Here is a 55,351-nt window from a genome sequence, read left to right as displayed (position 1 = left end):
CTGGTGTGCCGCCACACCCGGTCACGACGAGGCCGAGCAGAAGCAGGGGAAGCAGTTGGGTCACGGCGAAGTCCTCGCGCAGTCGTTGAGCAGGGTGGTGCGCAGCAGAACCCTGCCGAGGGCGGCCCAGGCCGCCCCGTAGTAGGTGGGGTCGCGTTCGTCGAGGTGCGACGCGGCGTCGAGCAGTTCGTCGGCGCGGTCGCGCTGGCCGGAGGCGTCCGCCGCTGCCGCCGCGGCGGACAGGCCCAGCGGGTGTTGCCAGTCGACCTGCGGGTTGCCCGCGAGGTCGTACACGGCTCTGGTGTCCTGTGGTGGCAGCACGAGCTCGGTCGCGGTGCGGCCGGCGAGTGCCCGGTCGGTGTCCTGGCAGGACTCCTGGAACCGCAGCACCGTTCGCGCGGCGTCGAGCCCGAACCGGGGCGGTGTCCCGACCGGGCCGGCGGCCGCGGTGATGGCGCCGCTGTCGTCGACGCGGGCCCAGTCCGGCGGAAGTGCCTGTGCGTCCATGAGTTCGGCGACCTGGGGCGCTCGCGCTGCGGGAGAGCTGGTCCCAGCGCGGGTCGCCGGTGGCGGCGCGAAGTTGTGCGGTGGCGACGGGACTGAGGTAGCTGGGGTTGACCGGATAGGGCGCGGTGCGGGCCCAGTTGCCGGCGACGAGCACTCGCTCCTGCCCCACCGCGACGGTGGCGTGGTCGAGCACCGCGGTCGCGAGCGTTTTGCCCGCCGAGGTCAGGTCGCCGTCACTGAAGCGGTCGCCCGCGAGCACGAGCGCGCGGGCGGCGTCGAGGTCGGCGTCGGTGGCGGAGTTGGGATCCCGCACACCGTCGTCGGCCCAGCGCCACGACAGCAGGCCGTCCTGGCGCCGCAGGTTGTCCGCGCTCCACTTCCACACCGAGGCGACTCGCGAGTGATCACCCACGGCGGTGGCGAGCAGCAGCGCGTAGGCCTGCCCCTCGCTTACGGTGTCACCTCCCTGGTCGTGGCGCACCACGCGGCCGTCGGGGTTCACGTAGCGATCGAGGAACTTGCGTGCCTGGCCGGTCGCGGTGGCGTCTGCCGTCGGCGCCGGGACGTCGTCGTTGAGGTAGACCACGACCCCGGCCGCCAGCAGCGCACCAATCAGAGCGCCCGCCAGGACGGCACGGTTCACCTCGTGGCCGCCACGACACGACGGCGGCGCAGAAGCGCCGCGCCAGCGACGAGCAGCATGGCGCCGGCGCCAAGCACGGGAACAACGGAGGTCGGCGCGGTCCCGCCTGCTCCGGTCTCCACTCCCCCGAGCGGCATGGCCGCCATGCCGGAGCCGTCGGTGACGGGCTTGACCTCCAGGCCGCCACCCGGCTTGTCGAGCACCAGCAGCGACTGCACTGATCCCGCGCGCACGTCGACCGTCGCTGTGGAGTCACCGCTAGCCTTCACGTCGAGCGTCCACCGGCCCTCGGAGACCTCGGCATAGCCGGTGGCGGTGCCGTAGGCGACGTCGCGCGCCAGGGTAGGTCCGCCCATCGCACTCACCTCGACCTTGGCCTCACTGGGCGCGCCCTGGATGAGCCGCACCTTGGCCTTTCCCGATGCGGGCGGGGAGAGCTCGTCGGTGATCACGCTGCTGCGCAGGTTCTCCCGATCGCCCACGGCCAGGACGGTGGAGGCGGAACCCGCCTTGATCTGCACCGTCCAGTTGAGTATCGCCGGGGAGTCGGCCGACGCACCCGCGGGACGCATGGCGACCGTGTACGGGCCGGGCACGAGGTTGTTGTAGCCGGTGAGGGTGCCGTAGGAGGCCTTGCGGATGACCTCCTGGCTCGGACCGCCCAGCGGAGCGAGGTAGACGTCCACCGCCGGAGTGCTGGGCGAGAGGTGACCGAGGCGCACCCATCCGGTGGGTGGAGCGGCGGGGGCAGCCGAGGCGACGGGCCCGAGGGCGATTGCGGCGACGGCGGTGGTGAGCACGATGGTGCTCAAGCGGCGGGTGGTCATGGTGGTTCCTCCTGGGAAGCGGGTCATCGAAGGCCGCGCAGCACACCGGCGGGGGTCACCGGCGGGTAGGCCACGAGCAGGCCGTCGGAACGGGTCTCGACGCGGGACGGGCGGTACAGCGGGATCTGGCCCTCGTAGAACGGCGCCAGCCCGTCAGCGCCGGCGAGCAGCGCCTGGCGGCGGGGTTGGCCGGTCGCCTCCTCGGCGGCGACGCCGGGGAAGTCCACGACGGTCACCGGACCGGTCGCGGCGGCGGTGGCCAGGGTCCCGAGCAGGCGTCCGTCGACTCGGCCGTCGACCAGCAGTTGTCGGGCCTGGGTGGACAGGCTCAGCCGTGGGTTGCCCGCCAAGGCCTGTCCGGCGACCGTGCGGGCGGCGGTGTCCTCGGCCAGCCGCGCTTTCTGGGCGTCCGCACCGCTCGGATCGACGCGGGCGATGTCGACGCGGTCGGTTCCGGTGCCGAAGGTCGCCACGACGGTGGAGTTCTTCATCGCCTCGTCGACGATCGGGAACCCGTCGGGGAAGGTGCGCAGCGAGTTGGTGGAGACGATCCAGTCGTAGTCGCGCCACCCGCCGGGTGCCTTGGCCGCGACCGCCGGGTCGGTGTCGACCTTGTAGTACCAGACGACGTCATCGCGGTTACGGCCCGCGCGAACGAGGTCGACCCACAACGCGTCGTCCACGACCACACGATCCTCGACCGGCACGTTGTCGATCACCCAGGCCTGGGCCTGGGCCACGGGGGCGTCCAGGTCCGCGACCGTGAGGCCGCGCAACTGCCCACCCCACGCCGGGGTGGCCACGGCCAGCCCCGCGACGGCCGCAAGCACGACCGGCACGGTCACGAAGCGGGAACGTCGTCCACTGCGCACCTTGCGCACCGCCAGGTCGGCCACGCCGCCGATCAGCAGTGCCGCCAACGGGATCAGCGCGATCACGTACGGCACGGGCAGGTAGCCCGGACGCAGCATGAACGCCAGCAGCACCAGGTATCCGACGGCGACGGGCCGCAGCCGCCGCGACCACAGCGCCGCCACCGCGGCGAGGACCGACGCGATCGGCAGGAACACGTCGAGCTGGAACCAGATGCCGAACGTACGCCTGCTCAGGCTCGCGGCGTCGAGCACGCTGCCGCTGGACTCACGGCCGAACAGCTGAAAGTACAGGCCGTCTGCCAGGCTCACCCGGTTCATCCCTGGAACCAGTTCGCCCTTCACCACGGCGAGCAGCACATAGGACAGTCCGATGAGGACGAAGAGCGTCCCGGCCACTGCGAGCGCGTAGCGGCGGGTGCTGCGGTCGGCGTTGCGGATCATCAGCCACAGCAGCAACGGCAGCATGAGCAGGTAGGTCTCCTTGCTCAGCACCGCTACCCCGAAGCACACGGCGGCGCCGGCCGTTGCGGCGAGCCTGCGTTGCGGTGATAGGGCGAGGACGAACGCGCCGAGCATCCACGGGGTGGCGACGTTGTCCAGGTACACCGTGCGCTGGAACTGAACGGCCAGTGGCGACAACGCCATCACCGCGACGGCGATCCCTGCGCCGAGGCGGGATACGCCGAGCCTGCGGGCGAGCAGCCACAGCAGCAGCGCGCTCACCAGCGCCATGATCACCATGAACTCCCTGCCTGCGACGACCGCGTTGGCGGTGCGCTCGAAGGCGTTGGTGAGTGTGGTGTACCCGGCGATCTGCAACCAGCCCAGCGGAGGGTGGTCGTACCAGTAGGTGTAGTGCGAGAGCTCGCCGAACCGCTCGACCGCGAACGCCTGGGCGACGTAGGTGCCTTCGTCGTCGATGCGTTGCGGCGCACGGGACAGGCCGATCCAGCGGACCAGTCCGGTGATCAGCAGCAGCGGCCCCAGGACGAGCAGGGACGTGCGCCGGACCCGAGCCCACCCGGCGAGCCTGTTCTCGCGCGGAGGGGCGGGTTCCTGGTGTGCGACGGTCTTGTCCAGCAGCGCGGTCATCGTGCGGCTCCGGCGGTCACGAGGTCGTCGTCGACCACCGTGATCGTGCGGTGCACGTTGGCGTGCGAGGTCTTCTCCCAGCTGCCGTCACCTCGCGCCTGCCGCCACACCGAACGGACGGCGGCGAAGGCGAGCAGCATCTGGTACGGGAACGTGCCGAGCACCAGCCGCAGGTAGTCCAGCGGCCGGGCGCGCATCCCGAAGGACTTGGCGAACTCCCCCAGTCCGACCATCTCGACGGCGATCGTCACCAGGGTCGGCACCAGCGGCAGGAACGTGAGCAGGGTGATGGCCGTGGGGACCTTCGCGGTGAGCATGACGACGATCGCGATGAGGATCATCACGCCGGTGAAGGCCTGCAGGAACGGCATTGCGAGCGTGTAGCGGGCCAGCATCCGCTGGCGCGGGCCGGGCAGTCTGCGCCACTCCCCCTTGCCCAGCACCTGCAGAAATCCCTGGTCCCAGCGCGTGCGCTGCTTGACCAGCGACGTGATCGTGTCCGGGGTCTCCTCGCGGGTCACGACCTCCGGGTCGTAGGCGACGGCGACCACGGCTCCGGCCGACGACAGCCGCACACCGATCTCGCAGTCCTCCGCGAGGCACTCCGGGTCCCAGCCGCCGTGTTCGCGCAGCAGGTCGGTCCGGGTGAACACGGTGTTGCCGCCCAGCGGGATGAACCGCTGCTCGGCGTGGAAGTGCAGCCTGCTGCGGAACCAGAAGTAGTACTCCAGGCAGTTGCGCAGCGACCACCAGGTCGTGTGTATGTTCATCAGCTGCACGCCCGCCTGCACGACGTCCGCGCCGGTCTCGTCGAAGCGCGCCTCGACCAGCTTCAGCAGGTCGCGGTGGACGTCGTCCTCGGCGTCGAACACGCCGGTGATGTCACCGCGGCAGTCGGCCAGCGCGGTGTTGAGCGCTTTGGGCTTGTTCTTGGGCGTGTTGTGGTCGATGAGCACGCGGATGATCGCCGGATGCCGTTGCGCCGCCGCGCGGGCGACGGCTTCGGTCTCCGGGTCGTCGTGACCGATCACCGCGAGGACCTCGTAGTCCGGGTGGTCGAGCAGCGCGAGGGTGTCCAGGGTGTCGGCCAGCACCTGCTGCTCGTGCCGGGCGGGAACGATCAGCGAGAACGACCGCGGCCAGGTGCTGGAACGCCGGCTGAACCCCGTGGCCAGCAGCGACGCCGGGGTCCGCCAGGCGTGCAGCATCCACCACAGCGTTGTGCCCGCCACCACCGTCAACGCGAGCGACACCAGAACCAGCAACACGGCACCGGCGATCCCCAGCGCGCTGTCGGGCCAGCTCGACGTGGCGTCGGCCTGCCCCGGCACGTTCACGGCCCGTTCGGGTGCGGTGACCCCGAACGGGTCAGCGGGAGCGGGTGGGAACAACTGGTCGGTGGGCGCGGTGTCCGCCTGGACGAGGTGGACCGGCGCGGGCTGGGCGGCGGCGCTCGGGCCGACCGCCATGAAGGACACGAACACGCACCCGAGCACCACAGCCACTGCCCGTGGCCACTTTCGTCGAACTGTGCTTGGTCCGGGGGACATCGCTACCTCCGCTGTTGATCTCCACGCGGAGTGCTGTCACCACGCGGCCGATTCGGGAAACCCCAGACATCGCCGTCTGTGATCACATGTGCTTGCATCACTTGTTCGGGTGACACCTCGGGGCAGATTGCCCGTCGTGGGCCTGCACACATAACGTTTATCCGCGTTCACCTCACCGACATCTCAGCGCGACGTTCCCGATCGCGAGTTCTTGGCTGCATAACCTCAGTGCGTAGTTACATGCCGGGGCAGCGCTCGTCGCTTCCCTCCACACGGGTCCGGCTCTAGGTCGAGCCGTTTGTGTGCTCGGGCGCGTGTTGCTCGGGTTCGCTGCCCACAGCACATGAAGCACCTCAAGCCATGCACGGCGGCATCTCCTCGATGTGGCCTTGCACTGCTCGGCCGTCAACGAATTCGCGTGAGACTGCACGCTCAAATGATCATCGCGGTGCTGCGCGGGCCGAGGTGCCGCACCTTCGGTCCTGTTCTCCGGGCATGTCATGCGGTATCAACCAGCCGGCGTGACGGTCACCGTGCCCGTAGTCACCTGCCGCTACGACATCTCGCTGCCGCTACGAAGTCACCGTCCACACAGCGTTGGGACAGTCGCGGGCTCAAGCGCGCGGCCAGTCGAATAGCTCGTATATCTCGCCGACCGGTGCTCTTCGGCGTCGTGGTCTCTACCACCGCAGCACGGACGCCGCCCGATCAGTCCGCCCCGTTGCGGGCGCACCGGCTTAGCCGCGTGCGGTCGTCGGCAGCTGCGTGCATGACGCGTTACGAGGTGTTTGCTCGCTGATCGCTCGGGTATTCCGGCTGCCAGGACCCGTTCGATCGCCCGGCGACGAGCGTCCCGTCGCCCTCACGCGTCTGGACGAGGCCGCCGAAGCGCTGGCGCTGCTGCGCGACTCGTTCGCGGTGAGGAGCCAGTCGACGACGCTGCAACGGCTCGCGGAGACCGCGGCCAGAGTCATTCCGATGCCGTGTCGGTCTTGGAGTCCGACCAGCCGGCGAACCGCGGCGACCACCCACGCGCTGCGGCAGAACCCTAACGGCGAAATACCCAGGAATTCCTTACACACCAAGGATTCCATGCCTGGCATTGCTGCTACTGAGAACCCTACCACAGCCCTACTACGCCGGCGATCTCTTCGCCCTCACCCCGTCCGACATACCGTTCCTCTCTTCGATCGGCGGCCTGACCGCGGCAAGCGCGCGAACGGCGTCGTGCACACCTGGAGCGTCTACGACCTGCGCCCGCCGGACGTCAACCGGCAGCGCGTCGGAGGCGGCGACGCCCCGGCAGCGGAGACCCGCGTCCGAGGCCAGGACCGCAACATCCTGGAGATCCAACAGGAAACAGTGGGTGCTCCTACACCCGGCAGGCATCTCAGAACATGTTCGCCGGCACGGGCTCGGCGAACCCGAACGACGCGAGCATTGGCGGCATGAACGCCGTGACCCACCAGATGGACTGGCAGACCCGCCAGGCCCTCGCGCAGATCGGCCGTGACGTCGAACTCGAGTTCATCGTCGGCAAGTTCCAAGAGCCCGCCGACAACAGCACGGTGCGCAAGACGCGCGGCATCCTGGAGGCTACCAAGACCAACATCATCACCAACGTCATCACCAACGCCACCGCCACTGACCGAGGCGATGGTTTTGGATCTTCTACAGAAGGCGTGGGAGAACGGCGGCATCCAGGTCAGCGAGACCGCCACCCTGATGTGCGCGGCGTGGCAGAAGCGTCAACTCACAGGCTAGTTCGTCACCAAGAAGAACTACCAGGAGCAGAGCCGCAACGTCGGCGGCGTCGCCGTCTCCACCATCGAGACGTACTTCGGGCGGCTCAACAGCATGCTCAACCGCTACGTGCCCGCCGAAACCGTGCAGGTGGTCAGCCTCGACCAGTGCGTTCTCGTGTTACTCGAGACGCCCGGTAAGGGCTTGCTGTTCTCCAAACCGCTGGCCCGCAACGGGTCCACGGACAAGGCACAGATCTACGGAGAAATCTCGCTGGAGTACGGGCCGGAGATTATGCATGGCAAGATCACCGTCCTGACCACCAGCGCCCCTGCCGGAGGTGGTGGCGCGTGAGGTTCACATCCAGCGTCTACAAGGAACTCGTCGTGCACGACCTCGGCGTCACCTTCCGTGACGGCGAGGCCGAGGTGAGCGACAAGGCCACCGTGGAAGCGCTGCGGGCACTGCCGGCCGAACTCGGTGTGCGCACGGCGAGCGCAAGGCCGCGAAAGAGCACCGAGCAGCAGTAGCCGCCCTGCGGCGTCCGCGCACGAGAGGTTTGTTGAGAGCAGGACTAGTGTGGTGCGGGTGCGGTGAGTGGTTCACCGCCCCGCACCACCCCACATCAGAACCATGCCCGACGAAACGCGTCGCGTGGTGCCGATGTTGCCCGAACGGCACAGGCAAGCCCCTGCGGCAGCGCCTGCACGATCCAGTTGTGCCCTGCACACCACGGCCAGACTATCAACCGATCGTCCACTGTGTACGGTCAGAGCTCGACTCTTTCGAGCGAAACGAGTCGTCGTCCACAACAGGGTGGATGATCTGAGGCGCGGTGCGGGNNNCCCCCCCCCCCCCCCCCCCCCCCCCCCGCCACCGGGTCTATGCGGGCGCTGACTGCTTAGCGGTCCCGCACCGGCTCGCCCGATCAGTGTTGTGGCCACTGCCGCGCTCGGTCGAGCCGGGACAGCCCGGCACCGTCTTCATACCCCTACCGCACGGCATGTACTCCTGCACCACAACCCGATTTACGGAGTCGCGTTCTCGCGGCGCCGCGAGAACTGCGCCTGCTGGACCATCGGGGACAACTCGGTGAACCCGCGTAGTGCTAGAGGCGACCGGCTGACTGACTGTAGGGCACGCGACCGCATCATAGGACCTCTCGCCCGTTCAGGGGACACGATTCGGACAAAGCCGAATAATGATGGATGCTGGCCCGTATGCAGCCTGTTTCGTCCTGCGACCTGTGCGAAGACACAGGAACGATGACCTGGCAGCAACCTGTGCCAGGTCCGGACGGCGGGCTGGCCCTGACCGAGATGACCCACCCGTGCGTGCGCGGATGCTCGGGCTGGTTCCGGCTTCCCGCCGCCGAACGCGGCAACGTCATCGACGACCCCGGCGCAGCCGAGGTGATCGAGGCGGGCAACGTCGCGATGGCCAACCTGGAGCATCGCACCGAGTGGACACGGCCGACGCCACCACCCGCGCCTTGAATGGGTTACCGGCTGGACGCCCGTTGCTGCCGGAGTGTGTTCACGGCGTCGTCCACGGTGTCCGCCAGCGGTAGCACCTGATCCAGGCCGCTGAGTTTGAGCGGGCGCGACGCGGCAAGACCGCTGGTCACGAACACGATGGCATACCGGTCGCGCTGGGACTGCCCGTACAGCTCCAGCACCATCGATATGCCCGACGAGGCCATGAACGTCACCGCCAGGTACACCACCAGGCCCTTCGGGTGCGCGTCCACGAGTTCGAACAGCGCCGTCCCGATCGAGTCCACGGTGGTCATGTCGAGCTCACCGCTGACGACAGCGACCGGCACACCGCCGTAGTCACTGGTTTGCACGCTGGCCATGGGCGCCGTCGCACTGGATACCATTTCGTTCACCGTCATCGGGCACCTCGCCTCGACATGTTCCCTCGTCCTTTCATCGACATTACGAGCGTGCCCACCGCACGACACGGTCACGACACGCGACCCTGACGTTACGACGCGTCGAGTTCTTGCTCAACACCCGGCCGGGCGGTGACACGCTGTGAGCAGCCCTATCACGTCCTCTCGCCACCGCCGACGACGTCCAGGCGCGCACCGAGCAGCAGTTCACTCACAGCGAACGCGCCCGCATCACGATCCTGTGCGCGGACGCCTCCGCGATGGCCCGCACGCTCGTCCCGACGATGACGGTCCAGGCCTGCCACGAGCGGTGGGCGTGGTGAGCGCGGCCGTCCTGCGCGCCCTGGCCGCGCCACCGGAAGGGCTCAAAGAGGAAGCGATCGGCGAGCACTCCCGCACCCCTGGCCCACTACGGCGGCGGCCTGTACTTCACCTCTGCGGAGCTGGAACTCCTGCGTCCGCCCGTGCCCGCGCCACGCGGGGCATTCTCGATCTGGACGTAGCCGCCGAGGCCCAAGCCGTCACGCCGGCTGCGGCACCCCACATCACCACGGCTGCGGCCAGCGGCCACCACAGCGACTCGGTGACCGCGAGCAGCATGTTGACCACCGCGCAGGACAGCAACACGAGCACCGCCCCGCAGAGCACCGCACGTGCCCTTCTGCTCATCAGGTCCTGCCCGGTCACGTCGCTCGTCGCCCTTGCCGCTGATCCCGGTGTATCGCCCCTCGATCTGCTCTGTTACCGAAGGAGGTGAGGGTGCAGCTCCCTCACATCGTGACGTTCGCTGATCCCCTGGAGGCCGATGGATCAGCACTGGCTTCACAGCGGTGCCGCGGTGCCAGCGACGTTGCTGTCGGCAAGGCCGTTCACGATGCCCGCCGGTGATGGTGACGATGTTGTTTCCTGAGGTGCTGTTCAGCGCTTGACCGGTGGGAGTCCCGCGGTGCAGGTGAAGTCGGCACCGAGTGGGTGCACCCTGGCGGGAGCATCCACGCCCTACGCGGAACCAGGAGAACGAACCCCGCCGCGGTGCCCGATGCTGGCCCGGCCGACGTAATGTGAAGGGGCAACGCCGCCAATCTGGCACACCGCACAGAGTGGTCCGGGCCGATCCTGCCGTCCGGCGGCGATCGGCTAGCGCCGCCGATCTGATCACGAGGAACTCAAACAGACGGCGTGACCGGGTGATCGGTCAGACCAGCTGGGTTCCGCAACGCCCTCCAAGCGTAGAGCCCGCTCATGAGCACGAGCGCACCGGCGGCCGCGAGCACCGTGTCGATCCTGCCGAAGCGCACCCCGGCGATCTCAGCACGAAACCCGACCAGCATAGTGCTTGTGAGCCAACCTGCGCCCACTCCTCCGGCCAGTGCGGCGAGATGTTCGGCCGGGCTGATCACCGCGAGCACCCGGCTCTGATGAGTGGATGGAACCACTTCCAGCAGCAGCGGCGTGAACGCCACGTGCGACATCGCCGCTGGAATGCCCACGAACAGCAGGACGATCAGTTCTGGCCAGAGTTCGGTGAGGCGAGACCCGACGATCATGCCCATACCGGTCAGGGACACTCCCACCGCGTACAGCGCGCGATAACCGGTGCGGGCGCCGATCGCACTCGCACCCAACGCACCGGCGACCAGGCCGAGCCCGAACACGGTCTCGAATGCGCCGTACCATTGCGGGGCGACCTTCAGGTTCTCGGTGCTGCGCACTGGCGTTGACCATCCGTCTCAGCTCGATCGACAAACAGCTACGCCGCCTGCACGACTCCATCTGCCGCCCCTGGGCAAGGACCTCGATGCCGATCCGACGCTGAGGTACCTGGACCGGCAGATCCTCACCATGCTGGACAACATGGCCGTGATGCGTTAGGTCGGACACCGCCGACCTAACGGAAACTGGAGGGCAACGCCAAGTCGAAGTAGTCGTCCCGCTGTGTCCCGGCCGACAGCGCACCACGTGGCTCTGGCCTTCAGGCAGATGCATACGGCGCCGTATGCATCTGCTCGAGTGCCAATAGCCATTCGTTTCACTGGCAGCCGACACTCGAGCACTCACCAGGTCCACGTCGCCGAAATATCGGTGACGTTGGAGCCAACGAGTTCGACCTGCTTCGCACTATCCGCCGACGCCCCGCGCCGGTGCGCTGTCGGCACGCGATCATCGACGCCGTCTGGGATCCGCTCTTCTCCGGCTTTACTGAGACCCTCGCCGTACGCATCGCGGCGCCGCACCCCCAACTCGGCGAGCCGGCGCGGATCGAGACACTTCACGGCATCGCCTCCCGGCTCACCATCAACACATGCCCCGGCGATTGACGCCGGTGGTACTACTCGCCAGAAACTCGGGCCCGACGATGTGGGCGGTCACCATCTTCTGTGTGCGCGCCTACCCACGTCGTCTCCCCCGACGCTCGACCACTCCTATGATCGGACCGTGCCCGACCACGAGGTTCCCAGCTTCAACGCGGCGATCGATCACATGTGCCACCGCGTGAACGCACGTTCGGGTGAAACAAGTCCACAGCGTGGCCATAAAACCGCTGGTGAGCCCCTTACTCCAGTAGGATATGAAGATCAGCCCGGAGCCCGGAGCCCGGAGCCCGGAGCCCGGAGCCCGGAGCCCGGAGCCCGGAGCCCGGAGCCCGGAGCCCGGAGCCCGGAGCCCGGAGCCCGGAGCCCGGAGCCCGGAGCCCGGAACCCGGAACCCGGAACCCGGAACCGTTCGAGTTCCCATAGGTAGCGACGCCTCTCGCTGGATCACGGTCGGTTTCGACCGCACGGTGCTGGTCGTCGTCCGCACGGTCACGACGGCAACCCGCCTGCTCGACGTGCTCGACCTGCTGTGCGAGGACGCGCGAGTGCAAATCGTGTTCACATTCGAGCAGTCCTCGGCGTTCACGACGGGCGTGACCGGTTTCATCGACGCGATTGGCGGCCTGCTTCTGCCATGGGACCAGGCGGTGCGGCATCGTTTCGACATCGCGATCTGCGCGAGCGAGAACGGCGCACTCCACCAACTGCAGGCGCCGCTGATCCTGCTCCCTCACGGTGCAGGACACAACAAGTTCTCCAAGAGCAGCAACAACATCTCCGGGTACAACCCGCAGCAGCTCATCCACCACGGCACCGTGGTGCCTCAGGTCATCGTGCTGTCACACGGAGAACAGCTCGACCAGCTCGCCGCGTCGTGCTCCGAGGCAGTGCCACATGCCGTCGTGGCCGGCGACATCTGCTTCGAGCGACTGCGCTCGAGCACCCCGCACCGCGCTCGGTATCGGAAGGCATTAGGCCTGGGCGACAGTCAGCGCCTGGTTGTGGTCAGCTCCACGTGGGGAACCAGATCCGCGTTCGGTCGCGACCACGAACTTGTGCAGCGGTTGCTCACGGCGCTGCCCCGCGACGAATACCGCGTGGCGCTGGTGCTGCATCCCAGCATCTGGTTCGGGCACAGCCCGTACGCGGTGCGCGGCTGGCTTCGGTCCGCACTGGACGCAGGGTTGCTCCTCGTCCCACCCCATGAAGGCTGGCGGGCGACGCTGGTCGCAGCAGATCTGTTGATCTCCGACCACGGATCGATCAGCTTGTACGGCGCGGCGGTGGGAGTCGCTGTCCTGCTGGCGGCATTCGACCACGACGAGGTTGTGCCCGGCACCCCGATGGCGGCGCTGGCGGACAAAGCTGTTGCGCTGGACGCACACAGCGACCTGCGGAGCCAGATCGACACGGCGATGGCCGCACATGACCAGCAGGCCCTGGAGCTGGTCGCTAGTCGAGTCTTCGGGCGCGCCGGTGCGGGTGCAGGCTTCCTGCGCTCCCTGCTCTACGACGTCATGGCCCTGCCCGAACCCGCCGGCCCGGCCACAGCCCGGCCCGTCGACGAACCGTCCGCTGAGGAGCGCCGCATGCAGGCACACCTGGTGTCCACAACCCTGATCGACGACCACACCGTAGAGCTGGAGCGTTTTCCGGCGACGTTGCCCTCTGCGTCGGCACCGGGCCGGGACCAGCACATCGCGGTCGAGGACGACGTGTTCGACACCGCCTTGGCCGACAGCGCGGCAGTGGTGCTGGCCCGTGACGCACCGGCCGATGTGCTGTCGTGGGCTCGGCAGGTCTTGGCCGACCGTCCAGCCGCGCGCGTGGTCGCCGCGAAGAACCTCATCGTGCTGCGTCGTGATGGGCGCGTTCTCCAGATGACGGCGGAACCCGCCGCCGAGCCCGCAGACGATCTTGCTGTAGCCGCTTCCGCGGTGTGCGCTTTGACAGCGCGTCGGCCCGAGTTCGCTGGCGGCATGATGACGATCAAGCTTGGCGGCCGGACACTTCAGGTTCGGCTTACCGAGTTCACTGACCGAGGTTCGCCAGTTTCGCGATGATCCGGTCGGCGTCGGCGCTTCCGGCAGCGGTGTAGATCTCCGCAGCGGCCGTCAGATGGCGGCGTGCTTGGCCGATGTCGCGATCGGATTCGGCGAGGTCTGCGAGCTGCTCGAGTGCCTGCGCGGCCAGGTGGTTCGCGCCGGCCTGGGTCAGCAGCGGCAATGCCCGCTGCAGCTCGGCTGTCGCTCCAGTGTCCCGTCCCAGTGCTCGCAACACTTTGGCGGTGGTCATAAGGATGTTGCCGCGGCTGCGCAGGTTCTGGTGGGGCAGCGACTCCATCAGGGTGACCGCCTGGCGCAGCTCTGCCAGCGCGGCTTTGTGGTCACCGCTGAGATGCAACGCCTGGCCCAGGAAATGGCGCTGCAGAGCGGCACCGCGAGTCCGCCCTACCTCGATGTTGATCGCCAAGGCACGCCGGTAGTGGTCGGCGGCCCGTGCGTAGGCACCGCGGTCCAGGTGGAGCCGGCCGGTGAACTCCTCCACCGAAGCCTGCAGCCGCCGATGCCCGCTGCGCTCGGCCAGAGCGGCGGCCTCGACCAGCTGCTCGTCGGCCTGCTCGAACCTGCGCAGCTCGACATAGGACCGTGCAAGCTGACTGCGCATCCGTGCTTCCACAGCCGGATCCTCGACGGCTTGGCCGGCCTCGACTCCTCGCAGCGTGGTGGCCACCCAGTCGCGGTAGTGCTTGCGGTTGAGGAACAACGGCCACAGCGCCTCGCACAGCTGCCACACCTCGGCTGCCCAGCCCTGGTCAGCGGCGGCCACCACCGCGCCGACGAGGTTGTGGCGTTCGATGTCCAGGGTGCTCAGCGCGGCGGCACCGTCGGGGAATCCGGCGGCCACCGACCTCACGACCGGATCGTCGGCATGGTGTGAAAACCGGAGCCGGTCTTCCGCAGCTGCAAGGTCCGCACCTGCCGCGAGCAGCAGATAGTGCCGGACGATCCGGCTCAGCACTGCCTCGTGTTCTGCGGCTGTCAGCTCGGCTGTGGCTCTGGCTGCAGCATGCCGCGACACCAGTTCACCGAGCCTGATTCGACTGGTACTGCCGGTGTCCACCCATTCCACGAGGTTCGCCTGGTGCAACAGCTCCAGATGCTGCTCGACAGCCTCCTCCGGTTCGTCGAGCGCCGTAGCGACAACCTCGATGGCGATATCGGTTCCCGGATGGATACCGAGGACCAGATAGAGCCTGCGTGCTCCGTCGGGCAGGTCGGTAATTGCGCTGTCGAATGCCGCGGTCACCACAGCAGCAGCTCCTTCGATCGCCACGAGTCGATCCGCCGCCTCTGTCAACTCCCGCACGACCTTGGCCAGCGACAACGACGTCCGCCTCCGCAGGCGTGCCCCCACCACGCCCAGCGCGAGCGGCAATCGGTCGCACAGCTCCACCAGCTGACGAGCCTCGTCCGGTTCGGCGTCCACCCGTGCCCGCCCGCAGTGGCCTGCCAGCAGCGCGACTGCGTCGCCGACGGGGAGCCGGTTCACTCGTACCCGCACCGCGCCGTGCTGGTGCAGCTCGTCCAGATCCAGGTTGGACGTCACCGCGACCACGCAACCAGGCGCGTCGGGCAACCACCTCGTCACCTGTTCCGACATCGTCACGTGGTCGACCAGGATCAGCATCCGCTTTTCCCGCAGACGCGTACGCAGCGCCGCCACCCGGCGATCGAGCTCTGGCGAGAGCCACTCGTCACCGACGCCGAGCGACCGGAGGAATCCCTCCACCACACCGCTGAGCTCCACACCGGCACCACGCCGGTGCTCCCGCAAGTCGACGTAGAGCTGGCCGTCCGGGAAGGAGTCCTTCGCCTCGGTGGCAAGCCTTCGCGCCAACGCGCTCTTCCCCGCGCCCGGCGGCCCGTCGAGCACGAGCAGAAGCCGCCGCTCACGAGACCCGCACAGCGACACCAGCCGCGTCAGCTCCTCGTCACGGTCCACGAACAGGACCGGTGCCGGCGGGCACTCCCACGGCTTGCCGAGCCGTGGTGCCGTCCCGAAGCTGAGCTGGTTGATCGTGTTGATCGTGCCGGCCTGGACCACGGGCCCGTCCGCAGAGCCGGACACGCTATTTGTCACCACGAGACCACCACACCGACCTCACCACTACTGCGTACGGTGATCAGCAATGTACGGCAAGAGGCCGCCGCAGCATGTCGATCCGCGAAAGCCGCACACTCAGGAGCCGTCGTCCTTGAAGGTGATCGGGCCGGAGATGTCCCGTGCCTGCACGACCGGGCCGGTCACGGTGCCGCTGATCTCGTTCCGTGTGCCGTCCTCGCCGTCGGCGGCGGGAGCGGCCCACACGGCAACAGCTCCAGCGGCGATCGTCAGTACGCCCACGGCCGCCCAGGCCAGCATGTTGCCACCGAGGTCCGTCGCCACGTTGATGCTGATTCCCACGCCTGAGGTGACGACAGCGGCCACCATCGCGATCAACCATCTGCGCACTGTTCAGCTCTCCTCCCTGATGGCCGCCATGCGCGCCTGCGTTGCGGACGCCGCCCTCAGGTGTCCGCCCGCCAGGTATATCTCCAAAGCTCGCTCGTAGTGCTGCGCGGCACGTGGCCTGTCGTGGTTCGCCTCCAGATCACCGAGCGCGTCGAGAACCTGTGCACGGTCGAAGTCGCGGCCCACCTCCGCCGCGCTCGCCAGCGCGCGGTTCAGGTGGTCACGACCGGCGACGAGATCGCCGGTGCCGGCCAGCACGCGGCCCTGCCACAGCAGCACCTTCGCGAGGTTGGCCCGGTCGGGCACCTCCAGTGACCGCAGCAGGGTCCACGCGTGGGCGAGCAACTCCAGCGCCCTGACGGCGTCCTCGGCCTTGGCGGCGTGCAGGCAGGCGATCGCGGTGCGCCGGTCGTCGCCGATCTGGTCGGCGAGAGCGAGATTGTGCCGCAACAACGGCCTGGCACGCGTGTGCTCTCCCGCAGCGAGCAACGCGAGGGCAGCTCCCTCGATCGCGGTCGCCGCCAGGTCGACGGCGTTGTGGGAGCTCGCGAGCTCCTGAGCCTCGGTGAACAACGAGGCGGCGTCGTCGTAGCGAGCCCCCGCCTGCACCGCGAACCCGTTCTGCACCAGCAACAGCGCCTTGACGAGCGGCTTGCCGAGCTGACCGGCCGCCTGGACACCGAGATCGTGCGTCGCGAGCAGGTCGTCGCTGAGCCTGTGGGCTTCGTAGAGCCACCATTGAGCCACGCAGATGTGCACGACAGCGTCGAAGTCGCCGAGTTCGAACGCGAGGCCGGCCGCGGTGATCAGGTTGGCGCGCTCGGCGTGCATGAAGCGCTCGGAAGCACTGTGCGCGGGATGCGTGGTGTCGATCACGGTCTCGGGGAAGAGCACCCTGCGCCAAGGACGGTGCCGTTGCAGTTTTCCGTAGGTGGCGACGGCTCCGGTCGCGTACCAGCGAACGAACGCCCTCTGTGCAGCCTCGCGGTCGAGCGGCGGGTCGCCGGCGTCAGCGACCTTGCGCGAGTGATCGGTGACGAGCGCGTCCAGCACCAGGCGTCCGCTGATCTCGTCGACCATCCGCGTTCCCTTGATCAGCTCCCGCACGACCGGCTTCAGGCGGACTTCCGGGACACCGCACGCGGCCGCCAGTGCCTGCACGGAGATGCCGTTCTCCGCGCTGGGATGCTGGCCCAGCACGCGGTAAGCGCGCCGAGCCCGCTCGGACAGCCGCCGGTACCCGGCGTCGAGGACCGTGCTGATGGCGGGTTCGCCGTCGACGGTGACACCCGTGATGCCCAGCTCCGGATCGGTCAGCTCCTCCAGCAGCTCGCTCAGGGACAACTTTGGCGACTCGGCCAGCAGGCGTCCGACCACGCTCAACGCGATCGCCCGGCCGGAGCACAGCGCGACCAGGGCGTCGCGGGCCGCGGGCTCGGCGTCGACACGATCGCGAGCGAACCCGCGGAGCAGCTCGGCGGACATCTTCGCGTTGAGCGGCTCGACGTCGATGAACCGGGCGTTCTGCTCGGCGAGCGCGATAAGGCCTCCGTGCCCGGTGACGATCACGACCGATTTCCCCGGCCCGGGCAGCAGGTGCTTGACCTGGGCCGCCGCGACCGCGTCGTCCAGCAGGACCTGCAATGACAGACCCCTGGTCACTGTCCGGAACAGGTGGGCGCGGCCCTCGATGTCACCGGGGATCTGCGCCGCGTCCACTCCGAGCGAGACCAGGAAACCGAAGAGGATCCGGAACGGCGCGGTGGTGTGGTCGGTACCGGCGCCGAGGTTGGCGTAGAGCTGACCATCCGGAAACCGCTCGCTCAGCCCGTGCAGCCAGTACAGGCCGACTGTGGACTTCCCGCTGCCGCGCGCGCCCAGCAGCACGGCGATGGCAGGCTCTTCGGAGATACCGGCGAGCACTTCGTCGAGCGCCTTCAGCACCTCCACCTGGTTGACCAGCTTGGCAACCGTCGCGGGCAACCCGGCAGGTGTGCGCGGCCGAAAACCCCGGACTTCGTGAATGTGAAGCTCCCCCACCGAGCCCGCCTGCACCACGTTCGTCGCCGACCCGCTCATCTGGTTGTCCACGCCTCGCCTGAACCCCACGCCGAGCCTCCCCGCCCGCCCACCGGTCAAGAACAGCGACAACCATATCGGCTCAGTCACCACTGCCGCACCGAACGTGATCGATACTAGGATGGCGCTTCGTGTTCAACACGCAGCGGCCGGAAGTGCTCCCGAAGAACTCTCCGTGGCTCACTCGGCAGCCAGACCGGACCGTTCTGGCGGTCGTGCACAACGTGACCGCCGCAACCCGGCTGTTCGATGTTCTTCCACTGCTTGCGACGGATCCGCGCATCCAGGTGCACTTCACCTGCCCGGAATCCTCCCCGTTCCACGGCCAGATCGCCGAGTACTTCACCGCACGCGAAGTGACGCCCATCCCGTGGGAGCTCGCCGCAACGACCGAGTTCGACCTCGCGTTGGCCGCGAGCCACGGAGGCCCGCTGTACGATTTGAACGCACCCCTGATAATTCTACCGCACGGAATGGGCTACAATAAATACTTGGACCGGAAACCGGAAACCGGAAACCGGAAACCGGAAACCGGAAACCGGAAACCGGAAACCGGAAACCGGAAACCGGAAACCGGTTTTCGGAATGTCTCCGGAATGGTTGCTACACGAGGGCGAGCTTGTCGCGTCATCGCTCGTGTTCTCGCACACCGAACAGCTCGACCGTCTGAGAGCATCCTGCCCGGCAGCACTCGATGCCGCCCTGGTCGCCGGGGATCCGGCGCTCGACCGGATGCTGGCGAGCATCCCGTTGCGACGCACCTATCGCGACGCGTTCGGAGTGCAGGACGGTCAGCACCTCATCTTCGTGTCGTCCACCTGGGGACCGGACTCGCTCTACGGCACGACACCGACGCTGATCCAGCGCCTTCGCTCAGAGCTGCCCCTCGACGACTACACACTCTCCGTGGCCCTGCACCCCAACACTTGGTCGGCACACTCCCCTTGGCAAATCCACCGCTGGCTCGACGCGTGCGCACGAGCAGGCGTGATCGTCGCACCACCGGAGGAAGGCTGGCGCGCGGCCCTGATCGCCGCGGATCTCGTCGTCGGAGACCACGGCTCCGTGACGTTCTACGCCGGCGCCCTCGGTAAGCCAGTCCTGCTGGCCAACTCGGCGGGCCACACCGTCGACCCGGCCTCAGCTGTGGGGCGGTTCGTCGCTGCCGCGGATCACGTCGAGGCAAGCGCGCTACTCCCGCAGGTGAAGCACGCGATCGCGCGCGGCCAGAGCCCCGAGCAACGTGAAGCCGCCGCACTGGCCACCTCCGCCCCACTGAAGTCGTTCGCGTTGCTGCGCGAGGAGTTCTACCGCCTGCTGGCACTACCGGAACCCGACAGCCCTGCTCTCACCCCGGCCGTGCCAGTCCTCCACGCCACGCCAAGGTCTCCGGCAGCCCAGGCGGTCGAGGTGACCCTGACGTACGAGCCCGGAGTGCTGCACGCCACCGCCAGGCGCTTCGCGGCCGAACTGGCAGCACAAGGATGCCCACCACCACAGGGCGCCCATCTGGTCGTCAGCAGCGACGAACCCGACCAAGACATGCTCCAGCTCGCCGACATCGTCGTGCACGAGGGACCCGGCGACGCCAAGGCGTGGATCACGGACACCCTGTCCGCACTGCCCGGAGCAATGCTCGCCTCAATGCCTGTCGACGACACCACGTGGCTGGTCGGTACACGCGACGTCGGCCTGCTCAGCTTCACGGCGCCAGGCCCGCACGGTCGCACGTGCGCCTCAGTCGTGCTCAGCTGGTTGATCTCCGGCCACTCACTCCACGCCTTCCCGCAACACGTCGAACTGCACACGGGTACAACGCGCTCCAGCGGCAGTCCCATCGCCTGCACCTACCTGAGCGCGACGGCTTAGCAAGACATGCCCGTTGGGGACGCCTTCAGCGACAGCAACTACCAGAACACACCGTCGGCGACCCACTATCGTCGTTCACGTGTTCGACGCCTTCACGCACAACGACCTGCTGATCTCGATGCTAACGACCGTCGCCGGGGAGGACGTCGAACTGGAAGATGCAGAGAAGGCGTTCGCAACACGGAGGGCGACTTCCGGGCGAAATTCACGGCTGCAGTGGAAGCACGAATGGCCAAACTGGCAAGCCCAGAGGCGTTCATCGAGCTGCCGGACGACCCGGATCAACTGCGCAAGGCCGACCTGGAACGGCTGGTGCGGCCTGCGGCGCACGGTTTTCTGCGCTCCAACCCCAACAAGGACGAGTTGCTGGACCAGGTGGCGCGCATCCGGCGTCGGCAGGACCGGCGACCAGCCTGGATTCCCCGCATCGACAGGGACGGCAACCCGATCCCGACCGAGCAGAACTCGCACGACGACATCGAGAGTGAACCCGACAGGCAGTTGGTGATTGCGGCTCTACCGGAACTGGGCGAGGTGACCGTCCAGCTCCCGAAATCCTGGGACGACCGGCCGGAACTGCCGATGGCACCGGGAGGCATCGGCGAATGGGAGTCCGCGCTGTTCGCCCTGCTCGGTGTGGCTGGCGAGGACTCGCCGGCGTCCACCATCGCGATCAATGCCAAAGGCAATGAATCCTTGGTGCCGAACGAGGTGCGGGGGTGGCCGACCGAGTCGACGCAATCCGCATCAGCAGCGGAGGACCCCGGCGTGGCGAGCGAACTGCTCGCCACCAGCCCGGTCCTGGGCGGACTGCCGGTCGTCGACGACGGCCCTGAAGCGCGCGACGTCATTGCCGACGCGTTGATGTCCGCTGGCGACTGGAGGTACGGCCCGCGGTGGCTGCTCGAAACCTGGGCTGCCGGTGATGACATCGCCACAATGTCCGTCGCTCGCGCCGCCATCGCCGGGTGGGCGGACGAGGATTGCAGCGGGCTGCTCGTCTACGTCTACGGCGGAGCGTTGCACCGTCGCGAGGGACTGCTCGGCACGCCGGTTCCTCTGCACAGCTACCTGCTCGCCGTGACGCGGTCCCCAGAAGGCACCGACACCATCGACGCCGTACATCGAATCGCGTGGTCGTGCCCTGGCGAGCTGTGGTGCCACAGGGGCGGCTGCCCCGAAGTCGACTTCTTCGAGGCAGCCGCTCTGCTCGCGCCGATCGTCGCCGCCGGACATGCCGCAGCGGCCACTGAAGGCGACTGGGCCGAGTCCCACCGCCTGCTCTACGGCGACGGGGACGGGCCCGACTACCCAGACAACGTCCTGGAACACCTGGCCATAGTGCTGTCGGCCGTTGGCTGGGTCGAGTTGATGGAGTCCGCGTGGGAGGGAGGCATCGAGGAGTTGCTGCTCCGCAGGGGTGAGCACTGCCTCGCCGCCTCTCACGATCCGGTCATGCGGCAGATCATGCTGATCGACGGCAAGAACGAGCTCGAGTGGTCGCTGGAAATGCTGGCGGACGACGGCGTCCTCACCGACGGCAAGCTCGACATCGACGCTGCCGGCGAGCGCTGGGACACCGAACTGCTTGCCGCAGCCGACGATCTCCTGCACGGACGGATCACCAAGATGCCCCGGCTGGCCTCTCCCGTCCAAGTCACCGTGGTCGGGCTTCACCCACACGCGGACGGCACCTTGCGCGGCCCGTTCTCCGCAGACCTCGCACAACTCCAGCTCCGTTCCTTGGCCGCGACCGTCGACCTGCTCACGTCGCCTGAGCAACCAGCGCACGAAGATGAGCTCAACGACGATTGCGGAGCTTCGTAGAACCACTTGACCGCAAGACGCACGGTAGGTGGGTCGGGGAATCAACCTGAGCGTCAGCTCGACCTGAGTCGTCATCGAATGCGGGTTGAGCCGAGTTTCCGCGCCACACCCATGAACGTGGAGGTTCAGTGGCCCCGGAGAACCAGCTCCAGGGCCACCGGCGCGCGACGCTGTGGCGGCTGGCATTGAGGCGTCAATGTGGTGCACCGCTGGGGACAACGTGCGTCGTGCTGGGGATGAGCGCGCACGCCCTACCCGTCCCATGCGCCATGTTTGTCCCGCTCGCCGAGTCCTCACGAGAGGCGAATGACCTCATACGAACCGCTGAACGGCCCCGTTGCCGCTGCTGAGCGGGCGTCCGGAACGAGAGCAGGCGACCGCGACGATGAAGAACGCGTTGCAGTTGGCGTCCGAGATGTTCGGACAGCAGCAAGGCCGCGCGCCGATGCTCAACATGATCACATCCGATGCGGTGAACAACCCGAGGAACGGCCTGCGGCGTTGGGTCATCCGGTCGAACCACTACTCGGAGGATCCTCACGAACTGGTCGACTGGGCTTTGGTGGAACTTCACCACGACGGCTCCGTCGCCTTGGCGATCGGGTTGGTGAGGGCCCTGACCGGTGTGGAGCTCCCCGGCAATGACGCCGCGGTCTGGCATGTGTGGGTCAAGATCGTCGACGCTGTGATCGGTGCAAGTCTGAGACTCGTCGACGGCGGCGAGAGCAGAGGAGGCTGGTCGGGGCGTTCGCATCCCTACTCCCGCTGCTGCGCCCCGGTCGCGTCTCTCGGCTGGCCCGCGCGAAACGCAGTAATGAGGTTTTCAGCCTGCGAGAAGGATGGTTCAGCATGGTTAGCGATACACGATGACGCACGCGCCACTTGACGGTATCTCGGACCTGAGCATCGAAGCCATCGATCATGATGGCGTAGTGCTCATGGCGCTCACCGGCGACATCGACATCACCAACGCCGGCCAAGCACGCGCTGCCATCGAGGAACAGCTGAACAACCACCCGATCGGCATCGTGATCTGCCTAGCGGTGAGCTTCCTCGCCTCGACCGGGCTGTCGATGCTGGGCGAGGTCCATCGTCGAACGCAGCAGGCCGGAATCGGATTCGCCGTTGTGGCGACAACGCGCTCCGCACAACGTTCGTTGCAAGCGTCAGGCATGGATCGAATTTTGTTGTTGCACGACACCGTCCCGCACGCTGTCGAAGGCTTGCAGAAGGCGACCGCATCGGAACGGCCCGACCTCGCGCGCTGACGACCCGCACGGTGTCACCCGGTCCTCGGTGTCTGCCGAGCACACGATTTCGGCACATGCGGCGCGTGTGCTCAGGAGCGGGTTACCGAGTCCAGAAGGGCTTTGGCGACGTCACGGAGCTTGACGTTGTCGTGCTGCGAACGCTGCACGAGCATCGAGAAGGCTTCGTCGGCGGTGCAGGAGTGCACCACCATCAGGACGCCCTTCGCCTGGTCGATGACCGCCCGTGAGACGAGAGCCTGCTCCAGGCCGCTGATGTGGTCTTTCGCGCGCTGCCAACGGTGGGCGCCAGCGATCGTGGCGGACGCTGTCATCGTGAACAGCCGCATGAGCCCTTCATCGAAAGGATCGAAAGCAGCAGCCGTGTAGCTGTAGATGTTGAGCGAGCCGAGGTGCACCTGTTCAGCGGACTGCAGGGAGGGCAACAGCACCGGAACGGACAGATAGGCTCGAATCGAGTGATCCGCAGCCGCCGCCTCGAACTCCGGCCACTCGTCAACATGCTCCCCGACAACGGCCCGCACCACCTGCAAAGTGCGCCCCGCCTCAAGACAAGGACCACGGTCGGCGCTGTACTGCTTCTCATCGACCTCGACCAGACGGGCGTTCGTGAACGCCGCCGTGCGCGGTTGCGCCAGATCCACCAACGACACTGATACCGCGTCGGCATCCGGAAGCGCCCTGCTCGCGGTGTCGGCCAACCTCTGCAACGCGGTGTCGAGCGGTTCCTCATCGGTGAAAGAGTCCCTGAGTACCATCAGTGCGTCAGTGGTCTCGTCGAGTCTGGTCAGGGCATCAGGACGATCACCGTCCTGATGCCCGTTCTGGGACGTCTCGGACGCGCTCGTGTCATCGGCCATGCCGCGGCACCTCGTAGTTCAGAGGAACTGTCCACGGCGCCGCTGTTTGACGTCGTCAGCGCATGGTACGCAGTGATCAAACCTGGCAGCGGCCGTCCTGCGGCAGCGGCGAACCGGAACCGGCGCGGAGGGCTGCAGTATTTCAACTTCCCCGCGCCGGAACCGGCTGGTCCGCCCGAAAGCGGCCTACCGTGTTCACGAGCACGTGCACGGCGCTCCTTCGATACCCGTCCGGGATAGATCCAAATCCTGAGTGGACCAACTTCGACGTGCACCAGGCGAATTCCGGCTGGAGCGGCTTCGAAGCGAGTTGTTCGCGAGTGGACGGTCGCCGCCAGCGATCAAGTTGTAGTGAGAACCGCGAAGGAAAACGGTCAGTAGCGGATCGGTACGCACCGTTTCTCGGGTTGATCAGGCAACTTGGTGCGAACCCCGCGTCGAGGAAGACACCGGCATGGACCAGATCATGAGCGGTGGCCACGCTATCGAGTATTTCGTCCGATTGTTCCGGTAGAGGACTTTGATCGTCCGATCGCCGACGGTTGAACGCAGCCGCACCGGGCAACATCACCGACATGGCATCGGCTGTTCTAGCTCGGCATGTATGGACACAGATCGTGGTGGTGGCGCTGGTCGTGGTGTCCGTCGGCGGCTGCCAATGGCCGCGTGATGCCAACGGGACCTTGGACCGCGTACGTGAAGGCACGATCAAGGTTGGGGTGGCCCACCATTCGCCGTGGACGATCGCGAACGACAGCCGGAATCCGGACCAGGCGCCAGGCGGTGTCGAGACGGTCCTGGTGCAACGCCTCGCCGACAGCCTGGGTGCGCGCGTGCAGTGGGTGCCCGGCGGCGAGGCCGAACTCATGGCAGCCCTGTCCGAACGCAGCCTCGACCTCGTCGTCGCCGGTCTGGACGCCGAGTCGCCCTGGGAGCAGAAGGTCGCCCTGACCACCGACTACCTCACCACTGACATGGTCGTCGCCATACCTGCGGGGGCACCGACCGACATAGCCGGCAAACGGGTGCTGGTGCGGGAAGGCAGCGCCGAAGCAGCGCTGCTGTCCGACGAGGATGCGACCGCTGTCCCCGTCTCTGAGGTTCCCGAACGTCCCGACGGTGCTGCGGTGCTCCCCAACTGGCTGGTGAACGCAGCCGGACTGACCGACTCCGGCACCCATCTCTCCAGTACCGACCACGTCATGGCTGTGCCGCCAGGCGAGAACGCCTGGCAAAGCACAGTCGAACGGTTCTTGCTGGAACTGGATCCCGACGAGGTACACCGCTTGCTGCTCGACAACCACCGCGCGGGGGCATGACATGGCCGCGATCCACGACAGCTTCGAGTTGCCGCCGGAAAAGGCGGCGCTGCACCGCCGCGCGGTGCGCCTGGAGTGGTGGACAGTCGCGTTCTTCGTCGTGGCCATCACCGTGCTGGCCGCCGTACTCGGCCAATCACAGGCCATGAAGGCGGCCTGGGTGGAGGACATCCTCGCCCTCGCACCACCCATCGCGTTCCTGGTCGCCGATCGCTACCGCAACCGGCCCGTTGACGCCGAGCACCCCTACGGGCATCACCGCTCGGTGGCCATCGCATTCCTGGCCTCCGCCCTGGCACTGCTGGTACTCGGCGGCTACATCCTCATCGAATCCGTGCTGCGGCTCGTGCAGGGCGAGCGCCCGCCGATCGGATTGATCGACATCCTCGGCCACACGATGTGGCTGGGCTGGCCGATGATCGCCGTCCTGCTGGTGACCATGGTTCCCGCGATCCTGCTCGGCCGCGCCAAGACGAAACTGGCCGCGCAACTGCACGACAAGGTCCTGTACGCCGACGCCGAGATGAACCGCGCCGACTGGCTCACCGCTGGCGCCGCCGTCCTCGGCATCATCGGCATCGGCGCCGGACTGTGGTGGGCCGACGCCGTCGCCGCGATCATCATCTCCGCCGACATCGTCCGCGACGGCCTCCGCACCACCCGCACCGCCGTTGCCGACCTTATGGACCGCCGGCCTCGCACCGTCACTGACAACCAGCCGCACCCCCTGCCCGCCCAGCTCACCGAGCTCGCCCTCGACCAACCGTGGGTTACCGATGCCTGGATCCGCCTGCGCGAGGAAGGGCACGTCTTCGTCGGAGAGATGCTCGTCGTACCCAAGCCCGACACCGATGACCTCGTCAAACGGCTCGAGCGACTCAGCCACCAATTGCGCGACGCGGACTGGCGCATGCACGACATCGCCGTGATGCCCGTGCTCAAGATTCACCGATAGCCGCCGTCGAACCGGCTCCCGCACCGGCCAAGATCGCGTACTCGACCATCGCCGCTCGCGATATCGGGGCTTTATAATGACGTACAGCGCCGCAGTCGCGGAGCACTGCATCCGCGCGCGACTGTCCGTACTGGTGGTGCTGCCCTTCTCCAAGTTCGCCGAGGAGAATCACCCCGGGCTTCTGCCGATCGGGCCTGCCAGCCTGGGGCGAGGCAATCGCCCCGCCCCAGGTGACCGTCACAGGTGCGAAGTCAACTTGAAACGCGATTCAATCACCAGGCTGCCTGCACGAAACCGCAGGTCAGAACTGTTCCCATCCTTTGGTACTCCCGCCCAAGGTTCGGCCCTGTGCAGACGATCTCGCGCAGGTTGGTGCCCCTCCCAAGGTTCGGCCAGGGCGACGGCACATACCGAGATCACTGACGGACAGCGAGAAATGCCGCCGCCACTGGCCTGCGAACAATGCCTCGACCTCAAGCCTCGCGCACGGGCGGCACCAGTTCCGACGACGTATCTGGCCGGGGCTAACAGCGGTGAGCGGCACAGCCGTGGCCCACAGCCGTTCGTACAGCTCCTTGTGTGTCCTCTGGATTGTCGCCTGCGGGCTGATCACCGCGGTGAGGTTCCTGCCCACGCCGGTCAGGGAGGCACTCAGGAGCTGCACGGTTGCGTTCTCGTGGATCAGACAGCGGTCATGCAGCTCGAGACGTGCCGCTGAGGGACGTGTGCTCAGGAACTGATCACCGAGTCGAGGAGGTTGTTGGCGATGTCGCGGAGTTTGATGTTCTCGTGCTGTGAGCGCTGCACGAGCATCGTGAAGGCGTCGTCGGCGGTGCAGGAGTGCACGGCCATCAGGATGCCCTTGGCCTGGTCGATGACGGCCCGGGAGATGAGAGCCCGTTCCAGGCTGCTGATGTGGTCTCGTGAGCGCTGCCAGCGCTGGCCGCTGGCGATCGTGGCCGACGCTGTTGTCGTGAACAGCCGCATGAGTCCTTCGTCGAACGGGTCGAACGCCGCGGCCGTGTAGCTGTAGATGTTGAGCGAGCCGAGGTGCTCCTCCTCAGCAGACTTCGGGGAGGGCAGCAGCACCGGCACGGACAGGTAGGCGCGGATGGCGTGTTCCGCGGCCGCTGCTTCGAACTCCGGCCAGTCGTCGAGGTTCTCCCCGACGACCGCCCGCACCGCCCGCAAGGTGCGCGCGGATTCGAGGCACGGGCCCCGGCCGGCGCTGTACTGCTTCTCGTCGACCTCGATCAGCCGGGGGTTCGTGGAGGCCGCGGTGCGCGGCTGCGCCAGATCCATCAGTGACACCGTGACCGCGTCGGCGTCCGGGATCGCCCTGGAAGCGGTGTCCGCCAGCCTCTGCAACGCGGTATCCAGGGGCTCCTCGTCGGTGAAGGAGTCCCGCAGCACCGTCAGCGCCTCGGCGGTCTCGTCGAGTCTGCTCAGAGCGTCGGGACGATCGCCGTCGCCGGGCCCGCCCGGAGACGTCTCGGACGCGGTTGTTTCATCGGCCATGCCGCGGCACCTTGTGGTTCAGAGGAACTGTCCACGGCGCCGCTGCTTGACGTCGTCAGGGCATGGTACTCAGTGATCAAGACCTGACTGCGATCATCCAGCCGCTCAAGCACACCGGGACCGGCGCGGGAGCTGCAGAGTTTCTACTTGCCCGCGCCGGAGCCGGCCGGTCCGCCCGAAAGCGGCCTACCATGTTCACGCGCACGTGTACGGCGCCCTTTCGATACCCGCCGGGCGCTGATCCAAGCCGAATTGATCAGTTCGACGCAGAACAGGGTTGTTCCGCAAGCCTGAGCGGCTTCGAAGCGAGTCAGGAGGCGAGCAGATCGAAATGGAGACCGGCGAGGAACGCGGCCAGGCTGATGATCCGCATGACGCGCACAGCGCGGTGTCTCTCGCCGACCGGCGCGCCCAGGCGTCAAACAGGTCAACCGCGCTCACCATTCACGCCTTCATCTGAGTTGGCCTGCTCATGAGGAAGGTCCGGCGTGCCTGGGGGGTGCGCGCCGGACCTTGCCCAGAATATCGCACGGCTGGACGCACTGTTACCCCGACAGCTGGCGGTCCAGCTCCGGGCGTCTCGATCGGGTGACGTGCCTGATCCGGATCATGGCGGGCATGACTGATCGAGTCCATGGTGGCCTGGCGGAGCTCTACGACATGGACGGCGAGATCAGCACACTTGAGGACCTGGTCCGCGAGCGCCTCGGGCCGACCGTCGACAACTACGACGTCGACGCGATCGTCCAGGAGTACCGGGAGGCGGTGAACGCGCGCTTGGGCGAGACCGGGATGAGCCTGGACGCGAACAGCGACGTCGTCGCGGACGGCTTCATCGAGGACAACCCGCGCAACTTCTCGATGACGCGATGTTCCACGCCAAGCTCTCGTCGATCATCGAGCGGCACCGGCACTGAGATCCCAGCGCTGCGCTCCTCGATGATCACGCTGGTGATCTCTGGACGCGGTTGAGAGACCTGTGCGTTCGTCGTAACGTCGAAGCGGTGTGGTGATCAGTGTGCGCGTATAGGAGCAGGTCACTGGCGGAGGCGAGGTGCGCAGGTGATGACCAAGGGAAGTTATCGGCGGTCGGGTGCAGGCCATCGATCGCGATGGTGTGCTGGTCGCGACCGTCACCGGGGAGCTGGATCCGGTGTAGTGGACGCGGTCGGCACCAGGCTGTACGAGCACATCGCCGCGCGGCCGGCGGGAGTGGTCGCCGTGCTGGCCGTGAGCTTCCTGGGCTCGGCCGGTTTGTCGATGCTGCTGGAGGTCTACGGCAAGGCCCAGCACAACGGCGTTGGGTTCGTCATCGTGGTGACTGAGGCCGCAGCGCAACGCCCGTTGCAGGCCACCGGGTTGAACCATGTCCTGTCGGTGGCCTCGACCGTCGAGGACGCGCTCGCAGCGGTTCGTCAGCAGCCGTGAACAGCCAGCGCGCGGCAGCACGCCTGGCCGCCACAACCCGCCGTCTGTGCATCATCAGGTGCGTTTCTACAGTCGTTGCGGAGTGTCTGGGCGGTGTAGCTGCCTGGCCAGGAGCTCGTCGGGACGAAGCTCCCCGCCGACGACCTCCCGTGCGACGTCGGCCAGCCGGCGACCGCCGTTGCGGGCGTAGCCGCGCAGCACCTGGAACGCCTGTTCCATCTCCAGGTTGCCGGCGAACGCGAGCACGCCCTTGGCTTGCTCGATGACGACCCGGCTATTGAGCGCCGTCTGCAGTTGCTCGGTGACGACCTCGCTGCGCCGGATGGCGCGTTCCTGCAGGATTCCGATCGTGGCGGAGTCCGCCAGCGCCCGCGCGACCAGTATGTCCTCCTCGGTCAGCGATCCGGTCTCGCGGCGGAACAGGTTCAGCGCGCCGATGGTCTCGCGGCGCAACCGCATCGGTACCGCGTGCACGGACGCGAACCCTGTCTCGGCGGCGAGCGGTGCGAACCGGGGCCAGCGCTGAGTCGCGGTTGTCAGGTCGGCGACCAGCACCGGCGCGCCGGTGTGCACGCACTCCAGGCAGGGACCCTCGCTGGCCTGCAGCTGGAACAGCTCGAGCATCCGGGTCTGGGCCGAGGAGTAGGCCACGACGCGCAGGCCGCCGTGCTGGTCGGACAGCATCAACCCGGCCGCGCTCGCGTCCAGCAGCTCCACGCAGTGCTCGACCAGCTGCTGCAGCACGTCCACCATGTCGTAGTCGTCCACGAGGGTGTCCGCGAGCTGGACGAACGCCTGGAGCAACCGGGATTCGCGTTGCGATCCGGATAGTGCCGTGCCGCTCATGTCGCAGCTCCTGTCTTCGTGGTGCGACGGTAGTGCTGCAACCGGGTTCGTCCTCGGCGCTCGCACGTGGTCATCTGTCAAGTTCGAAGGGCGATAGCCGGCGGTTCACGATGTCGTCGGCGACCTCGTCCAGCGATCTGTCCATGACGAAGGCATACCCACGCAACCGGGCCAGGGACTCCTCGGCGGAGATGGTGAACGCCGCGATGAGCATCCCGGTCGCCTGATGCACCTGCTCCCGCGCTGGCGAGAGCGCCCCCAGCCATCCGCCGGTGCCGCCGGTGGCGTCGAGGTCGCCCAGCAACAGCCCGAGCAGCACCGCGGCCACCAGGTCGACGACCTCCAGGGCCACCGCGAGCTCGTCTCCCGACAGCCAGCCGGGCGTGCCGCGGTAGAGGTCGATCGCGCCGATGCCGATCACGCCCGCCTGCAGAGGGAACGCGAAGATCGCGCCGACGGGCAGCGAGGAGAGCGCCGTGGCGAACACCGGCCAGTGCAGCGCCGATGCCTGGGGCAGGTCGGGAACCAGTACGGGCCTGCGCGTGGCGAACGCTTCGAAGCAAGGTCCCTCACCGAGGCTGAACTGCACGTTCTCGATCTTCGCGGCGATCTCGTCGCTGGCGTACAGCGTTTCCCGTTCTCGTGGACCGCTCATTACCGAGACGGAGGCGCCGTCGACAGGCAGGACGTCCACACACGCGCGGATCACGCGCGCCAACGCGTCGAGTTCGCTCTCGTCGTCGCGCAGTGCGGCCATCACCGTTGCCCGCGCGCGGCTCACCGGCTGGTCGAGCCCACGAGAATCGGTCACAGGGGGCTCGCACCGCCGAGCACAGGCTGAGCGTCTGCGGTTGACACCAGGCTCCTCCACCACGTCGACTGCGTGCAGTCATTCCTGGACGTAGCGAGGTCTGGGCCCACGCCTTGCATGATCGCATCAGGATGAACGTCCAGCGTAGGGACCGTGCAGCAACACCGCAGTTCAGGCTTCGCGGAGTGCTGTGACGGCATGCGGGTTCTCGTTGCGCGACAACGAATCCGGCATCCGGCGAAGGGCGGAATTCGGCGGCCTGGTCGCTGACATCGCGGCCGGGTGCAGCTGGGTGTAGTTCGCAGAGCGTCCTGACGGCGACGATCAGTGTGGTGTCGTGGGGTTGTCGAGGGGCCGTGCGGCGGGCCGGGTCCAGTCGGTGCGGTGGTCTTGGTTGACGTGAGCAACGTTGCCCGCGACCAGCTCGTCGGCGGGGTCCACCACGTTCCCGCTCTCCGCGGCAGGATGCCGGTACCAGCCGGAGCAGCCGTTGACACAGGGGTGGCTCATCTGCGTCAACGCGAGCACGCCATCCTGGCCGGGCACCGGTTGCTGCCAGGTCATCGTGCCCGTGTCGTCGCACAGATCGCAGGAGTGTTCGTGCTGCACTCGCACCAGCATTCATCAGGACGCGCGTTTGTCCGAATTGCACCACCCGAATGGACGAATGCCCAACCTGGACTCAGATGGCGGGCTCGTCCATCGGTGGCCTGACCGGGGGCAAGCGCGCCAATGGCGTCGCGCACACCTGGACGGTGTACGACCTGCTCCCGCCGGACTCGGGTTACCAGCGCCTCGAAGGCGCCGACGCACCCAGGCCGAGAGCCGCGTTCGCGCGGCCATGACCGCAACGTGCTGGAGATCCACCAGCAGACGGTGGGCGTCACCTACACCCGGCAGGCTTCTCAGCAGATGTTCGCTGGCACGGGTTCGGCGAATCCCAACGCCGTCAGCGTCGGCGGCACGAACGTGGTCGCCGTGGAGATGGACTGGCGGACCCGCCAACCCCTGCCGCAGATCGCGCGGGACGTCGAGCTGGGGTTCATCGTCGGACGGTTCCAGGAGCCCACCGACAACTCCACGGTGCGCCGCACGCGCGGCATCCTGGATGCCACGAGCACGAACGTCGTCACCCACGCCACCGCCACACCTCTGGCGGAAGCGATGGTGCTGGACCTGTGCCGGAAGATGTGGGAGAACGACGGCATTCAGGTCTCTGGGACCGCCACCCTGATGTGCGGTGCATGGCAGAAGCGCATGCTGACCCCGAGTTCATCACGAAGAAGAACTACCAGGAGTCCACGCGCAACGTCGGCGGCGTCGCTGTCACCACCATCGACACCGATTTCGGCCGCTTGAACGTCAGGCTGAACCGGTACATGCCTGCTGACACCGTGCAAGTAGTCAGCCCCGACCAGTGCGCGCTGGTGCTCCTCGAGACGCCCGGTAAGGGCTTCCTGTTCTCCGAGCCGCTGACGCGTACAGGCTCGACCGACCGCGCGCAGCAGGCCGCCCAAAACTCGGCGCAGACGTAGCCGCTCTGGTGTTCACCAGGGTCACAGCGATCGCATCGCGGTGACGATGTCGGGCTGCAACTCCAGCAGCGAGTCCACTTCGGTCAGCGTGAGCACCCGCCCGACGCGAGCCGAGTGCGCCACGACCACGAGTCGGCACCCGCTGTCGGTCGCATCGTGCTGGCTTTCGACCAGCAGCCGCACACCCGCTGACCCGAAGAACGACACCTCGATCAGGTCGAGCACCAAGGTGACAGGATGCGTCTGGAGCTGTGCGGTGATCTCCGCCTGCGCCACCGCACGAGTGGTCATGTCTATATCGCCGCTGATCACCGTGACCGGCACGTCCCCGACCATGGTGGTGAACACCGAGATCGGCGGCTGATCGTCAGCAGGCGGGGACGGCTCCACAGGGATGTCCACCAGTTTCGGCGGGATGATGTCGATCAAGGCCATGCGTGGGTCGCTCATAGCGCCGCGCTTCCTGTCGTCGCGTGGGCGCTGCTCAGAGCGGGGTCCAGGCACCAGCAGCTATCTGGCCATACGGGCGGTGACACCTACCGGTCTCCGACTCGACACCCGAGGACCAGACAGCCGCGGCTGGACCACGGGGCGACCGTCAAGCCCCGTCCACACAGGTCAACCTACCGGCTCACACGACGCAGGCAACACCCCCGAACAGTGAAGACTGCCGCCGACCTCACCTGGCCCTGCTCGGTGCCGCAGCCCGAGCACGTGCATCACAGTGGCTTGCGAGCGTCTCATCTATAGAGCTGAAGGCATGGTGCGGGACACCGGTCATCATCACGCGGTGCCGCGCTCCACTCCTGACCGGTACGGCATGCAATCCTCTCCGGCAAAAACACTCCCGCAACTCCCCGCCTTCCTGCGTTGATCGAAGGCAGTCTCGCAGTCGCTCGGCTTGAGAGGGGACATCCAAGGCGGGGACGGGTCCGAGCGACCCGTCTCCACGCCGCTACTCAGACGCGGAAAGGCCGAACGATGACTCCACCACCAGGCTGCCGACGTAAACCTGCTGGTCGACCCTGTTCCACTCCACAGCAAGGGTTCGACTGCACCATCGTGCATGGCCTGGCTTGAGATGGTGACCGAGGTCCGCGGAGGGTTCACGTCAACGCGCGCTGTGGTCCGGGGCAAGATCGGTGAGCTACCCCGGCGGCTGTGCGGCGACCGAGGATCACCGGGCGCCTCCCACATTAAGGTCTGCGGCCTCGAGTTGGCGGACGACGCCAGGTCCATCAACCTCGACGAGGCGAGGAAACAGGCCAACAAGAACAAGCCGGTGTTGGGCGCTGATGCGGCGGCGGGCGGCGTCCTGGTTGTGGTTGGCGGGTTGGTCGGTGACGAAGCGGCGGTTGCCCTCAGGTCGGCGAGGGCGTCGGCGGGCGCAGAACGGTGGTCATCGGGTCGCGTCCTTTCGAAGCGGGTGCGCCAGCCAGCACGGCGCGGGATGCGCGGGTGAGGTCAGCGGCGGCGCAGGGTCAGCGCGAGATGGGTGCCCTCGGGCAGTTCTCCAGGCTGCAGCAGGGCGATCCAGCCGCCGCGGGCCAGCACCATCTCGATGAGTTCGTCGACGGCGTCGTCGATGACCTAGGGTCCTCGACGTCCTTGGCGGGGTGAGGGTGTCGCCGTCAGGGCTCAGGCGGTCGGGTAGAAGTAGTCCTCTTCGACGGCGAGCAGTTCCGGGCGTTCCCAGCGTGCGGTGAGCCAGGCGTAGCAGGTCATAAGGCCGAATAACGCGTCTCCGGAGTAGCTGTTCCACGACTCCGCGACCACAACAATCGCGCCGTCCCGACGGCTCGGCCAAGACTGCGCTTTCCCGGAGAACTCTATAGCTGAGCACCGGCACGATCACGCTAGCTTCGACGTTTCTGCGGCGCTGACGTTTCCTGCTCGTACGCGAAAGGCGGGGCCGACCGAAGTCAGCCCCGCCCTGATCACCTTGCGGTCACGCCTTCACGGAGTGCTTGCCGTGGGTCCAGGCGTTGCCGCCGTCGCCCGCCGGGCCGGAGTGGCCACCGACCGTGTTGCTGTGGTTGGACGCGTCGCCGGTCGAACCAGTGGCGCCGGTGTCACCGGAGTTGCCCGAGGTGACCTCGGTCCAGGACTTGGTGCCGTGGTTCTTCCAGCTGTTGTTCCAGCCGTTGTGCTTCCAACCGTCGTGCTTCCAGCCGTGGTTGTTCCAGCCGGAGTTCTTGTTCTCGGTGCTCACCACGGCCGTGTTGCCGCCGGTCGCACCGGAGTTCCCGGAGTTGCCCGAGTTGCCGGTCGTGGCGTTGTTCGAGCTGGTGGCGTTGCCGCCGTTGCCCGAGTTACCGCCGTTGCCCGCGGTGGCGTCCGTGGAGCCGGAGTTGTTGTTGCGGTGGCTCCACTTGCCGTGGTTCCAAGACTTCTTGCCCTGCTCGGTCGTCGCCCAGGCGTTGCCGCCGTCGCCGGCCGGGCCGGAGTTGCCGCCTACCGTGTTGCTGTGGTTGGTGGCGTCGCCGGTCGAACCGGTCGCGCCGGTGTCACCCGAGTCACCCGAGGTGACGGTGGTCCAGGACTTGGTGCTGTTCCAGGACTTGCCGTGACCCTTATCCGAACCGAACGTCCACACGGCCTTGTTGCCGCCGGTGTCGCCGGAGTCCCCGGAGTTGCCCGAGTTACCGGACGTGGCGTTGTTCGAGCTGGAGGCGTTGCCACCGTTGCCCGAATTACCGCCGTTGCCCGCGGTCGCCTCAGCCGAACCAGACTTGCCGTGGTTGTTCCACTTCTGGTTCTTGCTCACGACCGCCGCGTCGCCGCCGTCACCGGCGGGACCCGAGTTTCCGCCCACGGTGTTGCTGTGGTTGGTGGCATCGCCGGTCGAACCCGTCGCACCGGTGTTGCCCGAGTCACCCGAGGTTACGTGGGTGTCGCACTCGGCCAGCAAGCACAGGCCGTAGGCGCTGTTACCACCGGTGGAACCCGAGTTGCCCGAGTTACCGGAGTTGCCGGACGTGGCGTTGTTCGAGCTGGAGGCGTTGCCGCCGTTGCCCGACTTGCCGCCGTTGCCCGCGTTCGCGTTCGAGTTCTGCGAACGACCGGCCGCGGTGGCGTCGCCACCGTTGCCTGCCGCACCGGACTTGCCGCCCACCGTGTTGCTGTGGTTGGAGGCGTCGCCCGTTGAACCCGTCGCGCCCGTGTTCCCGGAATTGCCCGAGCTCACCTGGGTGTTGCACTTGGCGAGCACGCAGACGCCGTAGGCGCTGTTGCCACCGGTGGAACCCGAGTTCCCGGAGTTGCCCGAGTTGCCGGACGTGGCGTTGTTCGAGCTGGAGGCGTTGCCGCCGTTGCCCGAGTTACCGCCGTTGCCACCGTTCACAACCGAGTGCACGACATCGCCGACGCCGCCCAGGAGGCCGTTGCCTCCGGTGTCAGCACTTGCGATTGCCGAGCCGGCCAGGAGGAAGCCTCCCGAGAACACTGCGGCCATCAGACCGCGTCGCACAGAGCTGTGCATGTCGAACCTTCCTGTCAAACAAGCTTGGTGATCTGTCGGCTTGGTTGTCAGGACTGATCAACTGGGATGACTTCGGCCGTAGTAGTAACACCACGACCCGTGGACCTGGTGATCTGTACTCACCACAAGCGATCCGTTGTCCGGACGAACTCCCGATCCTGCGGGGAGATCCGAGACAGCGGGACTCGTCGATCCACTCGACGACACCGATCCCATCGTGCCGGGCAAAGCGAACGGCACGTCAGGTGACGGCGGAAGCGGCGCCTCGGCTGGTGGCGCCACATCAGATGCGGAGATCTGTTGCTGCTGCGAGAACATCGTCGCCGCAGCTCGGCCAGGCAGTGCCACCGCGTGAGTTTCCGATGCAACGCCCGTTGTCCACGGTGCCTCCGGAAGTGCAGGCTCGGCAACGGGAACCTCGGGAAGAGCGGTTGGCGGCGGAACGTCCGCCGGAGCGGATCGCTGCGTCACCAAAGGTTCCGTGATCCTAGGTACCACCGGCACGTCCCGCGCCGTTTCCGCCACGGGGGCGAGAAGCGGTGCTGTCACCGGCTGAAGTGGCTCCAGCACTGGATTCAAGGGCCGCACCACGGCGTCAACGACCGGCGTCAGGGGTGCCAGCAGAGGTTCGGTCACCGGCGAGGCAGCCTTCAAAACAGGCTTGAGCACTGGATCGGTCACCTCCGCGACACCTCTCGTCACTGGCGTGAGCTGCTGCGTCACCGGCGCCACCGCTTTGGCTACCGGGGAGATGAGCTCGCCGACCCCACCCAGCAAGCCGGGTGAGTCACCCTCATCAGCGCTCGCGACTCCCGCCGAGAGCAGACCGAATCCGATGAGAAATCCGGCCAAGCCCAGCGTCCGCCGTAGCGTTGTAGAGCACGTCGTCTTCATGCAATCACCCCCTTTCGACGAATCAGCACCCGTACATCTGCCTATTCGGAGCTGTTCCGGGAGCGGTTCACACGAAAGTGGAAGTTTTCTATTTTCGCAGCTCAGCGCAGCCAAACAATTCGAAACATCCATTTTTGACTACTTTGAGGCACACCATCACGTCGATCACGTCAACGCAGAGTGATCACCAATCCGTGAACGGACGCGTTCCGAACCATCGATGTCAAGTTCGCGTTAAGGTTCTCGGAGGTGAGTCCTTTGACTCCAACAGGTTCCTTCCGCGCGAGACATCGCAAGGCGTCCCCTCGGCCCATTCAGCTGGTCGCGGCGATAGTCGGCGTGGTGTTCCTGCTCGTCGGTGTCCTCGGCTTCGTACCCGGCGTCACAGCGAACTCCGAACAGCTCTCCTTCGCCGGTCATCACGAGGGCGCACTGCTGCTCGGCGTGTTCGCGGTGTCGGTGTTGCACAACCTGGTCCACATCGCCTTCGGCGTTGCAGGACTGCTCATGGCCAGCACGGCCCGCCGTGCGGCGATCTATCTGGTCGGCGGCGGCGCGATCTATCTCCTGCTCTGGCTCTACGGGATCGCGGTCGACCACGACAGCGCGGCGAACTTCGTCCCGGTCAACACCGCCGACAACTGGCTGCATCTGGGCCTCGGCATCGGCATGGTCGCCCTTGCCGCGATCACCAGCCGCAGCAGCTAGGAAACTTGGCTCGTCGAGCACCAGCGTGAGATCGAGTTGTGAAGCACTGGGCCTAGTCGACGGTGACAGGGGTGTTCGCCTCGGCTCGGGGCAGGGTGAAGCGGATGGTGGTACCGGCGGTTGCCGAGGTGTCGAGCCAGATGCGCCCGCCGTGGTACTCGATGATCTTGCGGCACATGGCAAGTCCGATGCCGGTGCCGGGATACTGGTCCTTGGCGTGCAGTCGCTGGAAGATGACGAAGATCCGGTCGGCGTACTGCTCTTCGATGCCGATTCCGTTATCACGCACTGAGAACACCCACATGTCGTCCTCGCCAGGCTCGGCGTCAACGCTCACGTGCGGTGCGTTCTCACCGCAGAACTTCACCGCGTTGCCGATCAGGTTCCGGAACACCGCGACGAGCAGCCGGGCCTCTCCCCGGATCTCCGGCAGGACGCCCACGTCGAGCTGGGCACCGGATTCCTCCAGCTGTTCAGCGAGGTCGCGGCTGGCCTCGTCGACCAATTGGGCGGCCGGCACGACAACGTGCTGGTCGGTGTGTCGGCCGACCCGGCTGAAGGCGAGCAGGTCGTTGATGAGCATCTGCATGCGCTTCGCGCCGTCGATCGCGAAGTCGATGTACTGGGCGGCTCGGTCGTCGAGCTGATTGCGGTAGCGCTTCTCCAGCAGCTGGCAGAAGCTCGCGATCTTGCGCAAGGGTTCCTGGAGGTCGTGGGAAGCGACGTAGGCGAACTGCTCCAGCTCCGAGTTGGAACGACGCAACTCCTCCGTCGCGGCGTCCAATGCAATGTTGCGTTCCCGTGCCTGACCTAGCTCGTCGACGATGCGGGTGCGCATCGTGTCGACGTCGCGGCCCAGCGCCCGCAGTTCCTCCGGCCCTGTCGCGGTCACCGTGTGCGTGAAGTCGCCGCTCGCCACCAAGCCGACGTGCTCACGAAGCCTGCTCAACGGGGCGACGACATGCATGAGCACGGCGGCGACGCAGCCCAGTACAGCGATCAGTAACACAACCAGGGCGATGATGCAGGTGGTCGCCATCCGGGTGGCAGCGTCGTTGAGTGCCGTCCTGCCAGCCGTGCGCTCGATCGCCAGCTCGGCTTGCAGACTTGAGAGCGCTATGCGGACGGCGTCGAAGCGCTGTTTGCCGATCGTGTCGTCTGGAACCGGGCTGCCCGCGCGGACCGCGGCGATCGCGGGATCGGCGTACTGACTGCGCCAGGCAGCAAGCGCGTCGTCGAGAGCGGCAACGTTCTTCGCGATCGTCGGGGTGTTCAAGGCGGCAACGGTCGCGCGCGCAGCGCTCTGCCTGTCCAACCCGTTGTTGTAGGGCGTGAGGAAGTCGGTGCGGCTGCTGAGGACGTAGCCCCGGATCCCGTTCTCCTGGTCGACGATGTCGGTGCCGAGCTGTTGCGCGCTGACCACTGCGGGACCGACGACGTCCAGCAGTCGCGCTCGTGCTCGTGAGAGATCGCCGATGGCCAGCAGCACCGCTGTGGCCGATCCCAGCAGCACCACCACCAGCGCCAGCGAGATCCACACCGACCACCGTCTCAGCGACGGACCGCCAAGCCCTGCACCAGGATCCAGATCCGCGTTCACGGCACCTCCCCGACTAGGACGCGAAGGCGCCAAGGTCAACACGCGTTGAGCCGGGCAACCCTAGGGTCGTGTCGTGGGTGCGCTCGCACTCGACCTCGACGAGCAAGACCAACGCCCACTCGCCATGCTGCTTGGCCGAGACAGGCCTGAACCATTCGGTGCAATGGAAGTAGATCGGTGTCAGCGGCGATGCGATCAAGATCCGGGATCAGCGTTCAGTCGTCGACTCGATCCGAGCTCGTTGGGCGTGCGCCGCGGTCGCGTGGATGGCGAACAGGCCGGTGAGTCCGAGCAGCCCGAACACCCTGCTCAGGTGACGCGGAACGGCCGCCAACGCGATCATCCCGCCCGCCTTGCCGGCGAAGTCGCGCGCCGCGATGAGGGCCGCGATTCCACTGGAGTCGCAGAACGTCAGATCGGTGAGGTCGATGACCAACTGATCACCAGTGCCGAGGGGCAGCTGCTTGATGGCGTCGTGCGCGGCAGGAGCGGCGGACGAATCGAGTTCACCGATGAAGGAAAGAACCGGCCCGCTCGGCGTGGACCTTGTCGTGGTGCTGAACGCGGTGCTCACGATTGCTCGTTTCCGGATCGGGGAAAGCTCAGGGCGAGCAGGGCGGTGTCGTCCTCCACACCGTCACCGAAACCGATGAGCAACTTGGTCAGCGCACCGATGATCTCGGGCGCGCTGGCCGCCGGAGACGCAGCGAGGAAGTCGAGCAGCTCCTCTTCGCTGTAGCGTTCCCTGCCCGCGCTGAGGCGGGCTTCGGTGAGGCCGTCGCTGTAGAGCACCAGGGTGTCGCCCGCAGCGAGATGCGCCACGACTTCGGTGAACCTCGCATCAGGAATGGCGCCGACGAGCATTCCACCCGGAGTGTGCAGGAACTCCGCCGTACCGTCAGCGCGCACGACGATCGCCGATGGGTGGCCGCCGCTGGCCAGAGTGATCGCGCAGCCGGTGTCGTCGGGGACGAGGGATCCGTAGACGACCGTGCAGAATCGGGTGTTCCCGCCGAGGTACTGCTGGTGCAGCACAGCGTTGAGATTGTCCAGCACCCTGACGGGTTCGGGGTTGTAGACCGCGGCGGCACGCAGGGTGTATCGCGCCAGGGAGGTCACCACTGCCGCTTCGGCGCCTTTTCCGGACACGTCACCGAGGAAGAACCCCCAGCTCTCGCCGGTGAGCGGGAAGAGGTCGTAGAAGTCGCCGCCGACCTCGTCGATCGAGGCCGGGTGGTAGTAGGCGGCCACCTCCATGCCCGGCACCGTCATCAGCACGGGCGGCAGCAGGGTCCGTTGTAGTGTCGATGCGAGGTGCCGTGCCCGGTCACGTTCTCCGTCGGCCTGCTGACGGGCGCGCAACAGCTCCTGTTCGTACGCTCGGCGGTCGCGGGCATCGAAAACAGTGGTGCGGATCAGCTGCGCGGCGCCGTCATCGCCCGTCTTCACAGTCGACGTCACCAGTACCGGCAGCCGTGCCCCGTCGGCGGTCTTGAGCTCCAGTGCGAGACGCCGGCCTCGCCGTGCATCGCCAGCGTCGGCGCGATGTGGGTCTCGTAGTACATCCGGCCGCCCACGCTCAGCAGGTCGCTGAACCGCAGCCGGCCCACGAGCTCGACACGCTCCAGCCCCAGCCAGTCGAGCAACGTCCCGTTGACCTTGGCGATCGTGCCGTCCATCAACGTGGAGAGATAGCCGCACGGGGCGTTCTCGTACAGGTCCTCGGCGCTGTCTTCCAGCAGAGCGGTGAACAGTGCGCTGACACCGTTCTTGTCGTCGGCCGCGGACATCACTGGGCACCAGCGAACGCGAAGATCGCCGCTGTGGTTGCTTCGGGGGCGCTCAGCTGTGGGCAGTGCCCGGTCGCGTCCAGCGTCACCAGCTCGCTGCCGGCGATCTGCTCGTGGACGAACCGGCCGACCTCCTGCGACGCGATGGCGTCCTGCGCGGTCTGGATCACCAGCGTCGGCACCGCGACCTCCGGCAGGTCCGCTCGGTTGTCGGAGAGGAAGGTCGCCCTGGCGAACGCACCGGCGATCATCGGATCGGTGCGGCAGAAGCTGTCCGTCAGTTCGCCGCCCAGCTCAGGATGGTCCGCGTTGCCCATGATCACCGGTGCCATCGTCGCCGACCAGCCGAGGTAGTTGGAATCGAGTGACTCCAGCAGCTCTTCGACGTCGGCGCGGCTGAACCCACCCCGGTAGTCGCCGTCATCGACGTAGCACGGCGAGGGCGTCAGCAGGACCAGCTTCGCGAACCGGTCCGCGTCGCGGTTCGCAGCCAGCACCGCGATCATCGCCGACACCGAGTGCCCGACCAGCACCACGTCCCGCAGGTCCAGCTCGGAGCAGATCTCCAGCACGTCCTCGGCGTAGGCGTCCAGCGTCGAGTACCGCTCGGCCGACCAGGCGGACGAATCCGATCTGCCCGAACCGACGTGGTCGAACAGCACCACCCGGAACCGCTCGGACAGCACCGGCGCGACAAGTCGCCACAGGTGCTGATCACAGCCGAAGCCGTGCGCGAGCAGCAGCGTCGGACTGTGGTGGTGACCGAGGACGGTCACGTTGTTCCTGGTGGTAGCGTCCACGCGGCACATCTTGCCAGTGGTTTCGTCTAGTGCGAGTGATCGCCGGACAGTCGAGACCGTCCCGTAGCGCCAGCGTCCGAGCCGCTTGCTCTCCGCGGCCAGCGTGCCGAGTTCTACGGAGAGCGGATCAGGCAGGACAAGCCAACTCGACCCACACCGCTTTCGCACCGGCTCGTCGTTCCACTCCCCAGCTGCGTCCGATGCTCTGCACGAGGATCATCCCTCGCCCGCGGTCCTCGCCGAGGCGGGATCGTCCCATCACCGGCATGCGTTCCGGGCTTCCGTCTTCCACGGTGATGCGGACATGTGGTTTGCACTCGAGCCGCACGGTCCGTGGTCCGGCCGCGTGGTCATATGCGTTGCTGACAAGCTCGGTGGCCACAAGTGCGGCGTCCTGCACCAAGTCCTCGTCCTCGCCCACGAGGACGTCGGCGATCCACGCCCGGATCGCCCGCAGCGCCGGAGTTCCCTCGTCGAGCTCAAGACTGAGCTGGACGTCACCGTTCACCGGTTGGCCCACGAGCAGCCTCCTCGACTCCCCTGCAGCGGATCGGAGCATAAGCGCGTAGAGGCACGGGACAATCAGATCGACAGGCCTGCGCACCACGTGCGAATGACCCCAGGATTCCCGTCCACCGCAGCATCCACACCGGTCCAGGTGATCTTTCGGTCCACTGGAGGTCACACACTCCGAACCGGTCGAGATCTCAACGACGCTGGACGCCCAACCAGAACGTTGAGTTCGATCAACGCGGCGGACACCTCGCCGCACCTGCCCCGCGCATGAATGGTCTCGCATGGACTGTGAAGGGGTTCTGTCCCTGTGCGTCCGGCTCCAACTTCGGCGGACGCACAGGGACGTGCGCGGCGCCGTCCCGAACCGGCTGAACCGCATCTGGCGGATCCGCAGGCAGAACATCCGCACGAGGTGGTTGCAATGAATCGACTCGATGACGCCGTCCACTCGATGGACTGACTACCCGGTCACAGGTACTGCCCTCGAATCGTGCAGCGGAATGCCGACCAATTCGGTCAGCGTCTTGTGGTCGTTGTACATGAACACATGAGCGGCAAGTCGGGCGACAGCCGCGCATGCCGTGGGCGCACAGTTCCTGCAAGACGATCTTATTAGGACGGTGTGGCAGAGGCCGGCAGCTTGCACACGATGATGTGCCGCGGAGTGTTGCTCCGCCGTGGTAGCAATCCGAACATCCGACGGCTTCGAAGCACATGTGTGAAACCGGTAATGACACGTGCGACCAATCCGCACCTGGTGACCGGTGCTCACGCACTCGGCGCATTGCCGGACCCCGAGAGGGCCCAGTTCGAGGCACACCTGAACACGTGCCAGGGCTGCGCGGACGAGATGGCCGGACTGACCGAGACCGCGGCCCGGCTCGGCAACGCCGTGGACCACGTCGTCCCTACAGCCCTTCGGCCACAAGTGCTGCACGCGCTCCGGTGCACGAGGCAGGTGCCGCCGCCCCCTCAGTTCGGGAAAGCTCGTCCGCGGGGCCAAGGCTTGCGACGCGCTGCGGTGCTCATCTCGGCCGCCTGCGTGGTCGCTGCGGCGGTGGCCGGTGTGCACGGCACACTGACCACGTCGGCGATCACCCCTGTGGCTGCCTCTCCCCAGACTCAGATCGGTGATCTGCTGGCGGCGCCCGACCTGCGGCTCGTCACGGCAGGAGAGTCTGCGGCCACCGCGGCGATGTCGCTCAGCCGCAACGAAATGCTCTTCCTGGCACGCAACCTGCACACGCTGCCGCGCGACCGCGCCTACCAGCTGTGGCTGATAGACGACCACGGTGCACAATCAGCGGGCATCGCGCGTCCGGCGGGCGATGTGACCTCGTTGCTCGTGAGCGGGATCGAGGGGGCCCGCGAAGCGGTCCTCACCGTCGAGCCGGCGGGCGGTTCACCGAGCCCGACCGGCTCCAAGATTCTCACCATCACCCTTCGCTGAATCGGACGCAATCCGGTTCGAGCGGCACGCCGAACCCTGGTTGTGACCGATCACGTTCTCGTCATCGGCTACGGCGACACCGGACGCAGCGCCGTGAACTCCATGCTGGCCTCACAGCCGGACACACGGCTCACAGTGCTGGACACCAACTTCCTCGCGGTCGCCGAGGCAACGGCCAACGGCGCTACCGCCGTCGTCGGTGATGGGCAAGACAGATGTGCGCTCGACGAAGCAGCCGCCGACATCGCCGATCGTGTCATCGTCGCGGTGCCGGACGACCTCAACGCGCTTCTGATCACAAGGGCGGTCCGGCCGCTCAACCACATTGCCCTGATCGTGGTCGTCATCCGTGAACCGGAGAATCACGCGATCTTCGCGTCTGATGGGATCGTGACCGTCCACATGCAACGAGACCCAGACGACCGGCAGACGTGAAAACTCCGGAAACCGCCTGGAGAAGCACGGTTCCCGGAGTCGCGGTACTGCTACCCCTGGAGATGTCAGGAGGGCATCAGCACCGAGTCGATGAGGTACACGGTGGCGTTCGCGGTGTGCACGCCACCACAGATCACGTTGGCGTCGTTGACCTTGATCGAGTTGCCGGAGCCGGTGACCTTCACAGTGCCGGTCTGCACGGACTTCTGGTCACCGGCGATCTTGTCGGGCGAGATCTGGCCGGGGACGACGTGGTACGTGAGGATCTTGGTCAGCAGCGCGTCGTCGGTCTTGAGGGTCTCGATCGTCGCGGCGTCGATCTTCGCGAACGCCGAGTCGACCGGTGCGAACACGGTGAACTCGGCGCCGTTCAGCGTCGAGACCAGGTTCACCTTCGGGTTGAGCTTGCCCGAGACGGCGGCGACGAGGGTCGTGAGCAGCGGGTTATTCGATGCGGCGACCGCGACCGGGTCCGCGGCCATGCCCGTGACGGAACCGGCACCGGACGGGACCTGCTTCGCGTAGTCGGCACAGCCGGGACCGACGAGGTCCTTGGCCGGGTCTGCCATCGCCTGCGACGACGCGGTGGTGGTGGGCGCGGCGGCAGTGGAAGAGCTGCCGCTGCTGGCCATGTCTCCCGACCCGCACGCCGCGCCGAACAGCGCGAGTGAGGCGGTGCCGATGGCGAGAACGGTGTTGCGGGCGGTCTTATTCATGACGGACATCTCCAAGAACTGAACGGGGGAGGTTGTTGCTCGTGATTCGCCGCCCCTCGGAGAACGGATGGGTCTGGTTATCGATCCGTTACCAACGAGACCGCGGATCACACGCAAACAGGGCAGACACCACGCCGGAGTAAACAACGTCCACAGTCGAAGTGACTGGGCCTCACTCCTCTATGTCACAAGTACTTCTGCCGCAAGAGCAATCCGTGATGAGTTCAGCCCCGAAGCACTGACATCACGCACTTCCGTCAATCCGAGTAGGCCCCACATGTTGACCCTCGCACTGATCGGTCTGATCGGCGGCCTGGTTACCGGTATCTCGCCGTGCATCCTGCCCGTCCTGCCCGTCATCTTCTTCTCCGGCGGAACGCAGAGCGCCCGCACGACGCCCGGTGCGGGCGGGGTGGCCGTGGCGACCAAGCCGGCGTCACGTACTCGGCCCTATCTCGTGATTGCCGGACTTGTCGTCAGCTTCAGCCTCGTCACCCTGTTCGGCTCTCTGCTGCTGACGGTGCTGAACCTGCCGCAGGACGTTCTGCGCTGGGGCGGCATCGTTGTGCTGATCCTGATCGGCATCGGCCTGATCGTGCCGCGCTTCGAGCAGCTGCTGGAGAAGCCGTTCTCTTGGATCCCGCAGCGCAATCCCGATGCAACCCGCGGTGGTTTCACGCTGGGTCTCGCGCTGGGCGCCGTGTACGTTCCTTGCGCCGGACCGGTTCTGGCCGCCATCACCGTCGCCGGGTCCACCGGCAGGATCGGCACCGAAACAGTCGTCCTGACGCTCACCTTCGCCGTTGGTGCGGCGATCCCGCTGCTGATCTTCGCGCTCGCCGGTCGCCGGGTCGCCGAACGCGTGCAGTCGTTTCGCAAGCGTCAGCGCGGAATCCGCATCACTGCGGGCGTCGTGATGATCGCGCTCGCGTTCGGCCTGGTGTTCAACCTGCCGCAGCTGCTGCAGCGCGTGATCCCGGACTACACCAGTTCGTTGCAGGACAAGGTGAACAACTCCGAACAGGTTAAGCGGGCACTCAACCTGGGCGGTCTGGTCAACGACCAGAACAAGGACCTCGACAAGTGCTCCGACGGCGCCCCCGAACTCGAAAGCTGCGGCACCGCACCGGACATCACCGGCATCCAGCAGTGGGTCAACTCGCAGCCCCTGGAACTGAAGGCCTTGCAGGGCAAAGTCGTGATGATCGACTTCTGGGCCTACTCCTGCATCAACTGCCAGCGCTCCATCCCTCACATCGTCGCCTGGGATAAGGCCTACCGCGACGCCGGTCTACAGGTCGTCGGCGTCCACTCCCCCGAGTACGCGTTCGAGAAGGAACCGGACAACGTCGAGGCCGCCGCGAAGAACTTCGGCATCACCTACCCGGTGGCGTTGGACAACAACCTCGGCACGTGGACCAACTACCGCAACCGCTACTGGCCCGCCCACTACCTCATCGACGCCGAGGGCGTTGTGCGGCACATCAAGTTCGGCGAGGGCGACTACAAGGTCACCGAGAAGCTGATCCGCCAGCTGCTGGCTGACGCCAACCCCGAAACGAAGCTCCCAGCCGCCACCGAGCTGGCCGACGACACCCCGGTCAACGCCGACATCACCCGCGAGACCTACCTCGGCTCCACCAAGCGCGTGAATTTCGCCGGCACCGAGGAGTACACCAGCGGCGAGAAGTCCCTCCAGTTCCCCGAAAACCAGGCCACTGACAGCTTCGCGCTCTCAGGCGCCTGGAAGCTTGACACGCAGTCCATCACTCCCACCGCCGAGGCCGGGCAGATCAAGCTCAACTACCGCGCCAAGGAAGTCCGGATGGTCCTGTCCGGTAAGGGAACCGTCACCGTCCAGAACAACGGCCAGACCAAGACCATCCAGGTCGACGGCACCCCGAACTCCTACCAACTCCTGGCCACGCAACAGATCCAGGGCGGCTCGCTCACCGCGACCGTCGGTCCCGGCGTCCAGGCCTTCTCCTTCACCTTCGGATAAACAGGAAATCACCATGACACTCGCTGACGTGACCACGGATTCCTTCGACAGTGACGTTCTGGGCGCGGACAAGCCCGTGCTGGTCGACTTCTGGGCACCCTGGTGCGGCCCCTGCAAGGCCCTGAGCCCGGTCGTCACCGACATCGCCGTAGAGCACCAGGACAAGATCTCGGTGGTGAAGATCGACATCGACGCCAACCCGGACATCGCCGTCCGCTACAGCGTGCTCAGCATCCCCACCCTGGTGCTGTTCTCCGGCGGCGAGCCCGTCGCGACCCTCACCGCACCGCGCAAGCGCGCCGACATCGTCAAGGCGCTGTCCACCTGGCTCTGAACACCAGCAGAGACGAAGAGACCCCGACTGCCTCAGGGCTGTCGGGGTCTCTTCGTGTCACACCAACGACACAGTGAGGACCAGAGGCAGCGTGGGGCTGGATGAGCCACCGCTCGGTTCGATGGTCAGCGCGAGCTTCTGCGCGTCCGCAAGGCCTTCCGCGACAACAGGTTCGTCCCGTAGAAGACCTGCCGAGCGCGGTCCGTCCGGTCCGACCATCCACAGCTGGTACGTGCGGTCCGACGGCAACTGCGGCAGTCCGCTGGAGAGGAACACCGCCTTGCCCCGACTCGGCGAGACCACGACGGTTCCCTTGCCGCCCGCGGATGCCGAGTCGCTGACGAGTTTCGCGTCGGGAGCGTTCAGCAGGTCCGAGACCTGGCTGTAGCCGGCGGCCGACTGACGCAGCGCGTCGAGTTCGTTCCAGTCCTGCACACCCTGAACACCGAGCACGACCGCACCGAGCACAGCGGCGGCGGTCGTGAGAATGCTCGCCCGCATCAGCCACTTCTTCGGCGAGCGCGAAGCAAGCACGGTCACCGTGGCGGTTGTCTCCAGCGGCGACTGAGGGGTGGTCGCCAGCTTCGCCAGCACCTGTGAGCGGAGGTGCGAAGGGGGCGCGAGTTCCGTCGCGAGGTTGAGCCCAACCGAGGTGGCCTGCAGTTCGGCGACCTCCTGGGCGCACGAGTCGCAGTCCGCCAGGTGCTCCTCGAACTCGGCCCGTTCGTCCTCCGGCAGGGCGTTCATCGCGTACACGCCGGTCAGCAGGTGTAGATCTGACGACACGCTCACGCGGTCACCCCCAAGCAATCCCGCAGTCTGATCAGGCCATCGCGCATCCTGGTCTTCACCGTGCCCAGCGGGACGCTGAGCAGAGTGGACACCTCCGGATAGCTGTAGCCCTGGTAGTAGGCCAGCAGCACCGACTCGCGCTGCAGGTCGGTCAGCGACGACAGGCAACGACGCACCTTGCGCTGCTCGATGCGGTCGGTGACCTGCTCGACGACCTCGTCGAACGGGGTGTCCACGGTCATCGCCGCGACGCGTTCGTCGCGGTTGGTCGCGGCTTGCGCGGACCGTACCCGGTCCACCGCACGCCGGTGCGCCATGGTCATGATCCAGGTCGTGGCCTTGCCGCGGGACGGGTCGAACCTGCTGGCCGTGCGCCACACCTCCAGCATGACCTCTTGGAACACTTCCTCGGACTGCGCCTCGTTACGCAGCACCCGGCGCACGAGCCCGAACACCATGCCCGCCGCGAGGTCGTACAACCGCCCGAACGCCGGTTCATCGCCACGTGCCACCAGCGCCAGCAGGTCCTCCGCTGTTTCGCCCGGCTCTGTGGATGTAGTGGCATCGCGGGACATGATCCGTTGTGTCAGGTCGCGGTCCTGCATCGCGCTCCTTCTCGTGATACCGATCCGACCACGGTTCGAAGCCGAGGCGTAATCACACGGCGGTGCACGTACACCAGAAGCGGTCGGCGATCATGTAGATACTCAACGTAACCCATCGCCTGCTGATGCAGAAATTTCCCTTTCGGGTGAACGAGTGCGCGCTATGACCGGTTAAGGAACGCGTACGACGAGCATGGCGATGTCGTCGTCGGGTTGTGCGCCTCCGACCTCGTCAGCGAGGAGCTCCAGTAGCTCGGGCAGGGGTCGCGTCCCGTGTCGCGTGAGGACGGTGATGGCATTTGCGGTGCCGGTGTCGATGTCGCGATCGGGCCTCGTCCGCCTCGCGAGCGATTGCGCCGAGGTTCTCCAGGAATAGCAGGGCGTTGCGCAGGCGGTGTGTGGAGTAGCTGCCTTTCTGACGAGCAGCTGTGACCTTGGCTGCTTCGGTGGCGGTCAGATCTGGAGTTCGTTGCTTCCAGAGGTCGACGAGCAGCGGTCGCGAGATCGAGGTATCGACGTGGTCAGTGACCTCCAAGATCAGGTCGGCGACGTCCACGGTCTCACCGAATACGCGTCGTTCCTTGATTTCGATGAATCCCTCGTGATTGGCGCGTGCGGGTCGCCGCCGCCTGGCTCTTTCGGCCTCTACGGCGTCGGCGAGGGTGCGTGACTCGGCGTCCGGCCACGGCAGTGTGCTCAGTCTCGCCCACAGCGCGGTGTCGGCCAGGGACTCTTCTCCGGCGTGGGCATCCCGGTGGGAGTCCACGGCGAGCGCCAGAGTCAGCAGCGTGCGCCGCAGACAGTCCATGATCGGGTCCTTGTGCAGGATCCGCACTCGGTTCGCGGCCATGTCGAGGTATTGCTGGATGATCGCGTCGAACGTGGCGGCACGTTGTCGCCAGTCCGTGAAGGCTTGGTTCTTCTTGGCGAACTGTTCATCGGTGATCTCTAGGGCGTCCAGGTCGAGTCTGGCTTGTTCGATCGCTTCGTGGTGACGGACGTGTTTGAGCAGCGCGAGCTTTGATGCGGCGGAGTACTCGATGGGTCTGCAGGGCGCGGTCCTCAGCGAGTAAGACAGTCCAGTTTCCTCGCTGCGATCGGCGTAGCGCTTCGCGCACGTACTGCTCGGCAGCTTCGTCATCGTCGATGTCATACGGCAGACGCTGTGGCATGATCTTTCTCGAAACGGGTGTCGTGCGTGCGTCGTCCCAGGGTTGAGACGCCGGCTTGAAGGACTCCGGTGTCGGCGTTGGCGGCCTTGGTCTAGGCATGCCGTGGTGTGAGGACGTCGCCCCACTTTGCGGAGCTGAGCCACATCTCGTGGCCACGGTGCGCGGTCTACCAACCGCACATGCTGTTGGCAACAGGCGCCGCACAGTCCGGCTCCGATGTTGACGTCCTCTTGGCAATCGCAGTTGGAGCATGAGCAGGTCTCGGTCGCGGGCATCAGCACCGTCCTTGTCGAACAATTGGTCGGACTCCTGCGGGTGGACGCCGTAGCCCTGTGATGTGCAGTTCGTTGCTGGCGGGGTGGACCTGGTCTCAGGGTGTTCCACGACATGCAGCGTTCGTTTCAGCCAACTGACGCGGTTCCGTGTTCTTGGCGCGCCAGCCGCGTGCTACTGATCGGCTACGTAGTGCGTGTTCCGTCTCCGCAGCGCGGTAGGTCAGCCAGAAGGGGTTGGCATCAGCACGCGTCCACCGTGATCAGTCGAGCTTCAGCCTGACTTCTCGATCGTGCGCAACAAGTCGGTGATCACTTCCTTCGACGTGTCGGCATCCAAGCTTGTCTGGCCGAGTGAATCGACGATCGTCTCGTAGCTCTTGACCGCGGCCTTTTCTTCCAGGATGAGACTGAAGTTTTCGCCCTCCACCCACACCAGCGGCTCGTACTGGTGAAAGCTGAACTGAGTGAACGGTCCATGCAACCCTGCGTGAGCACCAGAGTCCGCGGGCAAGATCCGGATCTTGGTGTTCGATCGCGTCGCCATCCGCAGGAGGTGCCGTGTCTGTTCGGCTTGCGTCTCGACGCTGTCCACGCACAAGCGAAGCGCGAACTCGTGGAGGAAGAAGCTACAGCTCAGGCCGCGGCGGAGCTGCTCATGCATCTCAAGTCGTGCCGCCACCCGCGCCTCCACCTCCTCCGCTGGCACGGTCGAGGAGGCACGGAGCACCCCGCGCGCGTAGGCGGCCGTCTGCAGGGCGTCCGGAATCATATGTGGTTGCCAGCTGACGAGCTTCTTGGCCACCGCCATGTGTTCAACGAACGTCCGATTGCGGACGGGTGAGCGACTGCCGTGCTGCTGCCACCAGCCCTTGACATCCGTGTCAGGAAAGAGATCCAGCAGGTGCTCGCATTCTGCAGGCTTGGCCCGGCAGACACCCAGAAGGCGGGCCAGTTCGGTCTCGTTCGAGCCGCCTTTGCCGTTGACCAAGTCAGAGACCTTCGCTTCCTGGCAGCCCAGCAGTTCGGCAGCCGCTCGCCCGGACAGGCCGGCATGAGCAAGGGCTGCGCGCAGACCCTCGCCGAACTCACGGCCTCGAGCGGTGGAGAATCTCTTCGGCATAGCGCCTTCCCTTACAACGGATGGAATATGAAACTTGTCGTGCGAGCGGCGCGGGTCCTAGTCGTGTCCTCGCACCAGGGTCTGCCGGTCACCTGGAGACGCACGAGCAACCGCCGCACTCACACACGCAACCAGAGCAGCAGTTGCACCCAATGTGGGGCCGCAGCACAGGGCCGACAGCGGCATCGCGTCGAGAGGCTCGCCGGTGAACAGCAAGTAGGCACCCCATTGCGCCCGCGCCAGGGCTTCTGGAGGGGTTGTGGGGACGTCACGGCAACGGCGCAAAGGCCCAGCGCCCGAGATCGGTACCGGCATCGTGGCTCAGCCGAAGTTCATCTTGAACAATCTGCCCCGCACCGCAAGGAATGTACTCATCGTGAGCAGCGAGATCAGGCGTCATCGAGTCTCTTCGTGCTTACCAGTCGTCACAAGGTGGTGGCTCCACATGCGACGCGCGTCCTACGTCGGGTGGCACCTTTGGCCACCGGCCTACACATTCCGCGACATCGCGGCCGGTCTTCTAGAGCAAGGTGTGCGTTGAGCGGAATCCGGCCAGTTGCTAATCTGCTTCGTCGGAGTGGTCCGCTCCTGACGTGTGCGCATTGTCCGGCGAATGCGGAGCGACAGGAGCAGTTCGCGATCACTCCCCGCGCTCCACATCGCAGATTTCCCAATGGATCCCGCCCAATCGGAGGCCTACCCGACCTTCGTCGCGATGTCGGTAACCAGGATGTCGAGGTCCAAGCCCAGCTCTGAGAGCTTGGCGCGCAAGTCCTGCGATTCGGCCTGCTTCAAGGCAGAACGTGCCGCAGGAACGGCGTCGAGATCCACCCAGTAGCTGTTCCGCTCGTATGTCTCGGGATCGCGGGACTTCAACGAGCCGATCTCCTTGTGTACCGCCCCCACACGATGCAACCGGTTCAGGCCGTTGCGTGCGACCGATTTCAAACATTGCGCGGCCTCGGCCATCTGGCGAACGCGCCATCGCCGGTCGAGCGGCTGTGACAGCACCACCCCCAGCACAACGTAGTCACTGGTCATCAAGCGCGTGTCAGTCTTCATCGCGAGGAACCCTTCGTACTGCGGTGGCTTCCGCTTCCAGCGAGGAGCTACGGCGGCGTGAATGGATTGGCGGCAGTGTTGCGTTCACCGCCGCCAGCTCGGCAGCCAGCGTGCTGCAACCCCGGCAACCGTCGAGGTGCCGTTCGATTACTCTCTTTCGTCTGTGGCACAACACCTCGCGTGTCCACCGGCTCAGCTTGTCCACCACGTTCGCGCACCTCGGCGCAGACTGCGCCGTGTCGACGTGGGCTGCGAGGAACGCGATCCTGAGGTCGTCGCGCGCCCGGTGCGCGCGGCCCGAGACCGCATCGGCACGGATCTTCAGCAATGGTGCGGTGTCTGCCGGAGACATTGCCAGAACCTCCGTGTACCACAGGACCTGTTGAGCTGTGCCAGGCAGACGCTCATACGCGCGCACAGCCAGCGCTCGATCCACCCTGTCCTCCACTGCGGAGTCTTGAAAGGACGTCTGCCGCTGCCGTGCCAGGACGGCGGCGTCGACCGGTGGCGCTTCCATCGGCGGCTCCCGCGCCTCCTGCCGTGACCGCGTGTACGCCAGACGTGTGATGGTCGTCAGCAGGTACGCGCGGAACGACTCCGTCGGACCGCCACCCGCGAGCAGCACTTCCAACAGCCGCGCGAAACCGTCTGAGACCAACGCCTCAGCTTCGGCGCGGCAGCGGGCGAGCCTGCGGGCGCGACGGGTCGCTGCACCGACGTGCCGCTCGTAGAGAGGACCGAAGGCGGCCACGGTCCCAGCGCGAACAGACTCGGCCAACTCGGCGTCGTCGCGGTGCGTGTAGTCCGCAGTGGCAGTCGGCATCGTCGTTCCCTTCCGGACGCAACCATCGTCTGAGGTACCGCCCCCTGATCAGCCACGGGTACACGGTGCCGATGTGTGTTTCTGGCAGGCCGAGTGAGACGGCGATCTCGGACAGTCCTGCGCCGGCCGCGCTTTGATCAGCCACATAGAGCGCCCGCTCGTCTCGATAGACGCGGTAGGTCAGCCACCACGAGATCAGCATCCGCCCGCGCTCACCAACGCTGAGGTCGGCATCGGCTTCTGCCGACTGCCGCCACGAGGGCGCATCTGGATCCCGGCGTCGGTCAGCCACCGGTGAACCGTGCCGTACGAGCGGTCGGCGCTCTGGGCGATGGCGCGGATGCTCTCACCCTTGCGGTAGCGCTCGGTGAAATCCCGAACGAGCTTTTCCCGCTCAGGCAGTGTCAGAGTTCGCGGCTTGTGGTTGACAGGTGCGGAGGCGGTCATCGTGAAGTCCTCTCTGGGAAGATGGGCTCGGTATGACGTGCAGCTAGGGGTACATCGGCAGCCGAAAGCGTTGCCGCAACACCAGTGCGTTCCGGCTTGTTGACCTTGAAAAGGTGATCGCGCAGCAGTTCCAAACGAGAAGGGAAGTCCAGACGGGACGATTACGGGGCCTCGTCGTGATGCCCTGGCCGCGGCGTGACGTCGAGGTAGACGCCGACAGCTAACGTCAACGAGTCCTGGTTTCCCCGCCACAGGAACAGCACCGCAGCGCTCAGCGCACCGGTACCGCCGGCCAACGCGACCACCGCCCACGGGGAGTACGCCCCGGTGATGACATACAAAATCGCGGCGACGTTCAACGGCAGACCAAGAGCCAGGAGAACAGCTCCGCGACGCTCGGCCCTCGCCCATGCCCGCACAACACTGCTGCGGACAGACATCAGGCGTACCGCCTGCGTTTGCGCGGGTCCGTCTACACGGCTGACATGGTCGGCTAGATCAGACAGACGTTTCGCCGCCAGCGTGGCGCGCACATCCGGGAACGGGTCGACGTCACTCAAGAGATCCACGTTCCTTCCGGCAAGGAATCCAGAAGGGCTCTCATCCGTGCTAGCGCACCCTTTGCGAACATCTCCAGCTTGTCAGCCTGATAGGTCCCCCACCTGTCACGACAGCTGCCGCACGTCGGCACAATGTCGTACGTCGCCGTCAACTGCCCGACGCTGAACTCATCACCGCACTCAGCGCTGCGCGTGTGCCCGGTGAAGTCCACCGAGAACACGTGACTTCTCCAATCCCCGGTATCGAGCAGGATCTCCAACACCGTCACGGTGATCACCACCTCGACCTACCGCGCCTCACCGCAGAGCACCCACGGACCTTCGGCACGACCACGGGTTCCTCGAGACCGTCCACTGTCCAGGCGAGGCGGACGACAAGGAGCATCCGGCACGCTCCCGGCAACCACCGCAACCAGCCGCGCCTGCACTCCGTGCAACGGCCGTTCGCGTCAGGCTTGTGCTGCTCGGTGAGAGCCCTCAGCACGCGGACCAGGCGCGGTACATCCTGTCGCGCAACAGACAGCACCGACTCATCGTCGCCCTCCGCCATGATCCTGATGAGCTGGGCCAAATCGCCGTGCAGCTCATCACGCAACATCTTCTCCAACACGCCGTTCGTCATGAGCTGACTCCGGCCTTCTGAGGCTGCGTTCGCGAACGGCTGCGTCCGCCAGTGCCGCAGCGTGATTTGCCCGAGCGGGGACCCGGCGCGGGCATCTCCGGGTGTGCCGCTGCGCGCTTCGCTTGATCGTCACGCCACGCCTGATCGCAGCTTTGGCATGTGGGCCACAGCCCGTCTGGGTATTTCGGCGGCGGATCCTTCGGCACGACGACCTGAGCGCCGCACAACGTGACACCCGTGACACCCGGCTCCACCAGGCCCCGCAGCACCGCGTGCCGCGCACCATCAGCGGGGAACCAGCGAAACGGTTCGGTAGGCGTCAGTCCGGTCAACATCACGGCCTCCGCTCTGATCGGCCAACCCGGCGGGCCGTCCATCGTGTGTGAGCCGCGTAGAGGGCGTAGCCCAGAAACATGACGGCGAACGCTGCCACGATCTGTACTTCTCCACCATTGTTCACGCTGCTCCCTCAGCCGTGCCTGCCCTCATTTGGGCTGGCGGAGCCAATCGCTGAAGATCTCCGTGCGGGGTGTGACTTCGACTCTCTTGCGGTAACACACTCATGCCCACCACTCCCGATTCATCGTCTGGTCGGCGAGCCAGAGTTCGGCAGGCACCGGCTCTGCTCGCGCCAGCTCGGCGATCTAAGGAGGTCGCGTACGGCGCCGTGGAGCCGGATCGCATGTCAACCGCCAAGTCGGCTACGGTCCGGACCCGAACCGCGTAGTCCAATCCTACGTAAAACTTTACGTAGGTCCATACATCGAACGGGTGGCACGTCTGTGCGCACCCCGTAGTCGGGTGCAGACTTAGGGATCAGTTCAGAATGAGCTTGCGCAGGCAGATGATCGAGCAGGCGAGGCTGAGC

The 55,351-nt window shown here is 66.5% G+C and carries 60 protein-coding genes and 3 pseudogenes; 25 read left to right on the top strand and 38 right to left on the bottom strand.

Annotated features, from left to right (window positions below; genetic code table 11):
- Window positions 1-60: 60 nt before the first annotated feature.
- From IEY88_RS44800 to IEY88_RS42605, 5 genes and pseudogenes are all read right to left on the bottom strand, one after another.
- Window positions 61-507: a hypothetical protein gene (locus IEY88_RS44800; protein ID WP_229694296.1), complete on the bottom strand. Its 447-nt coding sequence runs from the start codon at window positions 505-507 to the stop codon at window positions 61-63.
- Between the two features lie 88 nt (window positions 508-595).
- Window positions 596-988, bottom strand: a pseudogene (locus IEY88_RS45680) (glycosyl hydrolase family 8); the annotation flags it as partial.
- 158 nt (window positions 989-1,146) lie between these two features.
- Entirely contained in the window at window positions 1,147-1,977 is an 831-nt protein-coding gene (locus tag IEY88_RS42615; RefSeq protein ID WP_189160595.1) for a DUF4397 domain-containing protein, read from the bottom strand.
- A gap of 23 nt (window positions 1,978-2,000) precedes the next feature.
- The gene (locus IEY88_RS42610; RefSeq protein ID WP_189160594.1) at window positions 2,001-3,944 is read right to left on the bottom strand and encodes a glycosyltransferase family 39 protein; all 1,944 of its coding nucleotides are present in this window, start codon (window positions 3,942-3,944) and stop codon (window positions 2,001-2,003) included.
- Window positions 3,941-5,449, bottom strand: coding sequence for a glycosyltransferase (locus tag IEY88_RS42605; RefSeq protein WP_229694294.1), 1,509 nt, complete (start codon window positions 5,447-5,449; stop codon window positions 3,941-3,943). The genes IEY88_RS42610 and IEY88_RS42605 overlap by 4 nt, the downstream gene beginning before the upstream one ends.
- A gap of 1,023 nt (window positions 5,450-6,472) precedes the next feature.
- On the opposite strand from IEY88_RS42605, the gene IEY88_RS45760 reads away from it, so the two are divergent.
- The 5 genes and pseudogenes from IEY88_RS45760 to IEY88_RS42590 all read left to right on the top strand — a co-directional run bounded on the left by IEY88_RS45760 (window position 6,473) and on the right by IEY88_RS42590 (window position 8,733).
- Window positions 6,473-6,946 (top strand): SU10 major capsid protein, encoded by a 474-nt coding sequence (locus tag IEY88_RS45760; RefSeq protein WP_444543350.1) that lies wholly within the window; start codon window positions 6,473-6,475, stop codon window positions 6,944-6,946.
- Window positions 6,892-7,077: pseudogene (locus tag IEY88_RS45800) on the top strand (SU10 major capsid protein); the annotation flags it as partial. The gene IEY88_RS45760 and the pseudogene IEY88_RS45800, both read left to right, overlap by 55 nt.
- 73 nt (window positions 7,078-7,150) lie before the next feature.
- A pseudogene (locus tag IEY88_RS45795) lies at window positions 7,151-7,591 on the top strand (SU10 major capsid protein).
- Window positions 7,588-7,767: a hypothetical protein gene (locus IEY88_RS42595; protein WP_189160593.1), complete on the top strand. Its 180-nt coding sequence runs from the start codon at window positions 7,588-7,590 to the stop codon at window positions 7,765-7,767. The pseudogene IEY88_RS45795 and the gene IEY88_RS42595 overlap by 4 nt, the downstream one beginning before the upstream one ends.
- Before the next feature lie 735 nt (window positions 7,768-8,502).
- Window positions 8,503-8,733, top strand: a complete 231-nt coding sequence (locus tag IEY88_RS42590; protein ID WP_189160592.1) for a hypothetical protein — start codon at window positions 8,503-8,505, stop codon at window positions 8,731-8,733.
- A 5-nt stretch (window positions 8,734-8,738) separates the two neighbouring features.
- Here IEY88_RS42590 and IEY88_RS42585 read toward each other — a convergent pair whose 3' ends face one another.
- The 4 genes from IEY88_RS42585 to IEY88_RS42570 all read right to left on the bottom strand — a co-directional run bounded on the left by IEY88_RS42585 (window position 8,739) and on the right by IEY88_RS42570 (window position 10,846).
- On the bottom strand, window positions 8,739-9,086 hold the full coding sequence (locus IEY88_RS42585) for an STAS domain-containing protein (RefSeq protein ID WP_189160591.1): 348 nt from the start codon (window positions 9,084-9,086) through the stop codon (window positions 8,739-8,741).
- A 259-nt stretch (window positions 9,087-9,345) separates the two neighbouring features.
- Window positions 9,346-9,525 (bottom strand): hypothetical protein, encoded by a 180-nt coding sequence (locus IEY88_RS42580; RefSeq protein WP_189160590.1) that lies wholly within the window; start codon window positions 9,523-9,525, stop codon window positions 9,346-9,348.
- A gap of 38 nt (window positions 9,526-9,563) precedes the next feature.
- Window positions 9,564-9,803 carry a hypothetical protein gene (locus IEY88_RS42575; protein WP_189160589.1) on the bottom strand — a complete coding sequence of 80 codons (240 nt, stop codon included), beginning with the start codon at window positions 9,801-9,803 and terminating at the stop codon, window positions 9,564-9,566.
- 497 nt (window positions 9,804-10,300) lie between these two features.
- On the bottom strand, window positions 10,301-10,846 hold the full coding sequence (locus IEY88_RS42570; RefSeq protein ID WP_189160588.1) for an MFS transporter: 546 nt from the start codon (window positions 10,844-10,846) through the stop codon (window positions 10,301-10,303).
- On the opposite strand from IEY88_RS42570, the gene IEY88_RS42565 reads away from it, so the two are divergent.
- Entirely contained in the window at window positions 10,836-11,006 is a 171-nt protein-coding gene (locus IEY88_RS42565; RefSeq protein ID WP_189160587.1) for a hypothetical protein, read from the top strand. The two genes, IEY88_RS42570 and IEY88_RS42565, sit on opposite strands and share 11 nt — an antisense overlap.
- Window positions 11,007-11,188: 182 nt before the next feature.
- Here IEY88_RS42565 and IEY88_RS42560 read toward each other — a convergent pair whose 3' ends face one another.
- Window positions 11,189-11,407 carry a hypothetical protein gene (locus IEY88_RS42560; RefSeq protein ID WP_189160586.1) on the bottom strand — a complete coding sequence of 73 codons (219 nt, stop codon included), beginning with the start codon at window positions 11,405-11,407 and terminating at the stop codon, window positions 11,189-11,191.
- A 509-nt stretch (window positions 11,408-11,916) separates the two neighbouring features.
- Between IEY88_RS42560 and IEY88_RS42555 the strand changes: the two genes are divergently transcribed.
- Complete coding sequence (locus IEY88_RS42555; RefSeq protein WP_189160585.1) at window positions 11,917-13,512, top strand: CDP-glycerol glycerophosphotransferase family protein; 1,596 nt, start codon at window positions 11,917-11,919, stop codon at window positions 13,510-13,512.
- On the opposite strand, the gene IEY88_RS42550 is transcribed toward IEY88_RS42555, so the two are convergent.
- The 3 genes from IEY88_RS42550 to IEY88_RS42540 form a co-directional block, all read right to left on the bottom strand.
- Window positions 13,481-15,259, bottom strand: coding sequence for a hypothetical protein (locus tag IEY88_RS42550; RefSeq protein ID WP_505744131.1), 1,779 nt, complete (start codon window positions 15,257-15,259; stop codon window positions 13,481-13,483). The genes IEY88_RS42555 and IEY88_RS42550 overlap by 32 nt on opposite strands.
- Window positions 15,260-15,691: 432 nt before the next feature.
- A complete protein-coding gene (locus tag IEY88_RS42545) occupies window positions 15,692-15,964 on the bottom strand; it encodes a hypothetical protein (RefSeq protein ID WP_189160583.1) in 273 nt (90 codons plus the stop codon).
- Between the two features lie 3 nt (window positions 15,965-15,967).
- Window positions 15,968-18,073, bottom strand: coding sequence for a tetratricopeptide repeat protein (locus IEY88_RS42540; protein ID WP_189160582.1), 2,106 nt, complete (start codon window positions 18,071-18,073; stop codon window positions 15,968-15,970).
- A gap of 606 nt (window positions 18,074-18,679) precedes the next feature.
- Here IEY88_RS42540 and IEY88_RS42535 point away from each other — a divergent pair.
- The 4 genes from IEY88_RS42535 (at window position 18,680) to IEY88_RS42520 (ending at window position 23,007) form a co-directional block, all read left to right on the top strand.
- Window positions 18,680-19,912, top strand: coding sequence for a CDP-glycerol glycerophosphotransferase family protein (locus IEY88_RS42535; protein ID WP_189160581.1), 1,233 nt, complete (start codon window positions 18,680-18,682; stop codon window positions 19,910-19,912).
- 6 nt (window positions 19,913-19,918) lie between these two features.
- A complete protein-coding gene (locus tag IEY88_RS42530) occupies window positions 19,919-21,739 on the top strand; it encodes a hypothetical protein (RefSeq protein WP_189160580.1) in 1,821 nt (606 codons plus the stop codon).
- 385 nt (window positions 21,740-22,124) lie between these two features.
- Entirely contained in the window at window positions 22,125-22,625 is a 501-nt protein-coding gene (locus IEY88_RS42525; RefSeq protein ID WP_189160579.1) for a hypothetical protein, read from the top strand.
- Window positions 22,606-23,007, top strand: coding sequence for an STAS domain-containing protein (locus tag IEY88_RS42520; RefSeq protein WP_189160578.1), 402 nt, complete (start codon window positions 22,606-22,608; stop codon window positions 23,005-23,007). Before IEY88_RS42525 ends, IEY88_RS42520 begins: the two co-directional genes overlap by 20 nt.
- A gap of 71 nt (window positions 23,008-23,078) precedes the next feature.
- Here the strand turns inward: IEY88_RS42520 and IEY88_RS42515 are convergent, their stop codons facing one another.
- Window positions 23,079-23,867, bottom strand: a complete 789-nt coding sequence (locus IEY88_RS42515) for a GAF and ANTAR domain-containing protein (protein WP_189160577.1) — start codon at window positions 23,865-23,867, stop codon at window positions 23,079-23,081.
- 617 nt (window positions 23,868-24,484) lie between these two features.
- On the opposite strand from IEY88_RS42515, the gene IEY88_RS42510 reads away from it, so the two are divergent.
- Together IEY88_RS42510 and IEY88_RS42505 are read left to right on the top strand one after the other, a co-directional pair.
- Window positions 24,485-25,186 carry a substrate-binding periplasmic protein gene (locus tag IEY88_RS42510; protein WP_189160576.1) on the top strand — a complete coding sequence of 234 codons (702 nt, stop codon included), beginning with the start codon at window positions 24,485-24,487 and terminating at the stop codon, window positions 25,184-25,186.
- 1 nt (window position 25,187) lies between these two features.
- Window positions 25,188-26,141 (top strand): cation diffusion facilitator family transporter, encoded by a 954-nt coding sequence (locus IEY88_RS42505; protein ID WP_189160575.1) that lies wholly within the window; start codon window positions 25,188-25,190, stop codon window positions 26,139-26,141.
- 729 nt (window positions 26,142-26,870) lie between these two features.
- Here the strand turns inward: IEY88_RS42505 and IEY88_RS42500 are convergent.
- Window positions 26,871-27,659, bottom strand: a complete 789-nt coding sequence (locus IEY88_RS42500; RefSeq protein ID WP_189160574.1) for a GAF and ANTAR domain-containing protein — start codon at window positions 27,657-27,659, stop codon at window positions 26,871-26,873.
- 331 nt (window positions 27,660-27,990) lie between these two features.
- Here IEY88_RS42500 and IEY88_RS45215 point away from each other — a divergent pair, with 331 nt between their 5' ends.
- The 3 genes from IEY88_RS45215 (at window position 27,991) to IEY88_RS42490 (ending at window position 29,087) form a co-directional block, all read left to right on the top strand.
- Window positions 27,991-28,119: a hypothetical protein gene (locus tag IEY88_RS45215; RefSeq protein ID WP_268241293.1), complete on the top strand. Its 129-nt coding sequence runs from the start codon at window positions 27,991-27,993 to the stop codon at window positions 28,117-28,119.
- Window positions 28,120-28,277: 158 nt separating this feature from the next.
- Window positions 28,278-28,631: a hypothetical protein gene (locus IEY88_RS42495; RefSeq protein WP_189160573.1), complete on the top strand. Its 354-nt coding sequence runs from the start codon at window positions 28,278-28,280 to the stop codon at window positions 28,629-28,631.
- Window positions 28,632-28,817: 186 nt separating this feature from the next.
- The gene (locus IEY88_RS42490; protein WP_189160572.1) at window positions 28,818-29,087 is read left to right on the top strand and encodes an STAS domain-containing protein; all 270 of its coding nucleotides are present in this window, start codon (window positions 28,818-28,820) and stop codon (window positions 29,085-29,087) included.
- Between the two features lie 66 nt (window positions 29,088-29,153).
- Here IEY88_RS42490 and IEY88_RS42485 read toward each other — a convergent pair whose 3' ends face one another.
- The 3 genes from IEY88_RS42485 to IEY88_RS42475 all read right to left on the bottom strand — a co-directional run bounded on the left by IEY88_RS42485 (window position 29,154) and on the right by IEY88_RS42475 (window position 31,353).
- Window positions 29,154-29,933, bottom strand: a complete 780-nt coding sequence (locus IEY88_RS42485) for a GAF and ANTAR domain-containing protein (RefSeq protein ID WP_189160571.1) — start codon at window positions 29,931-29,933, stop codon at window positions 29,154-29,156.
- Between the two features lie 70 nt (window positions 29,934-30,003).
- Window positions 30,004-30,744 (bottom strand): GAF and ANTAR domain-containing protein, encoded by a 741-nt coding sequence (locus tag IEY88_RS42480; RefSeq protein WP_229694292.1) that lies wholly within the window; start codon window positions 30,742-30,744, stop codon window positions 30,004-30,006.
- A 324-nt stretch (window positions 30,745-31,068) separates the two neighbouring features.
- Window positions 31,069-31,353 carry a hypothetical protein gene (locus IEY88_RS42475; protein WP_189160570.1) on the bottom strand — a complete coding sequence of 95 codons (285 nt, stop codon included), beginning with the start codon at window positions 31,351-31,353 and terminating at the stop codon, window positions 31,069-31,071.
- 77 nt (window positions 31,354-31,430) lie between these two features.
- Between IEY88_RS42475 and IEY88_RS42470 the strand changes: the two genes are divergently transcribed.
- The 3 genes from IEY88_RS42470 to IEY88_RS42460 are packed head-to-tail and all read left to right on the top strand — an operon-like array spanning window position 31,431 to window position 32,279.
- Entirely contained in the window at window positions 31,431-31,589 is a 159-nt protein-coding gene (locus IEY88_RS42470) for a hypothetical protein (RefSeq protein WP_189160569.1), read from the top strand.
- 7 nt (window positions 31,590-31,596) lie between these two features.
- The gene (locus tag IEY88_RS45750; RefSeq protein WP_444543349.1) at window positions 31,597-32,103 is read left to right on the top strand and encodes an SU10 major capsid protein; all 507 of its coding nucleotides are present in this window, start codon (window positions 31,597-31,599) and stop codon (window positions 32,101-32,103) included.
- Window positions 31,989-32,279: an SU10 major capsid protein gene (locus IEY88_RS42460; RefSeq protein ID WP_189160567.1), complete on the top strand. Its 291-nt coding sequence runs from the start codon at window positions 31,989-31,991 to the stop codon at window positions 32,277-32,279. The genes IEY88_RS45750 and IEY88_RS42460 overlap by 115 nt, the downstream gene beginning before the upstream one ends.
- 21 nt (window positions 32,280-32,300) lie before the next feature.
- On the opposite strand, the gene IEY88_RS42455 is transcribed toward IEY88_RS42460, so the two are convergent.
- The gene (locus tag IEY88_RS42455; RefSeq protein ID WP_189160566.1) at window positions 32,301-32,729 is read right to left on the bottom strand and encodes an STAS domain-containing protein; all 429 of its coding nucleotides are present in this window, start codon (window positions 32,727-32,729) and stop codon (window positions 32,301-32,303) included.
- A 616-nt stretch (window positions 32,730-33,345) separates the two neighbouring features.
- Here IEY88_RS42455 and IEY88_RS42450 point away from each other — a divergent pair.
- Window positions 33,346-33,741, top strand: coding sequence for a hypothetical protein (locus tag IEY88_RS42450; RefSeq protein ID WP_189160565.1), 396 nt, complete (start codon window positions 33,346-33,348; stop codon window positions 33,739-33,741).
- Window positions 33,742-33,917: 176 nt separating this feature from the next.
- Here the strand turns inward: IEY88_RS42450 and IEY88_RS42445 are convergent, their stop codons facing one another.
- Both IEY88_RS42445 and IEY88_RS42440 read right to left on the bottom strand, forming a co-directional pair.
- Window positions 33,918-34,055 (bottom strand): hypothetical protein, encoded by a 138-nt coding sequence (locus IEY88_RS42445; protein WP_189160564.1) that lies wholly within the window; start codon window positions 34,053-34,055, stop codon window positions 33,918-33,920.
- 172 nt (window positions 34,056-34,227) lie between these two features.
- Window positions 34,228-35,760, bottom strand: coding sequence for a serine-rich family protein (locus IEY88_RS42440; RefSeq protein WP_189160563.1), 1,533 nt, complete (start codon window positions 35,758-35,760; stop codon window positions 34,228-34,230).
- A 1,206-nt stretch (window positions 35,761-36,966) separates the two neighbouring features.
- Here IEY88_RS42440 and IEY88_RS42435 point away from each other — a divergent pair.
- A complete protein-coding gene (locus IEY88_RS42435; RefSeq protein WP_229694300.1) occupies window positions 36,967-37,362 on the top strand; it encodes a DUF4383 domain-containing protein in 396 nt (131 codons plus the stop codon).
- Between the two features lie 52 nt (window positions 37,363-37,414).
- Here IEY88_RS42435 and IEY88_RS42430 read toward each other — a convergent pair whose 3' ends face one another.
- The 6 genes from IEY88_RS42430 to IEY88_RS42410 all read right to left on the bottom strand — a co-directional run bounded on the left by IEY88_RS42430 (window position 37,415) and on the right by IEY88_RS42410 (window position 42,072).
- Window positions 37,415-38,962: a CHASE3 domain-containing sensor histidine kinase gene (locus IEY88_RS42430; RefSeq protein WP_229694289.1), complete on the bottom strand. Its 1,548-nt coding sequence runs from the start codon at window positions 38,960-38,962 to the stop codon at window positions 37,415-37,417.
- A 208-nt stretch (window positions 38,963-39,170) separates the two neighbouring features.
- Window positions 39,171-39,536 carry an STAS domain-containing protein gene (locus IEY88_RS42425; protein ID WP_229694288.1) on the bottom strand — a complete coding sequence of 122 codons (366 nt, stop codon included), beginning with the start codon at window positions 39,534-39,536 and terminating at the stop codon, window positions 39,171-39,173.
- On the bottom strand, window positions 39,533-40,411 hold the full coding sequence (locus IEY88_RS42420; protein WP_229694287.1) for a PP2C family protein-serine/threonine phosphatase: 879 nt from the start codon (window positions 40,409-40,411) through the stop codon (window positions 39,533-39,535). The genes IEY88_RS42425 and IEY88_RS42420 overlap by 4 nt, the downstream gene beginning before the upstream one ends.
- Before the next feature lie 8 nt (window positions 40,412-40,419).
- Window positions 40,420-40,752: a PAS domain-containing protein gene (locus IEY88_RS44775; RefSeq protein ID WP_229694286.1), complete on the bottom strand. Its 333-nt coding sequence runs from the start codon at window positions 40,750-40,752 to the stop codon at window positions 40,420-40,422.
- Complete coding sequence (locus tag IEY88_RS42415; protein ID WP_229694285.1) at window positions 40,752-41,552, bottom strand: alpha/beta fold hydrolase; 801 nt, start codon at window positions 41,550-41,552, stop codon at window positions 40,752-40,754. Before IEY88_RS42415 ends, IEY88_RS44775 begins: the two co-directional genes overlap by 1 nt.
- 127 nt (window positions 41,553-41,679) lie before the next feature.
- Window positions 41,680-42,072, bottom strand: coding sequence for an ATP-binding protein (locus tag IEY88_RS42410; protein ID WP_189160560.1), 393 nt, complete (start codon window positions 42,070-42,072; stop codon window positions 41,680-41,682).
- A gap of 645 nt (window positions 42,073-42,717) precedes the next feature.
- On the opposite strand from IEY88_RS42410, the gene IEY88_RS42405 reads away from it, so the two are divergent.
- Window positions 42,718-43,518, top strand: coding sequence for an anti-sigma factor (locus IEY88_RS42405; RefSeq protein WP_308426067.1), 801 nt, complete (start codon window positions 42,718-42,720; stop codon window positions 43,516-43,518).
- Window positions 43,519-43,560: 42 nt separating this feature from the next.
- Window positions 43,561-43,953, top strand: a complete 393-nt coding sequence (locus tag IEY88_RS42400) for an NAD-binding protein (RefSeq protein ID WP_189160558.1) — start codon at window positions 43,561-43,563, stop codon at window positions 43,951-43,953.
- Window positions 43,954-44,018: 65 nt separating this feature from the next.
- On the opposite strand, the gene IEY88_RS42395 is transcribed toward IEY88_RS42400, so the two are convergent.
- A complete protein-coding gene (locus IEY88_RS42395; RefSeq protein ID WP_189160557.1) occupies window positions 44,019-44,669 on the bottom strand; it encodes a fasciclin domain-containing protein in 651 nt (216 codons plus the stop codon).
- 67 nt (window positions 44,670-44,736) lie between these two features.
- Here IEY88_RS42395 and IEY88_RS42390 point away from each other — a divergent pair, with 67 nt between their 5' ends.
- Together IEY88_RS42390 and trxA are read left to right on the top strand one after the other, a co-directional pair.
- Window positions 44,737-46,671, top strand: coding sequence for a cytochrome c biogenesis protein DipZ (locus IEY88_RS42390; protein ID WP_229694284.1), 1,935 nt, complete (start codon window positions 44,737-44,739; stop codon window positions 46,669-46,671).
- Window positions 46,672-46,699: 28 nt separating this feature from the next.
- Entirely contained in the window at window positions 46,700-47,005 is a 306-nt protein-coding gene (trxA, locus tag IEY88_RS42385) for a thioredoxin (protein ID WP_444543348.1), read from the top strand.
- 57 nt (window positions 47,006-47,062) lie between these two features.
- On the opposite strand, the gene IEY88_RS42380 is transcribed toward trxA, so the two are convergent.
- The 10 genes from IEY88_RS42380 to IEY88_RS42335 all read right to left on the bottom strand — a co-directional run bounded on the left by IEY88_RS42380 (window position 47,063) and on the right by IEY88_RS42335 (window position 54,818).
- A complete protein-coding gene (locus IEY88_RS42380) occupies window positions 47,063-47,797 on the bottom strand; it encodes an anti-sigma factor (RefSeq protein ID WP_189160555.1) in 735 nt (244 codons plus the stop codon).
- Window positions 47,794-48,372 (bottom strand): sigma-70 family RNA polymerase sigma factor, encoded by a 579-nt coding sequence (locus IEY88_RS42375; protein ID WP_229694298.1) that lies wholly within the window; start codon window positions 48,370-48,372, stop codon window positions 47,794-47,796. The genes IEY88_RS42380 and IEY88_RS42375 overlap by 4 nt, the downstream gene beginning before the upstream one ends.
- Window positions 48,373-48,634: 262 nt before the next feature.
- A complete protein-coding gene (locus tag IEY88_RS42370; RefSeq protein ID WP_189160553.1) occupies window positions 48,635-49,543 on the bottom strand; it encodes a hypothetical protein in 909 nt (302 codons plus the stop codon).
- Between the two features lie 577 nt (window positions 49,544-50,120).
- Window positions 50,121-50,969, bottom strand: coding sequence for a helix-turn-helix domain-containing protein (locus IEY88_RS42365; RefSeq protein WP_189160552.1), 849 nt, complete (start codon window positions 50,967-50,969; stop codon window positions 50,121-50,123).
- Between the two features lie 696 nt (window positions 50,970-51,665).
- Window positions 51,666-52,031, bottom strand: coding sequence for a hypothetical protein (locus IEY88_RS42360; RefSeq protein ID WP_189160551.1), 366 nt, complete (start codon window positions 52,029-52,031; stop codon window positions 51,666-51,668).
- On the bottom strand, window positions 52,021-52,854 hold the full coding sequence (locus tag IEY88_RS42355) for an RNA polymerase sigma factor (RefSeq protein ID WP_189160550.1): 834 nt from the start codon (window positions 52,852-52,854) through the stop codon (window positions 52,021-52,023). The genes IEY88_RS42360 and IEY88_RS42355 overlap by 11 nt, the downstream gene beginning before the upstream one ends.
- 195 nt (window positions 52,855-53,049) lie before the next feature.
- Window positions 53,050-53,301 (bottom strand): helix-turn-helix domain-containing protein, encoded by a 252-nt coding sequence (locus IEY88_RS42350; RefSeq protein WP_189160549.1) that lies wholly within the window; start codon window positions 53,299-53,301, stop codon window positions 53,050-53,052.
- 161 nt (window positions 53,302-53,462) lie between these two features.
- Window positions 53,463-53,861, bottom strand: a complete 399-nt coding sequence (locus tag IEY88_RS42345; protein ID WP_189160548.1) for a hypothetical protein — start codon at window positions 53,859-53,861, stop codon at window positions 53,463-53,465.
- Complete coding sequence (locus IEY88_RS42340; RefSeq protein WP_189160547.1) at window positions 53,858-54,139, bottom strand: hypothetical protein; 282 nt, start codon at window positions 54,137-54,139, stop codon at window positions 53,858-53,860. The genes IEY88_RS42345 and IEY88_RS42340 overlap by 4 nt, the downstream gene beginning before the upstream one ends.
- Before the next feature lie 340 nt (window positions 54,140-54,479).
- Window positions 54,480-54,818: an HC3 family zinc finger protein gene (locus tag IEY88_RS42335; RefSeq protein ID WP_189160546.1), complete on the bottom strand. Its 339-nt coding sequence runs from the start codon at window positions 54,816-54,818 to the stop codon at window positions 54,480-54,482.
- Window positions 54,819-55,351: the final 533 nt, after the last annotated feature.

This window comes from Lentzea pudingi, assembly GCF_014646255.1.
Classification (GTDB): Bacteria; Actinomycetota; Actinomycetes; order Mycobacteriales; family Pseudonocardiaceae; genus Lentzea; species Lentzea pudingi.
This window is presented reverse-complemented; position numbering and strand designations above follow the sequence as displayed.

Excerpts from the sequence above, each read along its gene's own strand:
- IEY88_RS44800 (WP_229694296.1), bottom strand. The coding sequence starts at position 507 with ATGGACGCACAGGCACTTCCGCCGGACTGGGCCCGCGTCGACGACAGC.
- IEY88_RS42615 (WP_189160595.1), bottom strand. The coding sequence starts at position 1,977 with ATGACCACCCGCCGCTTGAGCACCATCGTGCTCACCACCGCCGTCGCC.
- IEY88_RS42610 (WP_189160594.1), bottom strand. The coding sequence starts at position 3,944 with ATGACCGCGCTGCTGGACAAGACCGTCGCACACCAGGAACCCGCCCCT.
- IEY88_RS45760 (WP_444543350.1), top strand. The coding sequence starts at position 6,473 with ATGCCGTGTCGGTCTTGGAGTCCGACCAGCCGGCGAACCGCGGCGACC.
- IEY88_RS42590 (WP_189160592.1), top strand. The coding sequence starts at position 8,503 with ATGACCTGGCAGCAACCTGTGCCAGGTCCGGACGGCGGGCTGGCCCTG.
- IEY88_RS42575 (WP_189160589.1), bottom strand. The coding sequence starts at position 9,803 with ATGAGCAGAAGGGCACGTGCGGTGCTCTGCGGGGCGGTGCTCGTGTTG.
- IEY88_RS42530 (WP_189160580.1), top strand. The coding sequence starts at position 19,919 with ATGCCCGTTGGGGACGCCTTCAGCGACAGCAACTACCAGAACACACCG.
- IEY88_RS42525 (WP_189160579.1), top strand. The coding sequence starts at position 22,125 with ATGAAGAACGCGTTGCAGTTGGCGTCCGAGATGTTCGGACAGCAGCAA.
- IEY88_RS42520 (WP_189160578.1), top strand. The coding sequence starts at position 22,606 with ATGACGCACGCGCCACTTGACGGTATCTCGGACCTGAGCATCGAAGCC.
- IEY88_RS42515 (WP_189160577.1), bottom strand. The coding sequence starts at position 23,867 with ATGGCCGATGACACGAGCGCGTCCGAGACGTCCCAGAACGGGCATCAG.
- IEY88_RS42505 (WP_189160575.1), top strand. The coding sequence starts at position 25,188 with ATGGCCGCGATCCACGACAGCTTCGAGTTGCCGCCGGAAAAGGCGGCG.
- IEY88_RS42500 (WP_189160574.1), bottom strand. The coding sequence starts at position 27,659 with ATGGCCGATGAAACAACCGCGTCCGAGACGTCTCCGGGCGGGCCCGGC.
- IEY88_RS45215 (WP_268241293.1), top strand. The coding sequence starts at position 27,991 with ATGGAGACCGGCGAGGAACGCGGCCAGGCTGATGATCCGCATGACGCG.
- IEY88_RS42495 (WP_189160573.1), top strand. The coding sequence starts at position 28,278 with ATGACTGATCGAGTCCATGGTGGCCTGGCGGAGCTCTACGACATGGAC.
- IEY88_RS42485 (WP_189160571.1), bottom strand. The coding sequence starts at position 29,933 with ATGAGCGGCACGGCACTATCCGGATCGCAACGCGAATCCCGGTTGCTC.
- IEY88_RS42470 (WP_189160569.1), top strand. The coding sequence starts at position 31,431 with ATGGCGGGCTCGTCCATCGGTGGCCTGACCGGGGGCAAGCGCGCCAAT.
- IEY88_RS42460 (WP_189160567.1), top strand. The coding sequence starts at position 31,989 with ATGGCAGAAGCGCATGCTGACCCCGAGTTCATCACGAAGAAGAACTAC.
- IEY88_RS42455 (WP_189160566.1), bottom strand. The coding sequence starts at position 32,729 with ATGAGCGACCCACGCATGGCCTTGATCGACATCATCCCGCCGAAACTG.
- IEY88_RS42450 (WP_189160565.1), top strand. The coding sequence starts at position 33,346 with ATGGCCTGGCTTGAGATGGTGACCGAGGTCCGCGGAGGGTTCACGTCA.
- IEY88_RS42440 (WP_189160563.1), bottom strand. The coding sequence starts at position 35,760 with ATGCACAGCTCTGTGCGACGCGGTCTGATGGCCGCAGTGTTCTCGGGA.
- IEY88_RS44775 (WP_229694286.1), bottom strand. The coding sequence starts at position 40,752 with ATGTCCGCGGCCGACGACAAGAACGGTGTCAGCGCACTGTTCACCGCT.
- IEY88_RS42405 (WP_308426067.1), top strand. The coding sequence starts at position 42,718 with ATGATGTGCCGCGGAGTGTTGCTCCGCCGTGGTAGCAATCCGAACATC.
- IEY88_RS42395 (WP_189160557.1), bottom strand. The coding sequence starts at position 44,669 with ATGAATAAGACCGCCCGCAACACCGTTCTCGCCATCGGCACCGCCTCA.
- IEY88_RS42390 (WP_229694284.1), top strand. The coding sequence starts at position 44,737 with ATGGGTCTGGTTATCGATCCGTTACCAACGAGACCGCGGATCACACGC.
- IEY88_RS42375 (WP_229694298.1), bottom strand. The coding sequence starts at position 48,372 with ATGTCCCGCGATGCCACTACATCCACAGAGCCGGGCGAAACAGCGGAG.
- IEY88_RS42370 (WP_189160553.1), bottom strand. The coding sequence starts at position 49,543 with ATGACGAAGCTGCCGAGCAGTACGTGCGCGAAGCGCTACGCCGATCGC.
- IEY88_RS42365 (WP_189160552.1), bottom strand. The coding sequence starts at position 50,969 with ATGCCGAAGAGATTCTCCACCGCTCGAGGCCGTGAGTTCGGCGAGGGT.
- IEY88_RS42360 (WP_189160551.1), bottom strand. The coding sequence starts at position 52,031 with ATGAAGACTGACACGCGCTTGATGACCAGTGACTACGTTGTGCTGGGG.
- IEY88_RS42355 (WP_189160550.1), bottom strand. The coding sequence starts at position 52,854 with ATGCCGACTGCCACTGCGGACTACACGCACCGCGACGACGCCGAGTTG.
- IEY88_RS42350 (WP_189160549.1), bottom strand. The coding sequence starts at position 53,301 with ATGACCGCCTCCGCACCTGTCAACCACAAGCCGCGAACTCTGACACTG.
- IEY88_RS42335 (WP_189160546.1), bottom strand. The coding sequence starts at position 54,818 with ATGTTGACCGGACTGACGCCTACCGAACCGTTTCGCTGGTTCCCCGCT.